Raw genomic sequence first — 55,113 nt, forward strand, 5'->3', positions numbered from 1 at the left:
AAGGCCCAGCGCCCCTATCGCGGCGTGTTCCCGGTGGCGCCTACCATCTTCGACGAGCGCGGCGAGCTTGATCTGGAAGGCCAGCGCCGCTGTATCGATTTCATGATCGACGCCGGCTCGCACGGAATCTGCATCCTCGCCAACTTCTCCGAGCAGTTCGTGCTGACCGATGCCGAGCGCGAAACCGTGATGCATGCGGTGCTGGAGCATGTCGCGGGCCGGGTTCCCGTCATCGTTACCACCACCCATTTCAGTTCCGCCGTGTGCGCGGCGCGCAGCAAGCAGGCCGAAGCCGCCGGTGCCGCCATGGTGATGGTGATGCCGCCCTATCACGGCGCGACCTTTCGCGTGCCCGAGAAGGGCATCGTCGAGTTCTTCAAGGTGCTCTCCGGCGCGATCAACATCCCCATCATGATCCAGGACGCGCCGGTGGCCGGCACGCCGCTGTCGGTCGACCTGCTGGCGCGTCTGTCCCGCGAGTTCGCCAACATCCGCTATTTCAAGATCGAGGTGCCGGGCGCGGCCTCGAAACTGCGCAGCTTGATCGAGGCGGGCGGCAAGGACATCGAAGGCCCTTGGGACGGCGAGGAGGCGATCACGCTGCTGGCCGATCTCGATGCCGGCGCCACCGGTGCGATGACCGGCGGCGGCTATCCCGACGGCATCCGCCAGATCATCGATCCCTATTTCGCCGGCGATCGCGAAAAGGCGAAGGCCGCCTATGAGCGCTGGCTACCGCTGATCAACTACGAGAACCGCCAATGTGGCCTGATCGCCTGCAAGGCGATGATGCAGGCCGGCGGCGTGATCAAGTCGGAGGCGGTGCGGCATCCGCTGCAGCCACTGCATCCGGCGACAAGGGCTGGGCTGCTGGAACTCGCCAAGGAGCGCGATGCGCTGGCACTACGGTGGGGGAAGTAGCTCTCTCCGCCGTCATTCAGTCTCTCCGCCGTCATTGCGAGGAGCTCTTGTGACGAAGCAATCCAGGCTGCCTCCGCAGAAAGATTCTGGATTGCTTCGCTACGCTCGCAATGACGTGGAGAATGATGTGCTCCACGCACTGACATCGTAGGGTGGGCAAAGGCGCGTAGCGCCGTGCCCACGATCTTTTTCCTCAGCGACGGTGGTGGGCACGCTTCGCTTTGCCCACCCTACGGCACCGTGCGTGCTACAGCACTGTGCTCGCCCCCTCACTCCACCCCGATCGTCGTCAGGTCCTGGAACCAGTGCTGCGCCTGCACGAACTGCTTGATCTTCGGCGACAGCGCGTGCGGGTTGGTGTCGTGAACGACCCAGACCAGCACGGCGTCGTCGACGATCAGCGCATGTGCCTGCGCGATCAGCTCGTCTTGCTTGGCGGTATCAAACGTCTGCTTGGCCTCGTTGATCAGCGCGTCGACCTTCGGGTTCTTGTAGCCGCCCCAGTTGACGCCGACAGGCGCGATCTGGTCCGAGGCGAAGAAGCGAACGATGGCGTAGAGCGGATCGGACGTGACATAGGCGATGTTGTTGGCGGTAATGCCGGCGTTCATCTCGTCGGCCGCGCCCTTGCGCCAATGCGTGTAGAGCGTCTCGAGCTCGACCACCTTGAAGTCGATGTCGATGCCGATTTCTTTAAAACTCTGCTGCAGGAATTCGTTCATCGGCAGCGACAGCATCTGGCCGGTGCCGCCCTGTGCGATGATGAAGGTGGTCTTCAGCGGCTTTGCCTTGGAATAACCGGCCTCTTCGACCAGCTTCTTGGCAGCCGCCAGATCATACTTCAGCTCAAAGCTCGGCTTGCCGAACCACGGGCTCGACGGGTCGACCTGGCCCTTGGCGGGCTTTGCCAGTCCATTCATCAGGCCGACGACCTCGTCGCGATTGATGGCGAGGTTCAGCGCCTTGCGCAGGCGGATGTCGGTCCAGGGCGAGCCCGGCAGCACGCTGAGATGATAGTTCCAGACATGCGGCGTGACGTTGTCGACCAGCTTCATGCCGGCGGCCTTCAGCTGCGGCACGGCATCCGGCGCGGGCGTCTCGATCAGGTCCACTTGTCCGGCGAGCAGCGCATTGGTGCGCGTCAGCGCTTCCGGCATCGGCACCAGCACGATCTTGTCGACCTTTGGAATGCGCTTCTTGTTCCAATAGTCCGGGTTTTTCGAAAGCTCGGCGAGCTCGCGCGGCACCAGTTTCGTCAATTTGAACGGGCCGGTGCCCGAAGGCTGGCTCGCGAACTTGTCCCAGTCCTTGCCGAGCTTTTCATATTGCGCCGGGCTCGAGACCAGGAACCACAGCATCTGATAGGGAAAGAAGGAATCGATCGTCTTGGTGGTGATCTCCACGGTGGAATCGTCGATCTTGGCGTAGCTCGCGACTGAGGGGAGGCGGGTCTTCACCTGCGCGCTCTGCCGCTTGTCGAATTGTGGCGCCTGGTCGTTGAGCACCTTGTCGAGATTCCAGATCACCGCGTCGGCATTGAAATCGCTGCCGTCGTGAAACTTCACGCCCTTGCGCAAAGTGAAGCGCCACTTCGTCTTGTCGGCGTCATCCACCTTCCATTCGGTGGCGAGGCCCGGCACCAGCTTGCCCGGCCGGTCGGCAACGTCCATCTCCCACGCGACCAGCGGATCGTAGATCGTATAGGCCGTGAACTGATAGGCGCCGGCGCCGCGATCGGGCTGGCCCGTCGTCAGCGGAATGTCCGCCATCGAGATGCCGTAGCGTACCACCGTTTCGGCGCGCGCCGACAGTGCGGAAACCGCCAGCGTAAGCATGGCGAGACAGGTCGTTAATCGGATACGCATGGCCCAAAGCTCCCAGGGAAAATCGGGGCGAAACTTGCAAGCTTGATGCCAGAATAGGCAGTGCGTTGCTCGCGCCTGCGCCCGATCACAAGGACTTGTCGCCGCAGGGGCAATTTGCAGAAAAAGTTTCTCCTTGGCATAGCCATTGCATACGATTGCATCAAAATTAATCATGTAAGCCGGAAAAGGACTGAGGTAATGCTTATCAAGAAAAACATGACCCGCGCGGCGCTGATCGCGCTTCTAGCGCTCGGCAGTGCGGCCGCGTGGCCACGCGTGGCGAGTGCTGAAACCGTGCTGCGCATCGGCATGACCGCTGCCGATATTCCGCGCACGCTGGGCCAGCCGGATCAGGGTTTTGAGGGCAACCGCTTCACCGGCCTCACGATGTATGACGCGCTGACCGGCTGGGATCTCTCCTCTGCCGACAAGCCGAGCGTCGTGATCCCCGGCCTTGCCACCGAGTGGAAGGTGGATGATGCCGATAAGACCAAATGGACCTTCAAGCTGCGCCCCGGCGTCACCTTCCATGACGGCTCGCCGTTCAACGCGGACGCCGTGGTGTGGAATGTCGACAAGGTGCTGAAGCAGGATGCGCCGCAATTCGACGCCAGCCAGGTCGGCGTCACGGCCTCGCGCATGCCAACGCTGGCCTCCGCCAAGAAGATCGACGACATGACCGTCGAGCTCACCACCAAGGAGCCCGACAGCTTCCTGCCGATCAACCTCACCAACCTGTTCATGGCGAGCCCGGCGAAGTGGCAGGCCTTCTACGACAAGGCCGAAGGCGCCGATGCCAAGGCGAAGTCGCAGGCCGCCTGGACCGCGTTCGCCAAGGACGCCTCGGGCACCGGCCCGTGGAAGATGGCGAGCTTCACGCCGCGCGAACGGCTCGAGCTGGTGAAGAACGCGAGCTATTGGGACAAGGCCCGCGTGCCCAAGGTCGACAAGATGGTGCTGCTGCCGATGCCGGAAGCCAATGCCCGCACCGCGGCGCTGCTGTCCGGCCAGGTCGATTGGGTCGAGGCGCCGGCACCGGATGCGCTGCCCGAGCTCAAGCAGCGCGGCTTCAAGCTCTACGCCAACGAGCAGCCGCATGTCTGGCCCTGGCAGTTCTCGCGCATCGAAGGCTCGCCCTGGAACGACATCCGCGTGCGTAAGGCCGCCAACCTCTGCGTCGACCGCGAAGGCCTCAAGGACGGATTGCTCGCCGGCCTGATGGTGCCGGCGACCGGCACTTTCGAGCCCGGCCATCCCTGGCGCGGCAAGCCGACCTTCGAGATCAAGTATGACAAGGCGGCGGCGCAAAAGCTGATGCAGGAGGCCGGCTTCGGTCCGAACAAGAAGCTGACGGTGAAGATCCAGACGTCGGCGTCGGGCTCCGGTCAGATGCAGCCGCTGCCGATGAACGAATATCTCCAGCAGGCCCTCGCCGAATGCTATTTCGACGTGAAGCTCGACGTCATCGAGTGGAACACGCTGTTCACCAACTGGCGCCGCGGCGCCAAGGACCCCAGCGCCAACGGCTCGAATGCGACCAACGTCACCTATGCGGCGATGGACCCATTCTTCGCGCTGGTGCGCTTCCTGCAGTCGAGCATGGCGCCGCCGGTCTCGAACAATTGGGGCTTCATCAACGATCCCAAATTCGACGAGCTGGTGAAGAAGGCGCGGCAGACCTTCGATCCCGCCGCGCGTGACGCCGCGCTCGCCGAGCTGCACGCAGCCTCCGTCGACGACGCCGCCTTCCTCTACGTCGCCCACGACGTCGGCCCCCGCGCGATGAGCCCGAAGGTGACGGGTGTCGTTCAGCCGAAGAGCTGGTTCATCGACTTCTCGCTGGTGTCGATGCAGTAGTTGATCGCAACGTACTCGGTGCACCCTCTCCCCTTTGTGGGAGAGGGTGGCTTCGCGTTAGCGAAGCCGGGTGAGGGGTCTCTCTCCGCGAACTCCTCTCTTTCACATTTGAACGTCTGTATCCGCGGACAGAGACCCCTCATCCGGCGCTTCGCGCCACCTTCTCCCACAAGGGGAGAAGGGAAGAAAAAGAAACAACGTGCTCGCCTATATCGCCAGACGCATCGTCTATGTCATTCCGATCGTCATCAGCGTGGCGCTGGTGTGCTTTCTGCTCGTGCACATCACGCCGGGCGATCCGCTCGTCGCGGTGCTCCCCGCCGATGCCTCGCAGGAGCTCGCCGCGCAGCTGCGCGCCGCCTATGGCTTTGACCGCCCGCTGCCGGTGCAGTTCGGGCTTTGGCTGCTGCGCGCCCTGCATGGCGATCTCGGCAATTCCATCGCGACGGGGCGGCCCGTGCTCGCCGAGGTCATGCGCGCGGTCGGCAATACCGTCACGCTGGCGATTGCGGCCGCCCTCATCGGCTTCACCATGGGCATCCTGCTCGGCCTGATCGCCGGCTATTTCCGCGAGACCTGGATCGACAAGGTCGCGACCTCCTTTGCCATCGCCGGCGTCTCCGTGCCGCATTACTGGCTCGGCATGGTGATGGTCATCATCTTCTCGGTGCAGCTCAACTGGCTGCCCGCGGTCGGCGCCGGCCCCAATGGCTCCAACTCCTGGGCCTGGGACTGGGCGCACCTGCAATATCTCGTGCTGCCGGCGATCACGACCTCGGTGATTCCCATGGGCATCGTCACCCGCACCGTGCGCGCGCTCACCGGAGACATCCTCAGCCAGGATTTCGTCGAAGCCTTGCGCGCAAAGGGCCTGCATGAGCGAGGGGTGTTCCGTCACGTCATCAAGAATGCCGCGCCCACTGCGCTCGCGGTGATGGGATTGCAGCTCGGTTACATGCTCGGCGGCTCGATCCTGATCGAAACCGTGTTCTCCTGGCCGGGCTCCGGCTTCCTGCTGAACTCCGCGATCTTCCAGCGCGACTTGCCGCTCTTGCAGGGCACGATCCTGATCCTGGCGCTGTTCTTCGTCTTCCTCAATCTGCTGGTCGACATCGCGCAAGCCGCGATCGATCCGCGCATCAAGCGGGGCTAGCGATGAGCGAGCTTCCGTTGTCCGCCACCGCCGACGCCGCGCTCCAGGCCGCACCTGCGACCAAGGCGCGCGGCTATTGGGCGACTGTCGGCCGCCGCATCATGCGCGACAAGGTCAGCATCGCCTGCGCGCTCGTGCTGATCCTGATCTTCCTCTCCGCGATCCTCGCGCCATGGCTGGGCCTCGAAGATCCCTACAAGGGCTCGATGATCCGCCGCCTGCGCCACATCGGCACGGTTGGATATCCACTAGGCACCGACGAGCTCGGCCGCGACATGCTGGCGCGGCTGATCTATGGCGGACGGCTGTCGCTCGTGATCGGCATCCTGCCGGTGATCCTCGCCTTCTGCATCGGCACTTCGCTCGGCCTCGTCGCCGGCTATGTCGGCGGCAAGCTCAACACCGCGATCATGCGCACGATCGACGTGTTCTACGCCTTCCCCTCGGTGCTGCTCGCGATCGCGATCTCCGGCGCGCTGGGGGCCGGCATTCTCAACTCCATCGTGTCGCTGACCGTCGTGTTCGTGCCGCAGATCACCCGCGTCGCTGAAAGCGTCACCACAGGCGTGCGCAACATGGATTTCGTCGAGGCCGCGCGCGCCTCCGGCGCGGGGCCCTTCACCATCATGCGGGTGCATATCCTGGGTAACGTGCTGGGCGCGATCTTCGTCTATGCCACCAGTCTCATCTCGGTCTCGATGATTTTGGCGGCGGGTCTCTCCTTCCTCGGCCTCGGCACCAAGCCGCCGGAGCCGGAATGGGGCTTGATGCTGAACACGCTGCGCACCGCGATCTACGTCAATCCCTGGGTCGCAGCATTGCCCGGCGCGATGATCTTCGCGGTCTCGATCTGCTTCAACCTGCTCTCGGACGGTCTGCGCAGCGCCATGGACATCAGGAATTGAGATGATGAGAGAGATTCTGGTCGCGGCGATGTTGGTGCGACACCTCTCCCGAAGGGAGAGGTCGGATTGCATCGTAAGATGCAATCCGGGTGAGGGGTTCCGCTCTATCGAGTTTGCCGCGCCCCCTCACCCGCGCCTTCGGCGCGACCTCTCCCCGATGGGGAGAGGTGGGAGATCGCCGCGATGACCGAGACCGCGACATCCGTTGAAATGCTGGAGCCCGTCGAGGACGTCGGCGGCGTCGCGCAGCCGCTGCTGCAGGTCAACGGCCTCACCAAACACTTCCCGGTGCGCGGCGGCCTGTTCACCGCCAAGCGCACCGTGCGGGCCGTCGACAACGTCACCTTCTCCGTCGCCAAGGGCGAGACTGTCGGCATTGTCGGCGAGTCCGGCTGCGGCAAGTCCACCACCGCGCGCCTCTTGATGCATCTGATGCCGCGCGATGACGGCGACATCATCTATGACGGCATGACCGTCGGCCAGGCGCTGAGCCTGCGCGAGCTGCGCCGCGGCATGCAGATGGTGTTTCAGGATTCCTACGCCTCGCTCAATCCGCGCCTGACGATCGAGGAATCCATCGCTTTCGGCCCCAAGGTCCACGGCATGGCCGACGGCACGGCACGCGCCCTGGCGCGCGAGCTGCTCGGCAAGGTGGGCCTGCGCCCGGAAAACTTCGCCAACCGCTATCCGCACGAGATCTCCGGCGGCCAGCGCCAGCGCGTCAACATCGCGCGCGCGCTGGCGCTGTCGCCGCGGCTGGTGATCCTGGATGAAGCCGTCTCCGCGCTCGACAAATCCGTCGAGGCGCAGGTGCTCAATCTGCTCGATGACCTCAAGCGCGAGTTCGGCCTGACCTATCTCTTCATCAGCCACGACCTCAATGTCGTCCGCTACATCTCGGACCGTGTGCTGGTGATGTATCTCGGCGAGGTCGTCGAGCTCGGCCCGGTCGACCAGGTCTGGGACGCGCCTGCGCATCCCTACACGCGTGCGCTGCTGGCTGCGATGCCGTCCTCCGATCCGGACAGGCGCACGGAAGAACCGCCGATCACCGGCGATCCGCCAAATCCGATCGATCCGCCGTCCGAGTGCCGCTTCCACACCCGTTGTCCGTTTGCGGAGCCGCTCTGCGCAAATGCGACACCAAAGCTCACGGCGCTGGATAGAATGGGCCACGAGGCCGCGTGCTACATGGCTATACCGGGATCAGGCCATAGCCGCGCGCCCGCAGGGGAAACAGCATGACAAGACCGACTCCGAAAGAGATCAAGCCGATCGCGCAAGTTGCGGGCGTTCCCGTCGATGACGAGATCGCAACGCGCATCTCCAATTCCATAGGACCGGCCTTCGAAGTTTTTGCGGCCATTGCCGGCACGCTGCCCTTCGACCTCGAGCCCGCATCCTACGTGGTTGCGCAGACGACGAAGGTGTCGAAATGAGCCGTGAGCCTGCCTTGATGACGCTCACCGAGATCGCGCGCGCGATCGCGGTGAAGCAGGTGTCCTCGCATGAGGTGACGCGCGCGCTGCTGCACCGCATCGCCCAGTGGCAGCCACATCTCAACGCCTTCATGTCGATCGAGGCGGAAGCTGCGCTGAAGGCGGCAGAAGCCGCCGACGCCGAGCTCGCCAAGGGCAATGTCCGCGGTCCCCTGCACGGCGTGCCGCTCGCGCACAAGGACATGTATTACGACGCCGGCCACGTTGCGACCTGCGGTTCGCTGATCCGCCGCGACTTCGTGGCGACGACGACCTCGACCGCCTTGCAGCGGCTGAAGGACGCGGGACAAGTCCGTCTCGGCACGCTGCACCTCGCCGAGTTCGCCTATGGCCCGACCGGCCACAACGCCCATTACGGCCCTGTGCGCAATCCCTGGAACGTCGCGCATATCACCGGCGGCTCCTCGTCCGGCTCGGGCTCGTCTGTCGCGGCGCGACTGACGTTCGCGGCGCTGGGCTCCGACACCGGCGGCTCGATCCGTATGCCCGCGCATTTCTGCGGCGTCACCGGGCTCAAGACCACATGGAGCCGCGTCAGTCGCGCCGGCGCGATGCCCTTGTCGCAATCGCTCGACACGGTCGGCCCGCTGGCGCGGACTGCCGAGGATTGCGCGTTGCTGCTCGCCTTGATGGCGGGTCCCGATCCGGAAGATCCGACCGCGAGCCACGTGCCGCTGTCGGACTACGTCGCCGCGACCAAGGGGTCGCTGAAAGGCCTCAAGATCGGCGTGCCCGCATCCTTCTATGTCGACGACCTCGACAGCGAGGTCGCGCGCGTGCTCGACGAGACCATCGCGGTGCTCAAGCGCGAGGGCGCCGACATCGTCAAGGTCGAGCTGCCGGACCAGCGGCAATTATCCGCGGCAAGCCAGCTCGTGCTTGCGGCGGAAGCGGCCGCGTTCCACAAGCGCTGGATGATCGAGCGTCCGCAGGATTACGGTCCGCAGACCTTGATGCGGCTTCAGAATGGCCTCGCCGTTCCCGCCATCAGCTATCTCGAAGCCATGCGCTGGCGCGGTCCCGCACTGGCCGCGCACAATGCGGCCACATCGGGCGTCGATGCCATCATTGCGCCGGCGTCGCCAGTGCCGGCACCGACGATCGAGGAGAGCGACGTCGGCGGTGGCCCGAACGCGCCGGCCATGGTGCAGCGCCTGACGCTGTTCACCCGCCCGGTGAACTATCTCGGCCTGCCGTCACTCACCATTCCCTCGGGCTTCACCAAAAGCGGCTTGCCGGTCGGCATGCAGCTGATCGGCCGCTCCTTCGATGAAGCGACCCTGCTGACTATCGGCGCCGCCTTCCAGCGCGCCACCGACTATCACGATCGACTGCCGAAACTGCCGTCATGACAAAGCTCGTCGAGATCTCAGGCCTCAACATCCGCTTCACCGGCGAGCGCACGGTCTATGCCGTGAACGATCTCAGCCTCTCGCTCGGTGACGGCGAGGTGCTGGGCCTGCTCGGCGAATCCGGTTCGGGAAAAAGCGTGACCCTGCGTGCGCTGATGCGGCTGCTGCCGAAGAAGCGCACGCAGATCACCGGCAAGGTCAACGTCATGGGTCAGGACGTGCTCGCCATGAATGATGACCAGCTGTCGTCGTTCCGCGGTCAGACCGTTTCGATGATCTTCCAGGAGCCCGCGCTGGCGCTCGATCCGGTCTACACCATCGGCGCGCAGATCGCCGAAAGCGTGGTGCGGCATGAAGGCAAGTCCTATGCGGAGGGCAGGGCACGCGCACTCGAGATGCTCGAGGTCGTGCGCATCCCCTCCGCCAAACGCCGGCTCGATGCCTATCCGCACGAAATGTCCGGCGGCATGCGCCAGCGCGCGATGATCGCGCTTGCGCTGGCCTGCCGTCCAAAGATCCTGCTCGCGGACGAGCCGACCACCGCGCTCGATGCCACCGTGCAGATCCAGATCCTGCTGCTGCTGCGCGAGTTGCAGCGCGAGTTCGGCATGTCCGTCATCTTCGTCACCCACGACATCGGTGTCGCGATCGAGATCTGCGACCGCGTCGCGGTGATGTATGCCGGCCAGATCGTGGAGCAGGGCACGCTTCGCGATATCGTCCGCAGCCCCGTGCACCCCTACGCAAAGGGCCTGCTCGCCTCCACCATCCACGGCGCCAAGCGCGGCCAGCGGCTGGAGACCATCCCCGGCACCCCGCCGTCGCTGGCCGAAAAGCCCCACAATTGCTCCTTCGCTCCTCGGTGCAAGCTCGCCCAGCCGCGCTGCGTCGAGCAGCTCCCGGCGAATGTGGAGGTCGGGCCAGGCAGGGCAGCAAGGTGTGTGTTGGCCGAGCAGATGGCTGCGACGTAGCGCCTGCCAATGTAAGCAGATGCGCCCGTGCCGCTCAGGCACCGTACCAAACAAAAACGCGGCGAGTTTTCCCGCCGCGTTTGCATGTGATGACCGATGAAAGCGAGTTCTACTCCTCGTCGTCGTCCTGCTTCTTGCCGCCGAGCGTCTTGAGCTTGGCGAACACGGCGTCGACATTGAGATCGTCGCTGGAGCGTTCGGCCGGCTCGAACTCGTCCTTCTTGGTGGTCTCGGAGGCCGGCAGCAGGGTGGCGCCGCCATAGGCTGCGTCGATCGGCTTTTCCTTGGCCGCGCGCGCCACTTCGAAATCGAGCTCGATCTGCGAGCAGAGCCCGAGGGTGACGGGATCGATCGGGGTCAGCTGTGAGGTGTTCCAGTGGGTACGGTCGCGCACGCTGGCGATCGTGCTCTTGGTGGTGCCGACCAGGCGCATGATCTGGGCGTCCTTGAGCTCGGGATGGCTGCGCAGCAGCCAGAGGATGGCGCTCGGGCGCTCGTGGCGGCGCGAGACAGGGGTATAGCGCGGGCCCTTGCGCTTGGGCTGCGGTGGCAGCACCACCTTGCTCTCCTGGAGGCGGAGCCGGTAGTCCGGATTCTTCTCGCCCTTCTCGATCTCTTCGCGGGTCAGCTGGCCGTTGGAGAGGGGATCCATGCCCTTGATGCCCTGGGCGGCGTCGCCGTCGGCGATCGCACGCACCTCGAGGGGATGCATCTTGGTGAAATCGGCGACCTGGTCGAAGGTCAGCGCGGTGTTGTCGAGCAGCCAGACGGCGGTCGCCTTGGGCATCAGAGGTGCGTTGCTCATGGCAAATCTCCTTTGTGCTTCGCCCACCCCTTTGGAGGCGAAACCGGTGGTCATCAGCGATGACAGGGAATTCGCGCTATATAAGCCGGGAGGGGGTAGCCACGCAATGGTTCTGCTATAGATAGTGCCTTGACAGCGCCCGAAAGGGGGCCCAATTCCCTCTAAAGTCCCCGTAAGCTCGTACCTTAGCCCTTTCCATCCATCGACCGCCCCCGCCAGAAGGCGAAACGGGTGATTCGGTCCCGAGATCGCTCAATGTCAGCCAAACCAGACCTCAAGATCGTGCTTTGTTCTCCCCGTGGCTTCTGCGCCGGGGTGGTCCGGGCGATCGACACCGTGGAACGGGCACTCGATAAATACGGCGCCCCCGTCTATGTTCGCCATGAGATTGTGCACAACAAATACGTCGTCGACGGGTTGAAGAAGAAGGGCGCGATCTTCGTCGAGGAGCTCGCCGAGATTCCGGAAAACACCACCGCCCCGGTGGTGTTCTCGGCCCATGGGGTGCCGAAATCGGTTCCGGCCGACGCCAGCTCCCGCAACCTGTTCTCGCTGGATGCGACCTGCCCACTGGTGACCAAGGTGCACCGCGAGGCCGCGATCCACTTCAAGCGCGGCCGCGAAATCTTCCTGATCGGCCATTCGCATCATCCTGAAGTGGTCGGCACGCTCGGCCAGTTGCCGGCCGGCGCGGTTACCCTGATCGAGACCGCCGAGGACGCCAAGACCATCACTCCGAAGGATCCCAACAACCTCGCCTTCGTGACCCAGACCACGCTGTCGATCGACGACACCGCGGAGATCGTGGCGCTGCTCAAGGAGCGCTTCCCGAACATCAACGGTCCGCACAAGGAAGACATCTGCTACGCCACCACCAATCGCCAGCTCGCGGTGAAGAAGGTGGCGCCGGTGGTCGACGCCTTGATCGTGGTCGGCGCGCCGAACTCGTCGAACTCGCAGCGTCTGCGCGAGGTCGCCGAGCGCGAGGGCTGCAAGATCGCCGTGCTCGCGCAGCGCGCCACCGACATCGACTGGACAAGGTTCGGCAACATTACGAGCCTCGGCATCACCGCGGGTGCGTCGGCGCCGGAAGTGATCGTCGAGGAGATCATGGACGCGTTCGCCGAGCGCTACACGCTGCATGTCGAGACGGTCTCGGCTGCGGAAGAGAACGAGTTCTTCCCGCTGCCGCGTCAGGTGCGCCCTGAAGCTGCCGCCGAGTAGACTTTTATGGCGGTCTACACCGACGTTGCCGCCGACGAGCTTGCGGATTTCCTGAAGCAATACGATCTCGGCGAACTGCTCTCCTACAAGGGCATCGCCGAGGGCGTCGAGAACACCAACTTCCTGCTGCATACGAGCAAGGGGTCGTTCATCCTCACGCTCTACGAGAAGCGCGTGGCGAAGAACGATCTGCCGTTCTTCCTCGCGCTGATGACGCATCTGGCCGAGCACGGCGTCAATTGCCCGTTGCCCGTCAAAGCGAGGAACGGCGAGGCGTTGCTCGAGCTGTCGGGGCGGCCCGCCGCGATCATCACCTTTCTCGAAGGCGTCTGGCCGCGCAAGCCGAACGCCGTGCATTGCGCCGGCGTCGGGGAAGGGCTCGCCCGCATGCACCTGGCCGGCGCCAATTTTGCGATCAAGCGGGCCAACGCGCTGTCGGTTGCGGGCTGGCGGCCGCTGTTTGACGCGGCGGCGGATCGCGCCGACGAGGTGCAGCCGGGCTTGCGCGCGTTTCTCGCCGCCGAGCTCGACTATCTCTCCGGCGGCGTCTGGCCGACCGATCTGCCGGAGGGCTTGATCCACGCCGACCTCTTCAACGACAACGTCTTCTTCCTCGGCGACAAGCTCTCGGGGATCATCGACTTCACTTTCGCCTGCAACGACATGCTGGCCTATGATGTTGCGATCTGCCTCAACGCCTGGTGTTTCGAGCCGGACCACTCCTTCAACGTCACCAAGGCGCGTGCTTTCCTCAATGCCTACCAGCGCGTGCGCAAGCTGAGCGAAGCCGAAGAGGCCGCATTGCCGCTGCTCGCGCGCGGTGCCGCGATCCGCTTTCTGCTGACGCGGCTGGTCGACTGGCTCAACGTGCCGCCAGGGGCGCTGGTGAAGCCAAAGGATCCCCTGGAATATTTTCGCAAGCTGCGTTTCCACCAAAACGTATCCAGCGCGCGCGATTACGGGCTGATGCCGTCGGGGCTGGTCGCGTGAACGGGCTTCCCAATGTCACGATCTTCACCGACGGCGCCTGCTCGGGGAATCCCGGGCCGGGCGGCTGGGGCGCGATCCTGAAGTTCGGCGACAAGGAAAAAGAGCTGAACGGCGGCCAGCCGCACACCACCAACAACCAGATGGAATTGATGGCGGCGATCTCCGCGCTGGAAGCGCTGAAGAAGCCGTGCACCGTCGATCTCTACACCGACAGCCAGTATGTGCGGCAGGGCATCACCGGCTGGATCCACGGCTGGAAGCGCAACGGCTGGCGCACCGCCGACAAGAAGCCGGTCAAGAATGTCGAGCTATGGCAGCGCCTCGATGCCGCGCTCAAGGCGCACGAGGTCCGCTGGCACTGGGTGAAAGGCCACGCCGGCCATCCCGAGAACGAACGCGCCGATCAGCTGGCGCGGGATGGGATCGTGAAAGCAAGGCTGCAGCAGCGGCTGGCGGAGTAGCCGATCGCCGCTCGGTGCCGCCGCATTCAAAGCTGTCATCGCCCGCGAAGGCGGGCGATCCAGTATTCCAGAGGCCGCAGTGATTGAGCCGAGACGTCTCGGCTTACTGGATGCCCCGCCTTCGCGGGGCATGACAGTGTTATGTATGGCCGATGCGTTGGCCGCCTTACAGCTGCCCGAGCAGCGTATCCCCGCCGGAGACTTCGACCTTGCCGGGCATCGCCTCGAGGTTCAGCTTCTTGACCACGCCGTCCTCGACCAGCATCGAGTAGCGCTTGGAACGGATGCCGAGGCCGTTGGCGGAGGCGTCGAGCTCCATGCCGATCGCCTTGGTGAAATCGGCATTGCCGTCGGCGAGGAAGACCGCCTCGTCGCGCTGGTCGGTGTCGCGCTTCCAGGCGTTCATCACGAAGGCATCGTTGACGGAGACGATGGCGATGGTGTCGACGCCCTTGTCCTTGATGGCATAGGCGTTGAGGAAGATGCTCGGCAGATGCATCTTGTGGCAGGTGCCGGTGTAGGCGCCGGGCACGGCGAACAGCGCCACCTTCTTGCCCTTGAAGATATCGTCGGTGGTCTTCACCTGCGGGCCATCCGCCGTCATCACACGGAATTTCGCCTCGGGCAGCTTGTCGCCAATCTGGATCGCCATCGTCAGTCTCCCTGAAAATCGGTCCCGCTTTTTAGACCGTGCGGCGGCGCTGCACAATATTGCCGGCGGGGGATACGGCGGCTCCCTCGGCCCTTCGCCGTGATGTCATCAGCCCGAAAAGCCGCCGCCGTCGAGGAAGGCCTGCTCGTCCGCGGTGGTGTCGCGCCCGAGCAGGCGGTTGCGGTGGGGAAAGCGGCCGAACCGCTGGATGATGTCGGCGTGCTCCCGGGCATATTTCAGGTTTTCGGCATTGTCGGTGCCCTGAAAGAGGGCAACGCAATGCAACTGGTCGGGCAGGTGCTCGGAGTGCATGAAAGGCATGTAGAGGAATTCGAGCAGGATCGGGTCGATCCTCTTGTCGACGCCCCGCGCGAGGGCGCGGCGGGCGACGTCGCGTGCCAGCGGGTCGCTGGCAAAAGCCTCGCGTGTGCCGCGAAACATGTTGCGAGGAAACTGGTCGAGCACGATGACGAGCGCGAGCGCGCCCTCGTCGTTCGCCTCCCATGATGCCAGCTCGCCGGCGACGGCCTTCTCCCAGAGCGGAAGAAAGCGGCGACGGACCTCATTGTCGAAAGCATCGTCGCGCTTGTACCAGCGCTCGCGGCCGGCCTCGCGCCAGAAGGCGAGAACGCCGGCCGGGCCGATCTTGACGTCGTCGGTCATCAATCAAATGCAGCCTTACGCCGCCTGGGCCTTCGTCTCGTCGCGCAGCTCGCGGCGCAGGATCTTGCCGACATTGGTCTTCGGCAGCTCGGTGCGGAATTCGATCTGCTTGGGCACCTTGTAGCCGGTGAGCTGCTTGCGGCAGAATTTGATGACATCCTCCGCCGTCATGCTCGGGTCCTTCCTGACCACGAAGGCCTTGACCGCTTCGCCGGATCCGCTGTCGGGAACGCCGATCACGGCGCATTCGAGCACGCCGGGATGGCTCACGATCACTTCCTCGATCTCGTTCGGATAGACGTTGAAGCCGGAGACCAGGATCATGTCCTTCTTGCGGTCGACGATCTTGGTAAAACCCTTCTCGTCCATGATGCCGATGTCGCCGGTGCGGAAATAGCCATCCGCGGTCATCACCTTGGCGGTCTCCTCAGGCCTGTTCCAGTAGCCCGACATCACCTGCGGGCCCTTGGCGCAGATCTCGCCGGCCTGGCCGAGCGGGAGTTCGTTGCCGTCATCGTCGCGGATCGAGATGTAAGTCGAGGGCACGGGGATGCCGATCGTACCCGTGAACTCTGTTGCCGTTGCCGGATTGCAGGTCAGCGTTGGCGAAGTCTCCGAGAGGCCGTAGCCTTCGGCGATGAAGCAGCCGGTGATCGCCTTCCATTGATCGGCGACGGGACGCTGGACCGCCATGCCGCCGCCGTTCGAGATCTTCAGCTTGGAGAAGTCGAGCTTCTTGAAATCGGGATGGTGCATCAACCCGTTGTAGAGCGTATTGACGGCCGGGAAGCTGTTGACCTGGTACTTTGCCAGCTCCTTGATGAAGCCGGCGATGTCGCGCGGATTGGGGATCAGGAGATTGCAGCCGCCGGCGCGCACCGCGAGCAGGTAACAGGCCGTGAGCGCGAAGATGTGATAGAGCGGCAGCGCGCAGACGATCATGAGCTGATCGACATGCGGCGGCGAAGCGAGCGCCGGCTGCAGCCAGGCATCGTTCTGCAACACGTTGGCGACGATATTGCGGTGGAGCAGGGTGGCGCCCTTGGAGACGCCGGTGGTGCCGCCGGTATATTGCAAGAAGGCGACGTCGCCCGGCGACAGTTTCGGCTTGTTGAAGGTCATGCCGCGGCCGACCGCGAGCGCGTCGTTGAACGACACCGCACCCGGCAGCGCGAAGGCCGGCACCATTTTCTTGACGCGGCGGACGACGAGATTGACGATCACGCCCTTGAAGCCGAGCAGATCGCCCATGCTGGCGACGATGACGTGCTTGACCTCAGTCTTCGCGATGACCTGCTGGACGGTGTGGGCAAAGTTCTCCAGCACGATGATGGCTTCCGCGCCGGAATCCTTGAGCTGATGCTCGAGCTCGCGCGGGGTGTAGAGCGGGTTGACGTTGACGACCGCAAAGCCGGCGCGCAGCACCGCGGCGGTGGCGACCGGATATTGCAGCACGTTCGGCATCATGATGGCGACGCGCGCGCCACGCTGCAGGCCGCGGCCTTGCAGGTAGGCGGCAAGCGCCAGCGACATCTGGTCGAGGTCGCGGTAGCTGATCGACTTGTCCATGCAGATGAACGCCTTGCGGTCGGCGAACTTCGCAAAACTCTCCTCCAGGAGGTCGACCAGCGATGCGTATTGCGTCGGCTCGATATCGGCCGGCACGCCGGGCGGATATTGCTTAAGCCAGATGCGCTCCATGGAAACTCCCCTCATTGACCTGAGCCCGTTGTGTCTCGGGCTTGCCTCATTGCCGGCCAGTATCGAGCCTGCCGGAACGGGTGGCAAGCCGTCGAGGCTTAGGACAAAGGTCAGGGAGTGGCTACCGGAATCGTCGCAAACCGCGCTGCCGCAAGTGCGAAGCGCGGGCGGGTGTTGGATCCCGCAGGGCGTTAACTGTTGTTGGCCGGCTTGGCTGCGGGCTTGGTCGCAGCCTTCGGCTTGGCTGGCTTGGCCGCCGGATCCGGGCTTGCGGCCGGCTTCGCCGCTGCGTCAGGCTTGGCCGCGGCATGCTTGGTCCCGGCCGGCTTCGCCGCGCTCTTGCTGTCGGTTTTGGTGTCGGGCTTGGGAGCGTCCGGCTTTGCCGCCGCGGTCTTGGCATCCTTTGGCTTGTCGGCAGGCTTGTCCGCAGCGTCGGGCTTCTTGGCGACGCGCGACTTCTTACCCCGCGCCTTTGGCGTAGCCTGCTGGTCGGCGTCAGCCGCGACTGCGGCGATCAGGGCGGTGCCGGTGCGGGTCGGGCCGGTATAAACCAGCACGGGCTCGGCCGCGGCCGGGGCCGAGGCCATCAGCTCGGAGGCCTTCATCAGCGGCGGCTGCAGGCCGGCGGTGAAGAAGGTGACCTGGGCTTCGCCGCCGGTGGCGGAGGTCGATCCGGCGGTGCCACCATTGGTGGCGATCAGCGCATCGTCATCGTCGCTGGCAGGCCGCTTGCGATGGCCGCCGCACATCTCCTCGCGCAAATTCGGCGGCGAGGCATCGACCGGCACCAGCTTGTCGACGGTGCCGAGCGAGGGGCGCAGCCAGGTGAGATTGTCTTGGGCGAAGCCGCGCTCGAGCAGTTGCGCCGCCTTCACCGCGCGCGCGGTGCCGGAGCTGGCGCCGAGCACGACGGCGATCAGCCGGCGGCCGTTGCGCGTCGCGGACGCCACGAGATTGTAGCCGGAGGCGCAGATGAAGCCGGTCTTGAATCCGTCGGCGCCGGGATACCGGCCGATCAGCTTGTTGAAATTGCCGGTGACGCGCTTGCCGAAGCGGATCGCCGGGATGTGCACGAAGTATTCGTATTCCGGCAGGTCGCGCAGGAACGAGCGGGCGAGAATGCCGAGATCGCGCGCCGAGGTGATCTGGCCGTCGGCGGGCAGTCCGTTCGGATTGACGTAGCTCGTCTGCGTCATCCCGAGCCGCTGCGCGGTGTCGTTCATCATCGCCGAGAAGCCGTCGATCGAACCGCCGACGCCTTCGGCGAGCACCACGGCCATGTCGTTCGCCGACTTGACCATCATCATCTTCAGCGCGTTGTCGACGGTGAGCTGCGTTCCCGGACGGAACCCCATCTTCGACGGCGATTGCGAGGCCGCTGTCGGCGACACCGTCAGCAGCGTGTCGAGCGTGAGCTTGCCGTCCTTCACCGCCTTCAGCGTCACATAGGCGGTCATGATCTTGGTGACCGAGGCCGGGTACCACGGGATGGTCGCGTTCTCCGCCTGCAACACCTTGCCGCTGTCGGCTTCGATCAGCAGCAGCGCTTCGGCGCTTGCCGCGCGCGGCGCGAGCAGCGCGGCGCATGCCAGCGATGCAGCGAAAATGTTGAACAGGGATTTGCGAAGCAGCGGGCGAAGGGCGTGCACTATCCGATTCCGGTCCTTGGAGACCCGCCTGATACGGTCGGCTCTCGTGATCTGATGTTCGGGTTCTGAAATCCAGCGCCGCCGCTTGCGGCGTCGCAAACCTATACCGGCTCGTGCGTCGAGAATAGGGGCTTCCGTTGCGTATTCCGCAAGGAAGTGGGCCGAATTTCGACGATGTTACGGGGACTTGACCGCTGTCGCGGCAGCCTCGGCCGCCGTCACACTGGCCCGTGCGTTCTCCTGAACCATGAACTGGGCCTTGGCCAGCTCGGCAAAATGGCCGCCCTTGGCCACGAGTTCATCGAAAGTTCCGCTTTCGATCACGCGGCCATTCTCGAATACCAGGATCCGCGTGGCATTGCGGATGGTGGAGAGACGGTGGGCGATCACGAACGTGGTCCGGCCCTTCATCACTTCGTCGAGAGCGGCATTCACCTTGGTCTCGGTGACAGCGTCGAGCGCGGAGGTTGCCTCGTCCAGGATCAGGATCGGCGGGTCCTTGAGCAGCGCGCGGGCGATCGAGAGCCGCTGGCGCTCGCCGCCGGAGAGCATGCGGCCGCGCTCGCCGGCATTGGTCGAAAAGCCGCCGCTGCGCTCGATGAAGTCGAGCGCCTGCGCACGCTCGGCGGCCTTGCGCATCTCGGCTTCGGTCGCATCCGGCTTGCCGACGCGAAGGTTCTCCTCGATCGAGCGGTTGAACAGCAGCGCTTCCTGGAACACCACGCCGATGTTTCTGCGCAGCGACGTCAGCGTCACGCCGCGCACGTCCATGCCGTCGATCTTGATCAAGCCGGATTGCGGGTCGAAGGCGCGATGCAGGAGCGCGATCGCGGTCGACTTGCCGGCGCCGGTCGGGCCGACCAGCGCGATGGTCTGGCCGGGCAGCGCAGTGAAGGAGAGGTCCTCGATCGCCGGCCGCTTGCCGTCATAGGAGAAGGTGACGTCGTTGAACTCGACGAGACCGGAAAGCCGTCCGGCGTCGATGGCGTCGGGACGGTCGTGCACGGCGGGCACCGCGTCGAGCACGTTGAAGAATTCCCGCAGGCGCGGGGCCTCCATGAACACGTTGTTGATGAAGCTCACGACCTGCTCGAGCTTCTGAATCAGCAGCGTCGCAAAGCTCACGAACATCACGATCTCGCCGACCGAGGTCAGCCCCTGGTCGTGCAGCGCGATGCCGAGCGTGAAGATCGCGAGCACCGTGATGGTGGTCGAGGCGCGCGTGATCACGGTGACGAGCGCCCACCAGGACAGCACCGGCATCTGTGCGGCTAGCAGCTCGTCGGCGACGGAGCGCAGTCCCTTCACCTCGGATTCGACGCGGACGAAACTCTGCACCAGCGCGACATTGCCGAGCGCATCGGAGGCGCGCGCCGAGAGCTCGCTATAGTGCTCCTCGACCGCCATCTGCATGCCGAACGTCTTGCGCACGACGAAGGTCGTGAGCGCCGTGAAGACGACGCAGAGCACGAACAGCAGGATCGCCAGTCGCCAGTTCAGGTAGAGCGACAGCGGCAGCAGCACCACGACCGAGAGGATCGCGGCAAAATGCTCGCGGAAGAAACCGAGCCAGAGCCGCCACAGCGCATCGGTGCCGTTGAGCATCACCTTCATCAGCCGGCCCGAATGGGTGCCGGAGTGGAAGGTCAGCGGCAGCTGCAGGATGTGCTCGAAATAGCTGGTCAGCACCGCCTGGCGCTGCCGATGCGAGAGCCGGTCGGCTTGCAGCGCCACCAGCGCGCTGCAGGCGATGGTGAACAGCCCGAACGCCACCCAGGCAGCCAGGAACGGCCAAGCCGAATTCGAGCCGGCCACCGTCTTGCCCGAGAGCACGTCGACGATCCGGCCGAACAGCACGGGTTCGGCGAACTGCGAGGCCGCCAGCAGCAGGTTGGCGACCGCGAGCAGCCAGCCGAGCCGCGCTTCCTTGCCGAGCAGCTCGAGAACGCGGGTGTAGAGACGGAGGATGGACATGCGGGCGACGAACTCGGGCGGCTGATGGGGCCAGTATTCTAAGCAGGGATTGCCGGCGAGATACAGCAGAAGCTTGCGGTTTTGCTCAGTTGATCAGCCGGCTTCCGACCGGCGGCAGGAACCCGTCGTCGAAAATGTCGGCGGCCGCCGGCCGCTTGCGAAATTTGTAGTCCTGCGCGATCTGGTCGATCGCGCGCTCCAGACGCGCGGGCTCGATGCCGCCGAGGCCATTGCGTTTGACTTCGTCGGTCAGAATGTTGTCGGCAAGCACGGTGCGCAGGCGCTCCCGCTCGAGGTCGCGGTCGCCATCCTCCATGCGGCTCGTGGCCTCGTCGGCCGCGCGCGCGGGGTCCTTGACCGTCGCGTTGATACCGGCGATCAGGGCGCGGACGAAGCCCTTCACTGCATCCGGCTTGGCCACGGCGAAGGCGGGGTTGGCGACCACGGCAAAGCCATAGGCTTCGCAGCCATAGTCGGCATAGCGCAGCACCACGAGATCGCCGCCGGGCACGCCGCGGTCGCGCAAGTTCACCGCGGAGAGATAGCTGAAGCCTGCGACGGCATCGACCTGACCGGCCGACAGGATCGGCTCGCGCACGGCGGCGCTAATCTTGTTGAATTTCAGGTGCGATGTGTCGATGCCGTTCTGCTCCGCCAGCGCCGGCCACAACCGCATCGACAGGTCGCTGTCGGCGACGCCGATGGTCTTGCCGTCAAGATCGGGCAGCAGGTGGATGCCGCGGCTCCGGCGCGCGACGATCGCGTAGGGCGCGCGGTTGAACAGCACGAACACCGCCTTGATCGGGGCCGCATCGTCCTTGTCGCGAAAACGAATGAGCTCGTTGATGTCGACCAGCGCAAGCTCGCTGTCGCCTTTGGCGACGCGCGCAAGCGCTTCCGGTGATCCGGCCGCGCTGTTGAAGGAGACGTTGAGACGCTCGGCACTGAGGCTGCCGTCCTTCGCAGCAAGAAAGAACGGCGCCATGCTCGCATCGATCGGGCGGTCGAAGGTGAAGTGGATTGCGGTGGTCTCGGCCGCCGCGGCATCGCGCGCGGTGAGCGCGATGGAAGCGGCCAGCAGGAGGCGAAGGGCAATCGTCGTGAATCCTGACATCAGTCGCGCCGGTCCCGCCTTGTTGTGGTTTCGTGACGCGCGCAGCGCCGGCCGGCGGGAAGCGTGCGCGCGCCAAGATGAACGGCGGATGAGCGGTGGTTGCGGCATGATCACGCAACCCCGTTCAGCTTCTGTTGGGGTTCGGGAACCCAACATGGGATGCGGGTGTTTGAGAGACATGAGCCTGTCGTCAGGCACCATTCGAGGTCCCAAGGAGGGTCCAGGACATGTTTGACAGATTTTCAGGATTTGCCGGCCGCAAGGCCGTTATCGCTACCGCCGCGGTGCTGGCACTGACCGCGGCCGCTCCGACCGCGTCATACGCAGGTGGCCGCCACTGGCATGGCGGCGGTGGCGCGGCGGCTGCGGCGGCGTTTGCCGGCATCGTCGGCACCGGCCTTGCGATCGCAGCGACCCGTGACGCCTATGCCTATGACGACGGTCCCTATTATGGCGGCCCCGCCTATTACAGCGGCCCGGCCTATTATGGTCACGGCCCGTATTACGGTCCGGGCCCGAACTATCAGTATCAGCGTTATGGCGGAGACAGCCCGTCTGCAGCCTGCGGCCAGGGCTACATGACCAACTGCTACTAGCTTCGGCCAGCAGGTCTTGACCATAACCGGCTGTCGCGCTTGCCGCGATGGCCGGTTTTTGCTTTTACTGTCACGCGTTAACGCGCTCGCCATTGGTTTAGAGTAGTTTTGAGTACCATGAGTGATTCGCTTGAGCGGCTATATCTGGCTGTGCTCGCGGCCAGAGACCTTGATCCGGCAACATCGCGCACCGCCCGGCTGTTTCAGCGCGGGCCCTCCAAAATGGCGAAAAAGCTGGCTGAAGAAGCCATCGAGGTCGTCATCGACGCGGTCAACGGCGACAGCCAGGCGGTGATCCGGGAAAGCGCCGACCTGCTTTATAATCTCACCGTGCTCTGGGCCTCGGCCGGCGTGCGTCCCGAGGACGTCTGGCGCGAGATGGCACGGCGTGAGGACATGCTCGGCATCGCCGAGAAGCTGCCGAAATCGACGATGAAGCTGCCCAAAGTTGCGTCACCACGCGTCGCCACGCGGCGGCCAATTGTCGCGCTCGAAGGCCGCGCCGCGCGCAAGCGCCACTAGAACAGTCACAAAACGCTCAAAAACTCACGATGGACAAATCCGTCCCATGGTGCTTCATCGCGGCGCCATGCTGAAACGTATCTACGACTGGTGCATCGACGCCGCCCACAAGCCCTACGCGCTCTGGATCATGGGTGCCGTGGCTTTCGCAGAAAGCTCCTTCTTTCCGGTCCCGCCGGACGTGATGCTGATCCCGATGTCGCTGGCGCGCCCGCAGCGCGCCTGGCTCTACGCATTGGTCTGTACCATCACCTCGGTGGTAGGCGGCCTGCTCGGCTACGCCATCGGCGCGCTGCTGTTCGACTCGGTCGGTCACTGGCTGATCCAGGTCTATGGCCTCGGCGACAAGGTCGATGCCTTCCGCGCCTCCTATGCCGAGTGGGGCGCGGTGATCATCCTGCTGAAGGGGTTGACGCCGATCCCCTACAAGCTCGTCACCATCACGTCGGGCTTTGCCGGCTACAATCTCATCCTGTTCATCCTGTGCTCGATCGTTGCGCGCGGAGGTCGTTTCTTCATCGTTGCGATCCTCCTTAATCGTTACGGCGACTGGATCCGGGTCAAGATCGAGAAGCATCTCGGCCTCGTGGTGGGGGTCGGTGCCGCGGTGCTGGTGCTGGGCTTCGTGGTCGCCGTCAAACTCATTTAAGCCGCGGCGCTTTGCCGCTGCGTCGGCTTCGGCTACGGTTGCCGTCATGATGGTTCGATCCGGCAATCCGGCCGCACGGCTCGGGACGCTGACGTCAGCAGTGCTGCTGCTCCTGCTCGGTGCCGGCGGGGCCGGATGGCCGCAATCCGCGCCGCCTACGCTCGGCTTGCAGGAGCAAGGGCCGCAGGCGCCGCCGCCGTCCTCGACGCCCGCTCCCTCCGGCGCGCCTGCGCGCGAGGAAAATCCCGGGCTGATCAACGAAATGGGCAAGCTGTTCGACAAGCTGCCCTCGATCCTGCCGCCGATCAAAAGCCCCAGCGAAACCATGAACGACCTGTCGCGGCTGGCCAAGCCCGCCACCATGGTGTCGGGGCGTGTGGCCTGCCCGGTCTCGTCCAACGGCGCGCCCGATTGCAAGCAGGCCGCCGACCAGCTCTGCGTGAGCAAGGGCTACAAGGAAGGCAAGAGCCTGAACGCCGACTCCGCCGAGAAATGCTCGGTCAAGGTTTTGATTCCGGGCCGGCAACGCAAGCCCGACGACTGCCGGACCGACACTTTCGTGACCAGCGCGCTGTGTCAGAACTGACATGGATGACCTGCGCGCATGCAACAAGGAGCGCCCATGAGCCGCTACGAGCAGGACTTCCTCGGACAGCGTGAGATCGCCGACGACATCTATTACGGCGTCCAGACCATCCGGGGGAAGGAGAATTTCCACATCACCGGCATTCCGATGAACCAGGAGCCTTACTTCGTGAAGGCGCTCGGTTACGTGAAGAAGGCCGCCGCGATGGCCAACCGCGATCTCGGTGCGATCGACGCCAAGGTGGCGGATGCCATCATCCTCGGCTGCGACCGCGTCATCGCCGGCGACATGATGGACCAGTTCGTCACCGACTTCATCCAGGGCGGCGCCGGCACTTCGACCAACATGAACGCCAACGAGGTGATCGCCAACCTCGCACTGGAATCGCTCGGCTTCAAAAAGGGCGACTATCAGCAGGTCAGCCCCAACGATCACGTCAATTACGGCCAGTCGACCAACGACACCTATCCGACCGCGTTTCGCCTGGCGCTGATCCTGCGCCTCGAGAGCTACATGACCGCGCTGCGCCAGTTGCAGGAGGCGTTCTTCACCAAGGGCCGCGAGTTCGACCGCGTGCTGAAGATGGGGCGCACCCATCTTCAGGACGCCGTGCCGATGTCGCTCGGCGCCGAATTCCGCGGATGGGGCACCACGATCGGCGAGGAGGTCGACCGCATCTCCGAAGCGCGCGCGCTGCTGCGCGAGATCAATCTCGGCGCCACCGCGATCGGCACGTCCGTCACGGCGGCGGTCGGCTATCCCAAGCTTGCGGTCCGGCATTTGAGCGCGCTGACCGGCGTTGACTTCATTCTCGCCGGCGATCTGGTCGAGGCGACCTCCGACACCGGCGCTTATGTTCAGCTCTCGGGCGTTCTCAAGCGCACCGCGAGCAAGCTGACAAAGATCTGCAACGACATTCGTCTGCTGGCGTCCGGCCCGCGCGCCGGCTTCAACGAGATCAACTTGCCGCAGCTGCAGCCGGGCTCCTCGATCATGCCGGGCAAGGTCAATCCCGTCATTCCCGAAGTCGTCAACCAGACCAGCTTCCTCGTCATCGGGCTCGACACCACGGTGACGCTGGCGGCGAGCGCCGGCCAGCTTCAGCTCAACGTGATGGAGCCGGTGATCTCGTTCGCGCTGTTCTTCTCGATCCGCACCATGGAGCGCGCGGTCAACAGCCTGCGCGAGAACTGCGTCGTCGGCATCACCGCCAACGAGGAGCACACCCGCAACATGGTGCTGAACTCGCTCGGCATCGTGACCGTGCTGAAACCGCTGCTGGGCTACAAGCAATGTGCCGAGATCGCGCGCGAGGGCTACAAGAGCGGCAAGTCGCTGCACCAGATCGTGGTGACCGAACGCAAGCTGCTGACGCAGGAGAAATGGGAGGAGATGTTCTCGTTTGAGCGGCTGATCAATCCGGATTTGATTTCTTGATGTCATTCCGGGGCGCGAAGCGCGAACCCGGAATCCATTTTGCCGCGGGCGCTGACGCCCGATGGATTCCGGGTTCGCCGCTGCGCGTTGCCCCGGAATGACGAGAGGACGAATTCCGCGCATTGGAATTGCGGTAACGGCATCCGCCCGGCGCCAAAACGCAATACTTGACAGTGGAAAGATTGCCTTGTTGGTATGGTTCCAATCTCTCATGCGCCGTTAGCAAAGGATCGTTCCGCAATGTCCATGCCTGCCTTGTTCAAAGGGCGCCTGTCGATCCCGGTGATCGGCTCGCCGCTCTTCATCATCTCGGTGCCCGATCTCGTGATCGCGCAGTGCAAGGCGGGTGTGGTCGGCTCGTTTCCCGCGCTGAACGCGCGGCCGCCGGAGCTGCTCGACGAATGGCTGGCGCGGATCACCGAAGAGCTCGCGGCCTATGACCGCGCGCATCCGGAGCGGCCGTCGGCGCCGTTCGCGGTCAACCAGATCGTGCACAAGTCGAACAACCGGCTCGATCACGACATGCAGCTCTGCGCCAAGTACAAGGTGCCGATGATCATCTCCTCGCTCGGCGCGCGCGAGGAGCTGAACCAGGCGGTTCACAGCTGGGGCGGCATCGTCTTCCACGACGTGATCAATCAGAAGTTCGCCCACAAGGCGATCGAGAAGGGCGCCGACGGCCTGATCCTGGTGGCGGCCGGCGCCGGCGGCCATGCCGGCACGATCTCGCCGCTCGCCTTCGTCGCCGAGACGCGGAAGTGGTTCGACGGCCCGATCGCGCTGTCGGGCGCCATCGGCAACGGCAAGGCAATCCGCGCCGCGCGCATCCTCGGTGCCGACTTCGCCTATATCGGCTCCGCCTTCATTGCGACCAAGGAAGCCAACGCGGTCGAGAAGTACAAGGAGATGATCGCGGGCTCGAGCGCCGACGACATCGTCTATTCCAATCTCTTCACCGGCGTGCACGGCAACTATCTCAAGCCCTCGATCCTCGCCGCCGGCATGGATCCCGACAATCTGCCGACCTCCGATCCCTCCAAGATGAATTTCGGCACCGACGCTTCCGGCGAGCGCGCCAAGCCGAAGGCCTGGAAGGAAATCTGGGGCTCGGGCCAGGGCATCGGCAGCATCGACAAGGTCGTCCCAGCCGCCGAGTTGATCGCGCGCTTCGAGAAGGAATACGACGAGGCGATCGATCCGCCGCTCTAACCGCTTTCGTATCCCGGACGCGCTGCAGCGTGCAACGCTGCTGCGCAGAGCCGGGACCCATTGTTGCAACAAATGGACCCCGGCTCTGCAGCGCACCGCTTGCGCGCTGCGCGGCGTCCGGGGAACGCAAGCCGAGATATTAGACAAGCATGACCGCGATCTACCGCGTCGACGGCAACAGCGTTGTCACCAGTGCTGATGCCGCCGGTCCCTGGGACCGGCGCATGCAGCACGGCTCGGCCCCGGCCTCGCTGGTGACGTGGGCGGCCGAACGCATTCCGACGTCCGTGCCGATGAACATCGCGCGCGTCACCATCGACCTGATGCGACCGGTGCCGGTGGCGCCGCTCGCGATCGAGTCCGAGGTGCTGCGCGAGGGCCGCAAGATCCAGCTTTGCGAGATCAGGCTGCTCGCCGACGGCGTGCAGGTCGTCGGTGCCACCGTGCTCAAGATCAAGGCTCAGGCGCAGACCCTGCCGGATGACGTCAAGGAACTGCCGGTCACGCTGCCCTCGCCTGAGGATTCGCTGGTTGAGGACGGTCACGCCGCCACCAGTCCGTTCGTGCGCTCAGTGTCGATGCGCGCCGCGCGGGGGCGCTTCGGCCGGGCCGGCGCCGGCGCAATCTGGTTTCGCGTCGACCACCCCCTGATCGAAGGCGAGGCGGTCTCGCAGGCCATGCGCGCCGTTGTCGCCGCCGATTTCTCCAACGGCACCGCCTCGACGCTCGACTTCCGCGCCTGGACCTACATCAACGCCGACCTCACGGTCAGTTTCGCGCGCCAGCCGGTGGGTGAGTGGATCCTGCTCGACGGTGAATCCTGGATCGGCGCCGACGGCACCGGCCTCGCAATGTCGCGCCTCGCCGACAGGCAGGGTTATTTCGGCCGCGCGGTGCAGAGCCTGGTGATCGAGAAGCGGTGAGGCACTCTGGAACACCTGATTTGCCGGGGTGAGCCAGGCGATGACACCTGATGCGCCGTGAGCGCTCGCGGGCTCGGCGCCTGCGCACCGTCACCGCCTCAACGATAAAACATCGATGGCGGCACGCCAAAGTGCCGGCGGAACATTGCGGCAAATGCGCTTTGGCTTGCGTAGCCGCAATCGAAGGCGACGTCGATGATCTTCTCGCCGGAGGCGATGCGACGCAGCGCATGCACGAGGCGCGCCTGCTGCCGCCATTGCGCGAAACTCATCCCGGTCTGTCTCGCGAATAGGCGATGAATTGTCTTGGCGGTAACCCCGACGCGCCCAGCCCAATGCTCGACGGTCGAATTGTCCGATGGGTTGTCGGCGATGGCTGAGCAGATCGTTCGAAGCCTGGTGTCTTCCGGAAATGGCAGATGCAGCGGCAATACGTCCGAGACGCGCAGTTCGTCGAGCAGCAGCCGCATCAACCGTCCGTCGCGGCCGGCCTCGTCATAGTCGACGGGAATGCGCGTTGCCGCAACGACCAGCTCGCGCAGTAGCGGCGACACCGCGATGACGCAGTTCTTCTCCGGCAGATGCGCTGCGGCGTTGGGCTCGACGAAGACGGTGCGGATCCGCACCCGCCCCGACATGACCGTCTCATGGTCGAGACCGGGCGCGAGCCATACCGCCCGGTTCGGCGGCACGATCCACGTGCCCGCTGCCGAACGCACCACCATGACGCCTTCGATGGCGTAGAGCAGCTGTGCGGTCGGATGCGCGTGCACGCCGGTGGAGGCCCCATCGGGATAGTCCACCTCCATCGCAGTCAGCGCGCGCCTCGTGGCATGGAACGCAAGATGTCGTGTGGTGAGCTCGTCCAGCATGTCTCGATCTCGACAGTCCCGGTCATTCTAGAGCGATACGGACGCTGGCGAAAGCATTACGCCTGGCCTCAACGGTTGAATTCAAGAGTTGAAGCCATGACCAACAAGGCCGCCTTCCTTTATCCGTTCTTCGCGATTGTGCTGTGGGCGGGCAACGTGATCGTCTCGCGGTTGTCCGCCCACACCATCGGGCCCGAGGCGATCACGTTCTATCGCCTGCTGCTCGCGACCGGATGCATGAGCCTGTTCGTCGCCGCGCCGGCCTGGCGTAACCGGACGGTGATCTGGCGGTATTTCGGACAGTTCGCGGTGCTCGGCTTCCTTGCGATGTGCCTGTTCCAGAGCTTGTCATATCTTGCCGCCGAGACCACCAGCGCGACCAACATGGCGGTGTTCACGGCGTTGACGCCGCTGCTCACAGTGCTGCTGAGCGCGGTGCTGCTTCGAGAGACGCCGACCGTCGGACTGGTCGGCGGCGGCATGCTGTCGCTCGCCGGCCTCGTGTATCTCGTCAGCGGCGGCGATCCGGCCGCACTGCTGCGGGGCGGCGTCCGTCCCGGGGATCTCCTGATGTTCGTCGCCGCGTTGGTCTATGCGCTCTATGGCGTGCTGCTGAAGCGTTGGGACCTGCCGGTCGCGGGCTGGCAATCGACCTACATGCAGGCGCTGTGCGCGCTCGCGATCATGTTTCCGGCGTTCCTCGCGACGCCCGCTCCGATGCGCGCGCTGAACAGGGAGACGCTGCCGCTGATCGCCTATGCTGGAGGTCTTGCCTCGATCCTGCTTCCGTTCTTGTGGATTCGCGGTGTGCAGGTCCTCGGTCCCAACCGCTGTGCGATCTTCATGAACTTGCTGCCTGTGCTCGCCGCGCTCGGCGCCATTGCGCTGCTCGGCGAACCCGTCCGCGCCTTCCACATCATCGGCGGGGGCGTCGCGCTTGCTGGTGTCGCCTGCGCTGCGCTGTTTCGTCGGCCACTGTGGATGTCGGCCCCGGCTGTGCCGGCGCTGGGTGATTGAACGGCAAGCTTCCGCCGCCGCGGAAGGGATGCTTGCCATCCTGCCAGTTCACAATCCGTAGAAGATCTTGATCTCCCACAGCACCACGATGATGGCCGTGATCAAGGTGATCGCGGCGACTGCACTTTCCAGGGAAGCGACTCTCATTTCACACTCCGCTTCCCAGCCCCATCAGCGGTCTAGGTGATTCCCTGATTCGCGGGCAATCGCGCGGGCGGCGCGGACGTGCACTCCACGTGGCGTTGTGGTGCCGGAGCCACAATGGCCCCGTAGAATTCCGGGTATTTACCCCACCATCCGGTCCCGCCCGCTCCAGAAGCTCGCGCGCAGCACCTTCTTGTCGACCTTGCCGACGCCGGTCATCGGCAATTGCTTGACGAACTGGATCTGCTTGGGCGCATGCGCCGAACCCTTTCGGGTCCGCACCATGTTGATCAGCTCCTGCGGATCCGGCCTTGCGCCCTCGCGCGGCACGATGATGGCGGTGACGGCCTCGCCCCATTTCTCGTCGGGAATACCGACGACCGCCACCATCGCGACATCTGCGTGTTGCGACAGCACGTCCTCGACCTCGCGCGGAAAAATGTTGAAGCCGCCGGTGACGATCATGTCCTTCTTGCGATCGAGGATGAACATGTAGCCGCGCTCGTCCCGGCGCGCGATGTCGCCGGTGTGGACCCAGCCATTCTTCAGCGTCTCGGCGGTGATATCGGGCCGCTTCCAGTACTCCGCCATCACATGCGGCGCGCGCACGCAGATCTCGCCGGCCTCGCCCGTCTTCACCTCCTGGTCGTTGTCGTCGAGGATCCTGACCTCGCAGGCCGCGATCGGGAAGCCGCAGGACAGGAACAGCTCGGGCGTTTTGGGATCGTGATCTTTCTTGCGCAGCACGGAGACCGGATAGCATTCGGTCTGGCCGTAGAGCTGCGAGAACACCGGGCCGATGCGCTCGATGCCCTCGACCAGCCGGCTCGGCGACATCGCCGACGCCCCGTAGAGCACGAGCTCGAGCGAGGACAGGTCGGTTTTGCCGAGCGCGGGATGATCGAGCAGCACGTAGATCATGGTCGGCACGAACAGCGTGAAGTTTATGCGCTCGCGCGCGATCGTGGCCAGCACGGCCTCGGGATCAAAACCCTTGAGCATGTGCACGGTGCCGCCGCGCATCAGGGTCGGCAGCACCTTGGTGCCGGCGACATGGCTGATCGGGGCGACCGTGAGATAGCGCGCCGCGTCCGGAATCTCGAAGTCGGCGAGGATCGCGGCGGCAGCTCCGGCATTTTCGCGGTGATAGCGCAGCGCGCCCTTGGATTTGCCGGTCGTGCCGCCGGTGTAGTTCAGCGTGGCGAGATCGTCGGGGCCGGCAAGGCACAGCGGGCTGGCATGGCCTTCGATCTCGATCGCCTGCAGGAGGTCGACGCCATAGTCGGCCGGTCCCATGGTGAAGACCGCCTTGAGCCACGGCGCCTTTGCCGCGAGCTCGCCGCCGCGATCGCGGAAGGCGGCGGCGTCGACCACCAGCATGTCTGCGTCGGAATCCTCGAGCTGGAAGAGCTGGTCGGCCTGCGATCCCAGCGGATGTAGCCAGGTGACGCAGAGACGCGACAATTGCGCGGCGATGCCGGCGCACCAGGTGTCGGCGCGATTGGCAGTGAGGAAGGCGACGCGCGCGCCCGGCTGCAAGCCGAGCCGCATGAACACGCCCTGGATGCGTCCGATCAGGTCGATGGTGCCCTGATAGCTCAGCGACCCGCCGGGCCAGGCGAAAGCAGTGCGGCCGGGATAGCGCGACAGTGCCCGTAGCGTCTGCGCACAAGTCGGGGACGATGCGTGGAGCGGATCCGACATATGTTTCCTCGTTGCTTTGTGCTTGGCTTCTCGCGTGCCAATGATTGCGCTCAACGCTAGCACAGAGAATCCGGGATGGAACGACAAAGCCCGCGCAAGGAGGCATGCGTGACGACAGATCGAATGCAAAGTTTCCGTGATCGTCTCGCGCTGCCGCTGATCGCCGCGCCGATGTTTCTGGTCTCGGGCGTCGAGCTCATGGTCGCGGCCTGCCGGAGCGGCGTGATCGGCAGCTTCCCCACCGCGAATTGCCGCAGCACGGACCAGCTCGATCAATGGTTCAGCGAGATCGAAAAGCGGCTCTCGCAGCATGAGGATCAATCAGGCCGCAAGGCCGCGCCGCTCTGTCCGAACCTGATCGTGCACCGCTCCAATGTGCGGCTCGAGCAGGATCTCGCCGTGCTGCTGCGGCACAGACCGGAGATCATCATCACCTCTGTCGGCTCGCCGGCGCAGGTGCTGAAGCCGCTGCATGATGCCGGTGCGCTGGTGCTGGCGGACGTTGCCTCCATCCGCCACGCCGAGCGCGCCGCCGAAGCTGGCGCCGACGGGCTCGTGCTGCTCACCGCGGGCGCGGGCGGGCAGACCGGCTGGCTCAACCCGTTCGCCTTCGTCCGCGCGGTGCGCGCATTCTACGACGGCATCATCGTGCTCGCGGGCGGCATCAGCGATGGCCGCGCGCTGCGTGCTGCCGAAGTGCTTGGCTGCGATCTCGGCTATATGGGCACGAAGTTCATCGCGACGCGCGAGAGCATGGCGGATGACCGCTACAAGCGGATGCTGGTCGAGAGCAGCGCCGACGACATCCTGCTGACCACCGCCTTTACGGGGCTTCAGACCAATATGCTGAGGCCGTCCATTGTCGCCGCCGGTCTCGATCCCGACGATCTCCCGGCGCGCGGCGCGATCGATATCGCGAGAGATATCGACGTGGGCGCGCGGGATAGCCGGCCGAAACGTTGGCGCGATATCTGGAGCGGCGGGCACGCGACATCGGGCGTGACCGATGTACTGGCGGTGGACGACCTCGTTGCACGAACGGTCGCGGAGTACCGCGAGGCGGCAGGGCGATAGCAGCCTTCGCCTCACCCGCGCGCGGCGGGTGAGGGGAGTCTCCGCGAGGGCAGCTGTCACCGCGATGGCGGAGACAGCCCCTCACCCCGACCCTCTCCCCGTAAGAACGGGGCGAGGAAGGAAATACAGCACAGTTAATCCCGCATGGCTCCGGTCCCGCCCACTTAACGGCAGATTAACCATCGCTCGCCCAGAATCCCTCTCACGGCCGCCAATCAGGACGAGAGGGACAGGCGATGAACTTCGATTTTCTCAATGCCAAGACAGCAGCGTCGCTGGACGAAATCCGCGTCCGCGTGGCCCATGCGCTGGCCCGCCACCCGCTGTGCCGCAACGTGCGCTTCGACATCGTCAGCGTCCCCCGCACCCGTCGGGGCGGCAACTGGACGGTGACGCTGCAATCGGTCGAGCCCCGTGCGGTCTGGGAGGCTTCCGAGATCGTCGCCGACATCCAGGACGCCTACGATCTGGCCGTAGCGGCCTGATTTCATTGCGGTTCTTGGCGTGTCGCTGCAGTCCGCGCGAATGCCGCCGCAATGGCACGGTTAAGCCTTATTTACCGCCCAGTTTCCGGGCACTGATCACTTGAACTTGAAGTCAGATTTGGACTTGAAGCCGGGCGCGGAGAGACGTTTGTCCAAAGCCATCACCATCGTCGTTCTGACCTGTTTCCTCGTCCTCGGTGCCGCTACCACCGCCATTCTCGGCCGTGACAGCGTGCCCAGCGTCAGCGCCGAGATGATCAGCGAAGCCCCCCCGGCAAAGCCGCTCGCCACCAACCGCGCCGCCAAGGCCGACCGCCTGGTTCCGACGCTGGCGTTGGCCTCGGCCGCGATCGATCCCGTGCAGGTGCCCGCCGACAAGCTCTCGCAGGCGCCGGTGATGACCGAGCCGCTGCGCCAGGCTTTCGCCGCCGCCACGCCCTCCGATTTCCCGATGCCCAAAGCGGGTTCATCGCCGGGCGCGCATGAGGCGCCCGCCGCGGCGGATGTTCCCGCTGTCGAAGTCCCGGCCAAGCCAAAGGTCGTCGCCAAGCCGCAGCCGCAGAAATCCTATTCGCTGCTCTCCGACGTTCAGATCTCCGGCATCAAGGATCGCCTGAAGCTGTCGTCGTCGCAGGAATATTACTGGCCTTCGGTCGAGACCGCGCTGCGCAACGTCGCCCGCAGGATCCAGGCGAACAAGCTGTCGAATCCGAACGCGCCGCCCAGCGCACAGATCGATCCGAATTGCGACGAGGTGCAGCAGCTGAAATCGGCCGCGATGCCGCTGCTGTTCCAGCTGCGCGACGATCAGAAGGAAGAAGTGCGCAAGCTCGCTCGCCTGATCGGGCTCGAGAAGGTCGCGCAGCAGATTTGACGCGCGCGGTTTCCCCTTCAGGGAACCGCCGTTACCAGGAACATCCGGCAATCTCCAGGCGTTGCCCGCCCCAAAAGAGGGAGTGGATCAATGCGCGCCTCGACAGCCTATTTCGTCGGTGCCGGAACCATCGTCGCGGCCATTGCCATTGGTCTCGGCGGCGGCATCGTTGCCGGCAACATCATGAATCCGGTCGCGTCCAAGCAGGGCCCGGACACCAGCAAATTGGCGCAGCGCGCGGAGGCCAGCGCACCCGCCCAGACCAACGCGCCGTCGGAGCGCGTGCAATATCTCACCGGCTCGCAAGCCTTCGGCACGGTCGTTGCCGCGCCCGCGCAGGCGCGCGAGGACGCCAAGCCAGACACAAAGCCGGACGCTCAGACCAATCAGGCGAAGGCTGAGCCGCCAGCACCGCAGCCGACGCAGGCGGCCGCCGTTGAGCCGCCCAAGCCGACTTCCGCATCGCCGCCGCAACAAGCAAAGCCCGCCGAGCAGCAAGCGTCGACAGCGCCGTCTTCATCGCCCGATAACGCCTATGCCAAGGCAAGGGATTCCGACGTGAAGCGTACCGCATCCGAACGGCGCCGGATCGAGCGCCGCGAACGCTGGGCCGAGCGCCACCGCTACGACTCCCGCGACCCACGCGGCATGCGCGATCGCACCGATTGGGACGACGTCGCACGGAGCGTCCGCGAAGATTCCGAGGCGCGCGATTATGCAGGCCGGCCGCGCGGTGGCTTCCCGCAAATCAGGCTGTTTGGCCCTGATGATGACTAGGGTTTAGCTCGAGATCGCCGTTGCGCGCTCCCAGCACCTTGCGATGTGGATCGGACGACAGTCTGTTGCCAAACCGCATCCGGCTGAGCCGGCGCCGACCGACGATGGTGTAAGAGCACTCCGCGCCGAAACCTGTGCAGCGGAGCGCCTGCAACAACTGTGCTTTTCGACAGGTCTCGTCATTCCGGGATGCGTGCGCAGCACGCAGACCCGGAATCCATCTATCCGCAGCGACCGTGCGCAATGGATCCGGGTTCGCGCCGTTGGCGCGCCCCGGAATGACAGCCTGCTCAACCCCCGTGCGACTCCACCACCTTCCGGCAGGCGTCCGAGAGTTTCGACTTGTTCTCGCGCAGGCAGGCGTTCATCTGCGGCGGCTTGCCGGCATGCTCGGCGCAGAATTTGCTGGCGTCGCCGCGGCAGGCCATCTGCTCCTGCAATGTCGGACCGGATTGCGCAGCGGCGGGCAGGGCGGTGGCGGCGAGCAGCAGCGCGGCAAGAACCGAAATCTTCATAAAGCACCTCTTTGGGAATGTCGGTGGTCCCGTGTGGGATCGAGCGAGCCGACCATCTCGTGCGGCCCCCTGCCGGTCCATGCCATGTTCATGGCATCGGCATCGGCTCGCTCGTCCCGCCGCTGCACCCCCCATCTTCATGGCATGTATCCGCCCGCCGTCTTTTGCCATCACAGCTGCACGTCGGCTGCGAAAGCCGGTGATTGCACCGGGACGCCGAACGGGAAGCAGGAGAGCAAGATGTCGAAAAAAGCGGGAGCGCTGAGCGCCGGGCTGACGATCATGGTGCTGGCGGGTGCGGCGATGGTGTCGCTGGGCACGAGCCCGGCGCAGGCGGTGGTTTATTGTAAGACGGTCGGCGTGCCCAAGGGCTGCGTGGTGCGGCCGACGGCAGCAGTCGTGGTTGCGCCCGGAGCGCCGGTCGCGGCGGCTGCGGTCGCGACCCCGGGCGTTGGTGCGCCCGGCGTCGGCGTGCGCGCGGGCACGCCGATGAATCGCGGCGGTCCGGTCAACCGCGTCGGTGTGCGCTGACGGTTCTCGTTCGATTGAGTTGATTGCATTGTTTCGGGCCAAGGAGCCTGCGGACGAACCCCCCGTCCTCCGCATGAGATCATCCGGCCCGTTCCCTCTCTCCGCGCGTCCCACACGTTCGGGGAGGGGGCTTTTCAGCCCGTGGCCGCGTCGCTGTCGGGAAACACCTGCGGCAATTGCAGCCGCACGAATGTGCCTGAGGAATCCGAGCTCAGCTCGAACGCGGCCCCGCAACGCGCGGCGCGGCTTCTCATATTGCGCAAGCCGCGCGCAGTCTGGCTCGTGCCCTCACCGACGAGCGCAAATCCCTTGCCGTCGTCCGCAATGCTGATCACGCCATATGGCCCCTGACCGTCATCGAGCGTCGCGATGGTGACCGCGATGTTGCGCGCCTGCGCGTGCTTGACCGCATTGGTCACGGCCTCATCGAGGATGCGCACGATCTGGACCACGTGCCATGGCCTGAGCTCAGGATGCAGCGGCAGGCCCTGCGGCGTCGCCACGCGCCAGTCGAGCGCGATGTCGTGCGGCCGCAATTGCATCGCCGCGCGCTCGCGCCAGGAACCGAGCGCAAGCATCAGATCGCCGCCGATATCGTCCATGGAATCGATGACGAGGCGGAGGTCCTTCAGCGCCGCGCGGGCGGCGTCCGTGATGGTCGCGCCCTCATGGCCGCGCTCGGAGAGGGCGACGATGCTGACGAGCTGGCCGCCGAGGCCGTCATGCAGATCGCGCATCAGCCGCGTGCGTTCATTGGCGAGCGCGGCGGCCCGCGCGCGCTCCTGCTCGCGGACGAAGCTCGCCTTCAGCCGCTCTTCGGCTTCGCGCACGCGCGCCACCAATTGCCCGGCAAAGCTGTCGACCTGGTTCAGCGCGCGGGCGAAGCGCCAGGTCAGGCCGGCGCCGATCGCGACCAGCATGGCCGAATAGGACAGGCGCGAGACGAAGATGCGCTCATTGGTCATGATCTCGAATGCGGCCAGCATGTCGTGGACCCAGCAGGTCAGCACGATGGTCACCGCGCAGCCGATCATGAAGCTTGCCGCGTCCTGCCGCCGTACCACCGCGGCCGCGGTCACGCAGGCCATCAGGAACAGGCAGAGTCCGACGGTGGGAATGCCGATCAGAACGAACAGGACACGCGGCAGCGGCGGGCCGGCGATCAGCCCCACCACGAATACGACGAGTCCCGGCACGAACAGCAGCATGCCGTAGCGTGGCCAGCGCCAGCCGAAGAACAGCACGCCGAACACGACGATCAGCGCGCTTTCGATCGGCGCCGATGCGAGCAGCACCGCGGCAAGGCGCGACACGGTGGCCGGCGGGACCGGCGGCGGCGAGAACGCCTGCACGACGCCGAGCACCATCGCCACCGCCAGCACGCCGTAAACCGGCTCGCGCCGCCGCATCAGCCACATGATCGCGAGGATGACGGCGAGGATCGACTGCCAGGCGGAGAACGCCACCGGCAGCGTGACGAACAGCAGCGTGCGCGTCTCATAGCACGGACGCAAGGCGGCATCCGGCCCGACATAGACGGTGTCGAGAAAGCCTTTCAGCGGGCCCCACACGAACAGCCGCACCGTGATCTCGTTGCTGCCGTCACGCAGCAGCGAGGCGGGGATGAGTGCGATCTGCGGCGTGTTGCGGTCGGGCCGGTTGGCGTTGGCGTCGCGGCGGGTGTCGAGCACCACGATGCCGTTGACCGCGACCTCGGCTGCGTTGCTGAAGCGCGGCAGGTAAACCGACCATCCCGATGCCGCATCGCGGCTTCGGAACGTGAAGGTGCCGGTATAGAGCGGTGGATCGGTCAGCGAATAGCGCGACGAGGTGAAATGCGGCAGCGTCACCGGGCGCGTCACCCCGTCTTCGCGCAGGGAAAATCCGCTCAGCGCAAAATCATCGGGGTCGGCGGGCTGAAGCAGCCGCAGCCCGAGGATGGTGGCGATCACGATCAGCGCCTGAAGCAGCAGATAGGGCACGAGGCGTGACACGATCAGCCGGCGTCGCGGGCGTGCGGGTGCCTTCGCTGCGATCTCGCTCACAGCTTGATCAGGCCCTGCTGCACCGCCTCGAATACCGCTTCGCTGCGCGTGTGCACCTCGAGCTTGCGATAGATGTTCTTGATGTGGCCCGGCACGGTCTGCTTGGAGAGGCCGAGATGGCTCGCGATCTCGGCATAGCTGAAGCCTTTGGCGATGCCCCAGAGGATGTCGATCTCGCGCGGGGTGAGCTTTGCGGTGTTGAGCGCAGGTCCCGGCGGCGGCTCTGCCGAACTCTGTGCGGCCCCTTGCGTCCTGCGCACGATGAAGCGGGCGATCGAGGCCGAGATCGGCGAATGGCCGGCGACAAGGTCGCGCACGGTGGTGGCGATGTCGGTCGGGAAGGCGTCCTTGAGCAGATAGCCGGTGGCGCCGACCGTGATCGCCGAGATCACGCTCTCTTCGTCGCCGAGTGCCGAGATCACCATGATCTCGGTGTCCGGAAAGCGTTGCCTCATCTCGCGGATCAGCTCGATGCCATGGCCGTCGGGGAGCCTGAGATCGGTGAGCAGCACGCGCGGCGCGCCATCGTTCAGGGCCTGACGCGCCTCGCCGAGCGTGCCCGCGCTGCGCACCTCGTAGCCGGCCTTGACCAGCGCATCCTGGAGCCGCCAGCAGGTCGGTGCGTCGTCCTCGACGAGGAGGATGGTGATGGCTTCACCCGTCTCGCCCTGTTCGCTCATGATCTTGGTCCCGCGACCCGCGTGTCCCCCGCGGCGCGAGGCCAAGTTTAGCCGCAGCGTGCATGCCGTGACACCCATAATCATGGGGGCGGCGGTCGCTGGCGGGATCAGAGCTTCTCAGACAGGAAGGAGGCCTGCCTATGCCCCATTTCCCTCCACCCGCGGCGGCGGATAGCGCCGCGCCAGTGTCGACAGCGGCAGGTGCCGTTCGCCGTCCGGCAGCTCAAGGAAGGCCAGCACCTGCGGCCGCTTCCAGTCGCCGATGCCGAAATCCATCGCCATCCATTTCTGTGGCTCGGGGCCTTCGAGGCCCCGGACCCAGACGAAATAGCGGGGGAGGTCGTCGGCGTCCGCTTCCGTCGTGCGTCTCCTGGCCATCGAAGCTGCTCGCTGCATCCCTGTCCGTTGCGGTAGGATATAGGTATCGGCTTGCTGAAGTCGAACTCCCGGCTGACGGTCCTGCAAGGCCGGGCGGGTTGGTTAATGCGAAGGCCGGAAGATATGGACGATGCCACGATCGTTGGTTGGGGTGACGCTTCGGACGTCGCCAGAAGGCTGACCGGCTCGTGGTCTCTCGACAGGGTCATCGAAGGCCAGGCGACGATGCGGGGCGTCGCGACCTTCACGGCGCTCGGCGAAGGGCGGCTCGCCTATCGCGAGCAGGGGGCCTTGGCGCTTGCGAACGGCACCATCGTGCAGGCCGAGCGCGAGTACGTCTTCCGCGGCAGCGACCGCGGATTCAAGGTCTTCTTCAGGGAAGATCCGCCGCGGCTGTTTCACGAGATCTTACTGTCCGCCTCATCGGGAGGAGCGTTGAGCGGACATGCGCGCCATCTTTGCAGGCGCGACGAGTATCAGTCGGCTTACCTGTTTCTGCCGGATGGGACGTTCACCATCCGTCACGTGGTGTCGGGTCCAAGCAAGGACTACACGATGAGCACGACCTATACGCCTCTTGCATGATGGAGCTCGCGCGAGGGTAATTGCTGCGCCGTAATTTACGGCCGGAGCCGGCTCTCCGCACTGCGCGGCGCGCGCCAAATGGCCCGTTTGAAAAATTCTGATTGACAGAAATTCGGAAATGTCGTATATGAGCGCCATCCTGGCCCAAGGATAAGGGGCGTTTCGCGATCGTCACGATGCGCGGGCCGGGTGGCGGTGGACGTGGAGTGCATCGGCGCGCAAGCAATCGCAGGGCGGGTTTCCCGTGAGTGGCTGAGCGGCGCGCACACGACCGGTGCGGTTCGCGTACGGCAAAAGCGTGTGGTCCTGGCGCCCGGGGTCTGTGCGCCAAGTCTTGCGGTGACGTAGCGGCCCGACCGGGTCCGCGCGTCAGCCATCCGCAAGGCGACGGGGGCAATAGTGCAACGCTCCCCGGGGAGAGCGCGCCATAAGCCGTAAAACCACTGCGCAGGGAAAGGCCGGGATGTCCAGGCTGCCCTGTATGCCGCTGTGCAGCCTCTTGTAGCGCAACCTTCGCACAGTGGACCGCGGGTGCCAGCCGGCGCCCGGCCTTCCCTGCGCCCTTTCCAAGCAAGGGGGCGTCACGAGAAGCACACAACTCGGGCGCGTTGCGCTGCGAGGTTATGTCCGCATGTCTTCGGGCTGTCTGAAAATTGAATTCAGCCCATTCGTCCTGCCGTTCAGCGCCAGAGCTCACTCGCCGCGACACGGTTGATGTCGGCGAGCCGGCGGTGGGCGTCGGCGTGAATATCCAGGCTCTCAAGCAGCGCCAGCAGGCGGTGATAAGCGCCATCGGCCACCTCGACCGGCAGCGGGGCCTCGTCAAAGGCTTCGACATAGCTGCCGACGAGACCGCTGAGCAGACGGCACAGGCCGCGCTGGGCGGGATCGTCCCGGCCGAGCGTTTCGAGCTTTTGCTGGAATGTCTTAAAGGTGCGCAGGCCGTGGTGCTGTTGCGAAAGCCACGTGTGCAGGTCGTTCATATGAGCTCCTTCGAGTTACGGAAGAAGCTACCGGTTTATACAGACGGGATGTGACGATTGGAAGAGGAGGGGGAGGTCGCGGATCCAGTCCGCCTTCGCCAAGGCTTCGGCGCGACAGCCTTCGCCACTTCGCTTCGATGGCGCGGAGCGTGGCTTGCCCAGCCGTAGCTGCGAAGCAGCGAAGGCTGGTGCCCCTGGCCGGAATCGAACCAGCACTCCTTGCGGAACTCGATTTTGAGTCGAGCGCGTCTACCAGTTCCGCCACAGGGGCCCTCGGTCGGCCCCCCCAAGGCGGGCGTCGCGAAGCCGGCGGACTATAGCCATGGACAAAGCGGGGTCAACCCGCGCCAAAGTGATCCCGGCCGTTCTCGACAGCCGCATGGGGCGGGGTTAGAGCCTTTAGATTAGAGCTTTGGCAAGCGACCCATCGGAGAGAGCTGCCGTGACGACCCAGAGTGCCGCAATACCTGCATTCAGACCGGCGGCCGCCAGCCCGGCTCTGACCGCTGCGCTTCTCGTGACCCTGATTGCGGCAGCCACGATCGCGGGGGCCTGGTTCTTCCAGCTCGTGCTGGGGATCGTGCCCTGTCCGCTCTGCCTGGAGCAGCGCTACGCCTATTATCTGGCGATCCCGCTCGGCCTGCTGATCGCACTTGCCGCCAGAAGCGGCGCGCCGCGGCCGCTGCTGCTTGCCGGCCTTGCGATTCTCGCACTGGCGACGCTCGCCAATGCCGGTCTCGGCACGTACCATTCGGGTGTCGAATGGGGGTTCTGGAAGGGACCGACGGACTGCTCCGGCCCCGTCGTCAATCTCGGCAGCGCCGCCGATCTGTTGTCCAAGCTCGACACCGTGAAAGTGGTCCGCTGCGACGAGGTGCAGTGGCGCTTCCTCGGCCTTTCGCTCGCCGGCTATAACGTGCTGATCTCGCTCCTGATGGCGGCGCTCACCGCGTGGGGATTTGCGGCGACGGCGAAGCGTTAAGGTTCAATCGTCCACATCGTCCTGGGTGCGCCCGAACAGGTGCACGATTCCCGGCGTTGCGATCGTCACGAACACGAAGCGCGACAGATGATGAGCGCCGACGAAGATCGGGTCGATGTGCAGCGTCAGGGCCAACGCCAGCATGGCGTCCATCGCGCCCGGTGCGAAAGCGACCACGACGTCTGAAAACTTCACCTGCGTCGTGAGGGCGACGATGCCGACGAAGATCGCGGAAACGGCGATTGCGACCGCAAACGAGCCCAGCGCCGCATTGATGTGGCCGGCGAGTGTCTTGAGCCGCATGCGCGCGAAGCGGCTGCCGATCAGCGCGCCGATGCCGACCAGTGCCACGCCGCGCACCCAGTTCGGCAAACCGCCCTCGACCCAGCCCGCCCCATGCAGCACGCTGGAGGCGATCATCGCGCCGAACATCCAGCTCGCCGGAAACCTGATCAGCCGCAGCACCAGCGCCGCAGCGAGCGAGGCGGCGACCAGCGTGGCGAGGTCGAGCGGCGAGGCGATCGCCGTCGTCAGCGACGGCGCTGCTGAGGGCGCGACGCCCGCGAGGGCCAGCACCATCGGCAGCGCTGCGGTCAGGATGATGACGCGCATGGTCTGCACCACCGCGATGCCCGGCAGGTCGGCGCCGCGCTCGACCGCCAGGATCGTGATCTGCGAAAGTGCGCCGGGACTGCCGGCGAGGAAGGCCGAGGTGCGGTCCCAGCCGTGGATGCGCTGGAGGTAATAGCTTGAGCCGAAGGTCGAGCAGAAGGTCGCGAGCGCGAGCAGACCGATGGTCAATGGATAGGCGCTGACCTGTTGCAGCAGATGGCGCGAGACGACGGAGCCGAGCGAGATGCCGAGCAGCACCAGCACGGTCTGGGTCAGGATCGGCGGCAGCGTCAGCTGGCGGCCGGCGATCGCGGCAATGCCGACCGCGATCATCGCGCCTGAGATCAATCCGCCGGGAAGGCCCGCGAAGAGAAACACGAGGCCGCCGGCAGTGCCGATGACGAGTGTCTCCACCGTGCTCAAGATCTTGGCACGGCTTGGCCATTCGAACGGCAGGGAGGCGGTGATTTGCTTCACACCACCTTATTGCAAATCAGCGAGAGGCGCACAATTGCAGCCATGTCATGCCGCAATGCGCGCGCCTCTCGCCGGTGTTTGCTGGCCGTCATGTGATGGATTTACTTCTTGTCGGGGGCCGGAGCGGCCGTGCCGGCCTTCGCGGTCTTGATGCACTCGGAGCGGAATTTCTTGCGCTCCTTGCCGTGCAGGCCCTTGGCATCCGCCTGCTTGGAGCATTCGAGCGACTCGGCCGAGCGCTCCTTCGGCGCCTTCTTGTCGGTGGTGGCGGCGGCATCGGTCTTGGCATCGGTCTTGGCAGCCGGAGCTGCGGTCTGCGCGAAAGCGGTGCCGCTGGCGAGCAGTGAAGCGAGAGCGACGGCGGCGAGGCGAGAGGCGAGGGTCATGATGTTTCACTCTTCTTGGGAAAATTGCGAAGGGTCGGCAACGTCGGCTCGCCTTGCTGAACGCGACATGAATAATCTGAACGACGCCATCACTATATTTTTGCGGCGAACGCCGCCGCTTCCTTGTCGCAAGCCGACGACACGCTAGGATAGCAATCCTCGTTTCGCTTTCCTGAGGGAGACCAAGGATGACCATCAAATCAAAATTGTTGTGTGCCGTTGCGGTGTCGGGATTTGCCGCGCTGGTGGCGAGCGCGCCGGCGCAGGCGCTGACCTCGCAGGAGTGCAGCGCGAAGTATCAGGCCGCCAAGAAGGACGGCTCGCTCGGCACCATGAAGTGGAATGATTTCCGCAAGGCCCAGTGCGGTGCGGATGCGACGCCGGCCGCCGCGCCAACCGCTGCGGCTCCGGCCGCGCCTCCGCCGGCTGCCGAGCCGAAGCAGGCCAAGAAGGAGGCGGCCCCCGCTGCTGCTCCGGCGCCGACGCTGCCGGCCGGTCCCGCGATCTATCCGAACGCGGTCGATCCGAAATACGCCAAGGAGACCCCAGGCAAGGCCCGCCTGCACACCTGCGTCGACCAGTACAATGCCAACAAGACCACGAGCGGCAATGGCGGCATGAAGTGGATCGAGAAGGGCGGCGGCTATTACAGCGAATGCAACAAGAAGCTGAAGGGTGCCGCCTGAGCTTCCTGACCACACCGAGGCCGGAGCATGGCTCCGGCCTCTTGCTTCAAGAGAGCAGTTTCTCGGCCGATTTCGCCACCAGTTGCGATCGCTTGCGCGGGCCGCGCTCGACGAACAGAAGGCTCTGGCCGAAGATGAAGCAGTAGAACAGGAAGGCTTGCGCATCGGCCTCCTCGGCTTCGAGACCGGTCGCGCGATAGAGCTCGGCGACATGCCCGAGCCGCGCCGCATCGACGCTCGCCACTGCCGCTGCCGCCTTCTCGTCAGAGCGCGCCCATTGCCGGATCGCGAGCTCGATCGCCATGCCTTCCGGATTCAGCCGCTCGGAATAGAGCTGGATGACCGCCTTCAGCCGTTCGCGGGGCTCGTGGCCCTCGAGACTGGTCTGCTGCGCGATCGATGCCGTGCGCCCTTCGCGCCAGCGTTCCAGCATGGCCTCGAGCAGTGCCGCGCGGTCGGCGAAGCGGCGGTAGAAGCCGCCTTTGGTGACGCCGAGATTCTTGGCCAGCACCTCGACCCGCACGCCCCCGACCCCTGAGCGCGCGAGCTCGGTAAACCCTGCCTCGACCCAGACATCGCCCTTGCCGTCGCTCATGAAGGAAGCCTCACCGGTTCTTGATACGGTGCCGTATTGCTAACGCGGCAAGGCCTTGATACGCTACCGTATCAACAATCAAAGGGCAGGAATGGGCGATGGAGCAGGAGGCGACCTATCGCGGCACGGTGTATCCGTGGCAGTGCGATCACATCGGTCACATGAACATCATGTGGTATGTCGGCAAGTTCGACGAAGCCAACTGGAATCTGTTCGCCCGCCTCGGGCTGACGCCGAGCTATTTGCGCGTCTCCGGCCGCGGCATGGCCGCCGTGCAACAGAACATCACCTATAAGCGTGAGCTGCTCGCAGGCGACATTGTCGAGGTCCGCAGTCATCTGCTCGAGGTTCGCGACAAATCGATCCGCTTCCGGCACGACATGACGAATGCCGAGACCGGCGAGATCGCGGCGTTTTGCGAGATCACCGGCGTGCACATGGACCGCAGCCAGCGCAAGTCCGCGCCGTTCGAAGATGCCATCCGCCAAACGGCTTTGAAGCATCTCGCCGCGCCGGCCGAGGCCTGAGCCATGACCGCGTTCGAGCCGAAGAATCCGGGTTATCGTGCCGCTGCCATTGCCATGTTCGAAAGACAGCCGGCGATGCACACGCTCGGTGTCGTGATCGTTCGCTTGGCGCCGGGCGAAGCCGAACTGGCGATGCTGCATTCACCTCAATTCACGCAGCAGAACGGCTTTGTCCATGCCGGCATCATCACGGCCGGGCTCGACAATGCCTGCGGCGTTGCCGCCTTCACCCTGATGCCGCGCGAGGCCGACATCCTCACGGTCGAGTTCAAGACCACGCTGCTCGCGCCCGCCCAGGGCGACCGCTTCGTCTTCAAGGCCGAAGTGGTCAAGCCCGGCCGCACCCTGACCTTCTGCGAGGCGAGGGCCTTTGCCGAGCACGCGGGCAACACCAGGCTGATCGCGACCATGACCGGAACGTTGATGACGATGCTGCCCCGCGAGGCTCCGCAGACGCTGCACACGTCCCCCGCGGCGCGCGGCGATTGACAAGCCCGCCGTCGCATTCCTTGATGCGGCGATCATGCTCGCAAGTCTCGGCCTCATCCTGCTGTGCCAATTGATCGGCGAAGGGATCGCGCACGGCCTTGGTCTGCCATTGCCGGGTCCGGTGCTCGGCCTGCTGCTGCTCCTGATCGTGCTGCTCGCCCGCGACCGTTTTTCGCTGCTCGCGTTTGGACCCCTGCGCAACGATGGCGTCGAAACGGCGAGCAAGGGCTTGCTCGTACATTTGTCGCTGCTGTTCGTACCGGCCAGCGTCGGCGTCGTGCAGAAGCTCGATTTGCTCGCATCCCACGGCATCGCTATCATCCTCGTGCTGGCGCTCTCGGTAATGGTCACGCTGCTTGCGACGGTGCTGACCTTCCGCCTCGTCAGCCGCCTGTTGAGGCAGCAGGACGCGCGATGAAGGACAACCCGTTTTCGCTCTGGGTCTATCTCTCGCAGTCGCCGCTGCTGTGGCTGACCGTGACGCTGCTGGTCTATGCGGGCACGGATGCGGTGTCGCTGGCGACGCGGCGCCATCCATTCGCCAATCCCGTGCTGCATGCGATGTGGATCATCGGCGCGTTCCTGCTCCTGACCGGCACCTCCTACACGACTTATTTTGCCGGTGCGCAGTTCGTGCATTTCCTGCTTGGGCCCGCCACCGTCGCGCTCGCCGTGCCGCTCTACGAGAACCGCAAGCGTGTGGTGGCCTCCATTGTGCCGATGCTGGTGGCCCTGGTTGCCGGGTCGGTCACGGCCGTGGTGTCGGTGGTGCTGCTGGCCGAGTTCGCCGGGCTGCCGCGCGAGGTGGTGCTGTCGCTGGCGCCGAAATCGGTCACGGCCGGCGTAGCCATGGGCATCGCCGAATCCCTGCATGCGGACCCGTCGCTGGCGGCGGTTGCGGTCATCCTCACCGGCATCATGGGTGCGATCATCGTGACGCCGCTGATGAATTGCACCGGCATCACCGATTACCGCGCGCGCGGCTTTGCCGCCGGCCTTGCCGCGCATGGCATCGGCACCGCCCGCGCCTTCCAGGTCGATGAGATCGCCGGCGTCTTCTCCGGCATCGCCATGAGCCTGAACGCGCTGGTGACCTCGTTCCTGGTCCCCCTGGCGGCCACGCTGCTGGTGCGATGACATTGCGGCTGCGACGCTTTATATCGTCGGTAACAATTCACGGTCCCGATCCGTATTGGCGGAAGATGGGACCGAAACGGGACGAGATATGACTGTATTTCTGAAGAAGGGCCTTGTGCCGACGCGGCGCGCCGCGCTGACGCTGATCGGAGCCGGTGCTCTTGCGGCGGGCGGGATCACCCTGGCGCACGCCGCCGCCGACGATCAGGTGCTGACCGAAGCCAAGGTGCTGCGCGACCCCGACGTTCCCGTCGCCGGCAATCCCGACGGCAACATCTCCATCATCGAATGGTCCGACTATAATTGTCCCTATTGCCGCAAGCTCGAGCCCGAGCTGCGCCAGGTCGTCCAGGACGACGGCAAGGTGCGCTTGGTGATGAAGGACTGGCCGATCCTGGGACCCGTCTCGGTGACGGCCGCCCGGATCGCCCTCGCGGCCAAATATCAGGACAAGTACCACCCCGCCCATGACGCCATGATGGGCGTCAGCTCGCGCCTGACCGAGCCGCGCATCAACGAGCTGCTCGCGGCGGCCGGCGTCGACATGGACCGGTTGAAGCGCGATCTCACCGACCATGCCAGGGACATAGACGCCGTCCTCAAGCGCAACAACGAGCAGGCCGAAGCATTCGGCTTCCGCGGCACGCCGTCCTTCATCGTCGGCAAGTACCGTGTGCCCGGCGTGCTCAGCATGGCCGAATTCGAGCAGGTCATTGCGGATGCGCGCAAGGCCAAGATGAACTGAAGCAAGCCGCGTTCATCACGTCCAGCATAAAGGCGCCGCCGCGAGCCCGCGACGGCGCCTTGTTCATGTCGGGTTGGTCGTGATTACTTCGACGAGATCCGGACCCAATCCTTGTGCGCGCGGTCGCGCAGCAAGTCCCAATCGGCCTTCGCGACATCCCAGTTCACGATGGTGCGATTGGTGATCGCAACCTCGCCATTGGCGACGGATGACGTCTGCATGGAGTCATAGACATAGACGCCGCCCGCGAGCAGCAGCGCGCCCAAGATCATTCCGAAAAAGGTCTGCATGGCGAATCTCCAATGACGGGCGATAACGTCGGCCCGGAGCGATGGTTCCGCGGCCATGCGGCGCATCTAAGGAGAGGTCGTTCATTCTCCGTTCAGCCATTCCAGCAGCTCCGCATTGATCTCGCGCGGATAGGTGTGGCTGAGATCGTCGATCTCGCGGTAGGTGACGTCGGCTCCGGCGGCGGAGAGCGCGGCTTGCGTCTGCCGTGCGGTCTGCACCGGAAACATCCAGTCGAGCTTGCCGTGGGTGATGAAGATGGGCAGCCCTTGCAGGCGCGCGGCATCGGCCATCTCCGCCATCAGCGGATGGAAGGTCGCCGACACCGGCGCCAGATGCGTGAAGGGCGAGGCGCCGTCGAGACCGGTGACGTAGCTGAAGGTGCCGCCGTCACTCATGCCGGTCAGCAGCATCCGCGAGGCGTCGATGCTCCAGCGGCTGCGCACGGTCTCGACGATGCGCATCAGGTTGGGCGTGTCCGCATCGTCGCCCATCAGCGCCCAGGTCTGGCCGGTCGCGGTCGGCGCCACCAGGATCGCACCAAGGCTGCGGGCATCGCGCAGCCAGCTCCACAGGAAGCCGCGTCCATTGCCGCTGCCGCCATGCAGCGCCACGACCAACGGCATGGCCCGATCCGGCGTGTAATATTCGGGGACATAGACCGAGAAGCCGCCGCGGCTGCCGGGCTCGTTGTGATCATGGAAGATGCCGGTATCTTCGCTCGCGCCGCTCTCGAGCCGTGCCAGCAGGTCTTCGTTCTCGCGATTGGCGGCGTTAAGGAAGAAGCTGCTGACCGGTGGAAACTGCACCGACAGCGGATAGAGCGCCTCCTGCGCGCGCGGCAAATGGCGCAGCGCGCGGAACACCGCCACGAGATCGCCATTGCCGCGCTCGACCTCGCGGATGCCGGCGAAGGCGGCGAGCGCTTCGTTGCAAGCCCCGTCGATACGGCTTCGCAGGCCGGCAAATTGTTCAGGCCACTCGCCGATCGCCCCGCGTGCCACGTGCAGCGCTTCGTCCGGCGTGCCGATCGTATTCATCACCGAGGCAAAGGCCGGCGGGTGCAGATGCCGCTGGAAGAAGCCGAGCGCTTCCAGCGCATTGAGCAATGGCGGCAACACGGCCACGATGTCGTCGACCACGGCCTCGGTCATCGCAGCGTCCTTGCGTGAGTTTTGTGAGCTCAGTGCAGCTTCGGCGCCTTGAGTAGCTTGAAGCGGTCGGTCGAGGCGACCGTGACGTCGAAGGTGACGCCACTTTCATGATGCACGGTGAGCGGCACGTCGACGCCGGCAGCGCCCAGTGCCCACATCTTCTTGTAGAAGCTGGTCAGGCTGGTGACCTTCTCACCGTTCACCGCGAGGATGACATCGCCGGTCTTGAGCTCAGCGCGTGCAGCCGGGCCGTTGGCGGAGATCCCGATCACCACCACGCGGTTGTCGATCTCGGTCGAATAGAGTCCGAGCCACGGACGCGACGGCTTGTTGACGCGGCCGAACTTGCGGAGATCGTCGAGGATCGGCTTCAACAGGTCGATCGGCACGATCATGTTGACGTGCTCCGCCTTACCGTCGCGTTCGCGCTCGAGCTGAAGCGAGCCGATGCCGATCAGCTCGCCGCGCTCGTTGAGGAGGGCTGTGCCGCCCCAGTTCGGATGCGCGGGATAGGTGAAGATGGCCTCGTCCAGCAGATACTCCCAATAGCCGGCGAATTCCTGCTTGGCCACGATCTGGCTCGCGACCGAGCGCGTGCGGCCGCCGGCGCCGCCGACCACCACACGGTCGCCGATCCGCGTGTCCGCCGAATTGCCGAGCGGCAAGGGTTCGACGTCCAGGTGACCGAGTGCCTGCACGAGGCCGAAGCCGGTGACGGAATCGAAGCCGAGCGCATGCCCTTCGACGACGCGGCCGTCGGCAAGGTGCAGCCACACCGATTCCGCCTCGGTGATGAGATAGCCGATGGTGAGCACCAGCCCGTCGTCGATCACGACGCCGTTGCCGGCGCGTTCGGTGCCCAGCGTCTCGGCGCTGAAGGCGTCCGGCGGGATGATGGCGTGCAGGCCGACGACGGAGGCGAGCGCGCGGTCGAGATCGAAACCGTAATCGCTCGCACGCGGCTGATTGGCCGGCGGCACTCTCCATTCGGTCAGAGCGGGCATGGAGTTCTCCTGGCTGAGTGCATCGCCCGCCATGGCGAGCGGAGCGAGACGCGACGCACGGATAATTTAGGCCGGAGCAGGCCGCCTTGAAAGCCTCGTTCCCCAACTATTCCGGATAGCGGCATGTGAAATCTTGGAAAGGCATGGGACCGCCTGCATAGGCAGCAAGCTGCCGCAGAATCTGGCTGGCATCCGCCGCATGGCTGCTGTCCGGCGAGGTGCTAGGCGGGCTGCCATGAAGCTGCTAACCCTTGCCGCTTCGTTTGACCAAGGGATCACGGACCGAAGCAATGGATAACCGCAGCGACATCTGGCGTGGCGTCGACACGATCAAGGCGCGTTTCATCGACCTTAGCGACAAGGTCTGGGGCATGCCTGAAGTTTGCTACACCGAAGCGCGCTCCGCCGCCGAGCATCTCGCCGAGCTGCGTCACCAGGGTTTCCGCATCACCGAGAAGGTGGCGGGTATTCCGACGGCTGTGATGGGCGAATGGGGCGAGGGCGGACCGGTCATCGCCTTCATGGGTGAATATGACGCGCTGCCGGGCCTCAGCCAGGAGGCGGGCGTTGCGGAACACCGGCCGATCGAGACCGGCGGCCATGGTCATGGCTGCGGCCACAATCTGCTCGGCTCGGCCGCGCTGCTCGCCGCGACCGCGGTGAGGGACTGGCTTGCCGCGAACAAGGTGCCGGGCCGCGTCCGCTATTACGGCTGCCCTGCTGAAGAGGGTGGCGCGGCCAAGGCCTTCATGGTGCGCTCCGGCGCATTCGAGGATACCGACATCGCCATTACCTGGCATCCGCACAGCTTCTGGGAAGTCGCGGTGACGCCGTCGCTGGCCAACACGCGTGCCGACTTCATCTTCACCGGCCGCACCTCGCACGCGGCGGCTTCTCCGCATCTCGGCCGCTCCGCGCTCGATGCGGTGGAACTGATGAACGTCGGCGTGAACTATATGCGCGAGCACATGCCAAGCGACGCCCGCGTGCACTATGCGCTGCTCGACACCGGCGGCATCGCGCCCAACGTGGTGCAGGCCCATGCGCGCGTGCGCTATTCCATCCGCGCCCGTGATCTGCCCGGCATGAACGAACTGGTCGGGCGTGTCAGCAAGATCGCCGAGGGCGCTGCGCTGATGACCGAGACCAAGGTCGAGATGAAGATCATCTCCGCGGTCTCCAACATCCTGCCGAATACGCCGCTGGAGCAGGCGCTGCACAAGGTCATGGAAGAACTCGGACCGCCGCATTTCGACGATGCGGACAAGGGTTTTGCCAGTCAGATCCGCGCGACGCTCACCGACAAGGACATCGCGTCGGTCTATTACGCGATCGGCATGGAGCCGACCGATCGGCCGCTGGCCGACTTCCTGGTGCCGCTCGATGCCAAGCGTAACCCGCTGGTCGGTTCGACCGACGTCGGCGATGTCAGCTGGGTTGTGCCGACCGTGCAGGTTCACGCACCGACGGTTGCAATCGGCACGCCGTTCCACACCTGGCAGGTGGTGGCGCAAGGCAAGAGCCCGCACGCCCACAAGGCCATGGTGCAGGCGGCCAAGGCGATGGCCGGCCTCGGCATCAAGGCGCTGACCGAGCCGGAACTGATCAAGGCCGCCAAGGCGGACCTTGCGAAGCGCACCGCCAAGACTCCTTATGTGTGCCCACTGCCGGACCACGTGTCGCCGCCGCTGAATATGTCCGTGGCGTAGAATTCGTCTCGACACTTCGTCTGATCCGGCGAACAAATTTTCCGCAGTGCAACGTGGAATCCGGCGTGTTTTGACGCCGGATTGCCGAACGCTTGGGCTGCGGAACGCAGTTTTGCCCAACAGACAGCCAGAACATCGTTTGCATACACATGGTCGCAGTTGACGGGCGGCCTATTCAGTGTGCCATCTACCGCCAGCCAAAACCCGGCGGCCGACCCGCGGCCGCCTGCATCCATACGGGAACCAGACGGGGGACAACCATGCTGGATAAAGAACTGCGTTCGATGATCGGTGACGTGAAGGACGGACGGATGGATCGCCGTGCCTTCATCAAGCGCGTGGCCGCCGTCGGCCTCGCCGCCCCCCTCGCCAACCAGATCCTCGCGCTTGGCGGCGTTGCCATGGCGGAAGGCGTTTCGACCTACAAGCCGACGAAGCGCGGCGGCGGCGGTGCCCTGAAACTGCTGTGGTGGCAGGGTCCGACCCTGCTCAATCCGCATTTCGCCACCGGCACCAAGGACCAGGACGGCTCGCGCCTGTTTTACGAACCGCTCGCCTGCTGGGATCCGGACGGCAACATGAAGCTGGTGCTGGCGGCCGAAATCCCCTCGGTCCAGAACGGCCTGCTCGCCGCCGACGGCACTTCGGTGACGTGGAAACTGAAGCCGGGCGTGAAATGGCACGACGGCAAGCCGTTCTCGGCCGACGACGTCGTCTTTACCTGGGAATACGTCAAGGATCCGGCCACTGCGACCGTGACGATCGCGACCTATCGCGATCTCAAGGTCGAGAAGATCGACGATCTCACCGTCAAGATCACCTTCGCGCAGCCGACGCCGTTCTGGGCTGACGCATTCGTCGGCGCCGGTGCCGGCCAGATCCTGCCGAAGCATCTGTTCGCCGATTATATCGGCTCGAAATCCCGCGAAGCTCCGACCAATCTCTCTCCGGTGGGCACCGGTCCCTACAAGTTCGTCGAATTCAAGCCGGGCGATCTCATCCGCGGCGTGATCAATCCCGACTATCACATGGCGAACCGTCCCTATTTCGATACGATCGAGATGAAGGGTGGCGGCGATGCCGTGTCGGCGGCGCGCGCGGTGATCCAGACCGGCGAATATGATTTCGGATGGAACATCCAGGTCGAGGACGACGTGCTGCTGCGCCTTGAGAAGGGTGGCAAGGGCAAGACCATCTATGCTGTCGGCGGCGACACCGAGTTCATCGCGCTCAACTTCACCGATCCGAACGTCGAGGTCGACGGCGAGCGTTCCTCGATGAAGACCAAGCATCCGCTGTTCTCCGATCCCGCGGTGCGCAAGGCGCTGTCGATGCTGGTCGACCGCGACTCCATCAAGAAGGCGATCTACGGCCGCGCCGGCCGCACCACCGCCAACTTCCTCAACGGCCCGGAAAAGTTCGTCTCCAAGAACACCTCCTGGGAGTTCAGCATCGAGAAGGCCTCGAAGCTGCTCGACGACGCCGGCTGGAAGCCCGGCGCGGACGGCATCCGCGAGAAGGACGGCAAGAAGCTGAAGCTCTTGTACCAGACCTCGATCAACGGTCCGCGTCAGAAGACCCAGGCGATCGTCAAGCAGGCCTGTCAGAAGGCCGGCATCGAGGTCGAGCTGAAGTCGGTCGTCGCCTCGGTGTTCTTCTCCTCCGACGTGGCCAACCCCGACACCTACCCGAAGTTCTACGCCGACATCGAGATGTTCCAGATCCCGCTGAGCCAGCCGGATCCGTCGCAGCACATGCGTCGCTACCTCTCGAGCAACGTCGCGACCAAGGAGAACAAGTGGCAGGGCACCAACTTCCCGCGCTGGGTCAACAAGGACTATGACGCCGCGATCAATGCGGCGGACAAGGAAATGGATCCGATCAAGCGCGCCGCCCTGTACATCAAGTGCAACGACCTGCTGTGGGAAGAGACCGTCTTCATTCCGGCGATGCATCGCCTGAAGGTCGAGGCTGCCGCCAATACGCTGCGTCCGGTGATCTCCGGCTGGGCCAACGAAACCGACAATCTGTTCGACTGGTACCGGGAGGAATGATCCCCCAATCCTAGACGGGGTCCTTCCCTCATGAGTCAGTATATCCTGCGTCGCCTGATGATCGCGATCCCGAGCTTGCTCGGGATTTCGGCCGTCTTGTTTTTCGTGCTGGCGCTCGCGCCCGGCGATCCCTTCTCGGAACTGGCGACCAATCCGAACGTCCCGCCTGAGGTCCAGGCCGCGCTTCGGGCCAAGTTCGGCCTCGACGATCCAATCTATCTCCGTTACCTGCACTGGCTCAGCGCCATGCTGCACGGCGACTGGGGCTTCTCCTTCGTCAGCCGCATGAACGTCGACACGCTGATCCTTCAGCGTCTGCCGGCGACACTCTATGTCATCGGCTCGGCGCAGATCCTTGCGCTGCTGATCGCCATACCTGTCGGCGTCTATGCGGCGACGAAGCCCTATTCGCTGTTCGACCAGATCGCGAGCACGCTCGCCTTCATCGGCTTCTCGCTGCCGACCTTCTTCACTGGCCTGCTGTTCATCCTGATCTTCTCGGTGACGCTGGACTGGCTGCCTTTCGTCTACTCCACCGACATCAAGGCGACCGGAATCCGCTGGGTGCTCGAGATGATCCGGCAGGCGATCATGCCGGTCGCGGTGCTCGGTCTGTTCCAGGCTGCATACATGACGCGCTTCGTGCGCTCGGCCATGCTGGACGTGATCCGGCTCGACTACGTCACGACGGCGCGTGCGAAGGGGCTCGGTCAGGCCAAAGTCATCGTCAAGCACGTGATGCGCAACGCCATGATCCCGGTGGTGACGTTGATCGCGTTGCAGATGCCGGCCGTGTTCGGCGGTGCCATCGTCACCGAGCAGATCTTCCGCATCCCCGGCATCGGCTCGCTGCTGATCTCCTCCATCCTTTCCAACGACACGCCGGTGGTGATGGCCGTCACCTTCGTCTTCGCGTGCCTCGTGGTGCTGTTCAATCTCATCGCGGACGTCCTTTATGGCTGGCTTGACCCTCGCATCTCCCTCCGCTGAGCGGCGCGTCTACTCGCCCTGGCGCGAGACGTGGCGGCGTTACAGCCGCCACAAGCTCGCCGTGGTCAGCGCGTTCCTGCTGCTCGTCCTTATTCTGGCCGTCGTGGCCGGGCCGTTCGTCTGGCGCGTCAAGATCAACGACATCGATGTGCTGGCCGGCATGCAGGGGCCCTCGCTCGCGCATCCGTTCGGGACCGACGATCTCGGCCAGGATCTCCTGGCGCGCATGATCTATGGCGGACGCATTTCGCTTGCGGTCGGCCTTGCCGCGATGCTGGTCTCGGTCTTCATCGGCGTGCTGATCGGCGCGCTCGCCGGCATGTCGCGCGGCGCGCTTGGGCACGGCCTGATGTGGCTCACCGACCTGTTCCTCTCGCTGCCGCAATTGCCGCTGCTGCTGCTGCTGATCTATCTATTTCGCGATGGGCTGAAGCAGGCATTTGGCCCCGAAGGCGGCATCTTCATCCTGATCGTGCTGGTGATCGGAGGCCTGCGCTGGATGCCGGTGGCGCGCCTCGTGCGCGCGCAATTCCTGTCGATCCGCGAGAAGGAGTTCGTCGAGGCCGCCCGCGCGCTGGGCGCAAGCCCGGTGCGGCAGGTGGTGCGTCACATCCTGCCCAATGCGCTCGGTCCGGTGATCATCGCCGGCACCATCGACGTTGCGGCGGCGATCATCGCCGAGTCCACGCTATCCTTCCTCGGCCTCGGTTTCCCGCCGGATACCCCGACCTGGGGCCGTCTGCTGTTCGACGCCAAGGATTTTCTCGACATCGGCCCGCACTGGGCGCTGTTTCCGGGCGGCGCGATCTTCATCGCGGTGGTCGCCATCAATTTCATCGGCGACGGTCTGCGTGACGCGCTCGATGCGCGACGGGTGATCTGATGGCGCCGCTGCTCGAAATCAAAGGGCTGAAAACCCACTTCTCCACCGACGAC

Annotated in this window: 58 protein-coding genes and 1 tRNA gene (1 of these 59 only partly in view); 37 read left to right on the forward strand and 22 right to left on the reverse strand. The window is 64.9% G+C overall.

Features of this window, described 5'->3' with window-relative positions; translation table 11 throughout:
* Positions 1-921: dihydrodipicolinate synthase family protein (locus HYH08_RS31185; RefSeq protein WP_220013663.1), on the forward strand; the 921-nt coding region annotated here is incomplete at its 5' end.
* A gap of 269 nt (positions 922-1,190) precedes the next feature.
* On the opposite strand, the gene HYH08_RS31190 is transcribed toward HYH08_RS31185, so the two are convergent.
* Entirely contained in the window at positions 1,191-2,786 is a 1,596-nt protein-coding gene (locus tag HYH08_RS31190) for an ABC transporter substrate-binding protein (protein ID WP_220013664.1), read from the reverse strand.
* Positions 2,787-2,984: 198 nt separating this feature from the next.
* Between HYH08_RS31190 and HYH08_RS31195 the strand changes: the two genes are divergently transcribed.
* From HYH08_RS31195 to HYH08_RS31225, 7 genes are all read left to right on the forward strand, one after another.
* Positions 2,985-4,643, forward strand: a complete 1,659-nt coding sequence (locus tag HYH08_RS31195; protein WP_220013665.1) for an ABC transporter substrate-binding protein — start codon at positions 2,985-2,987, stop codon at positions 4,641-4,643.
* A 199-nt stretch (positions 4,644-4,842) separates the two neighbouring features.
* Positions 4,843-5,796: an ABC transporter permease gene (locus HYH08_RS31200; protein ID WP_220013666.1), complete on the forward strand. Its 954-nt coding sequence runs from the start codon at positions 4,843-4,845 to the stop codon at positions 5,794-5,796.
* A gap of 2 nt (positions 5,797-5,798) precedes the next feature.
* Positions 5,799-6,701: an ABC transporter permease gene (locus HYH08_RS31205; protein ID WP_220013667.1), complete on the forward strand. Its 903-nt coding sequence runs from the start codon at positions 5,799-5,801 to the stop codon at positions 6,699-6,701.
* Between the two features lie 183 nt (positions 6,702-6,884).
* Positions 6,885-7,946, forward strand: a complete 1,062-nt coding sequence (locus tag HYH08_RS31210) for an ABC transporter ATP-binding protein (RefSeq protein WP_220013668.1) — start codon at positions 6,885-6,887, stop codon at positions 7,944-7,946.
* Positions 7,943-8,140, forward strand: a complete 198-nt coding sequence (locus HYH08_RS31215; protein WP_220013669.1) for a hypothetical protein — start codon at positions 7,943-7,945, stop codon at positions 8,138-8,140. The genes HYH08_RS31210 and HYH08_RS31215 overlap by 4 nt, the downstream gene beginning before the upstream one ends.
* Complete coding sequence (locus HYH08_RS31220) at positions 8,137-9,552, forward strand: amidase (RefSeq protein ID WP_220013670.1); 1,416 nt, start codon at positions 8,137-8,139, stop codon at positions 9,550-9,552. Before HYH08_RS31215 ends, HYH08_RS31220 begins: the two co-directional genes overlap by 4 nt.
* Positions 9,549-10,523 (forward strand): ABC transporter ATP-binding protein, encoded by a 975-nt coding sequence (locus HYH08_RS31225; protein ID WP_220013671.1) that lies wholly within the window; start codon positions 9,549-9,551, stop codon positions 10,521-10,523. The genes HYH08_RS31220 and HYH08_RS31225 overlap by 4 nt, the downstream gene beginning before the upstream one ends.
* A 109-nt stretch (positions 10,524-10,632) precedes the next feature.
* Here HYH08_RS31225 and HYH08_RS31230 read toward each other — a convergent pair whose 3' ends face one another.
* The gene (locus tag HYH08_RS31230) at positions 10,633-11,328 is read right to left on the reverse strand and encodes a DUF1013 domain-containing protein (RefSeq protein ID WP_220013672.1); all 696 of its coding nucleotides are present in this window, start codon (positions 11,326-11,328) and stop codon (positions 10,633-10,635) included.
* Between the two features lie 255 nt (positions 11,329-11,583).
* Between HYH08_RS31230 and ispH the strand changes: the two genes are divergently transcribed.
* Genes ispH through rnhA form a run of 3 tightly spaced genes read left to right on the forward strand, consistent with a single transcriptional unit; the run spans position 11,584 to position 14,003 of the window.
* Positions 11,584-12,552, forward strand: a complete 969-nt coding sequence (ispH, locus tag HYH08_RS31235) for a 4-hydroxy-3-methylbut-2-enyl diphosphate reductase (RefSeq protein WP_220013673.1) — start codon at positions 11,584-11,586, stop codon at positions 12,550-12,552.
* 6 nt (positions 12,553-12,558) lie between these two features.
* On the forward strand, positions 12,559-13,542 hold the full coding sequence (locus tag HYH08_RS31240; RefSeq protein WP_220013674.1) for a homoserine kinase: 984 nt from the start codon (positions 12,559-12,561) through the stop codon (positions 13,540-13,542).
* Positions 13,539-14,003, forward strand: a complete 465-nt coding sequence (gene rnhA, locus HYH08_RS31245; protein ID WP_220013675.1) for a ribonuclease HI — start codon at positions 13,539-13,541, stop codon at positions 14,001-14,003. The genes HYH08_RS31240 and rnhA overlap by 4 nt, the downstream gene beginning before the upstream one ends.
* Before the next feature lie 166 nt (positions 14,004-14,169).
* Here rnhA and HYH08_RS31250 read toward each other — a convergent pair whose 3' ends face one another.
* The 6 genes from HYH08_RS31250 to HYH08_RS31275 all read right to left on the reverse strand — a co-directional run bounded on the left by HYH08_RS31250 (position 14,170) and on the right by HYH08_RS31275 (position 21,756).
* Positions 14,170-14,655, reverse strand: coding sequence for a peroxiredoxin (locus HYH08_RS31250; protein ID WP_220013676.1), 486 nt, complete (start codon positions 14,653-14,655; stop codon positions 14,170-14,172).
* 108 nt (positions 14,656-14,763) lie between these two features.
* A complete protein-coding gene (locus HYH08_RS31255) occupies positions 14,764-15,318 on the reverse strand; it encodes a DUF924 family protein (RefSeq protein WP_220013677.1) in 555 nt (184 codons plus the stop codon).
* Positions 15,319-15,333: 15 nt separating this feature from the next.
* Positions 15,334-17,019, reverse strand: coding sequence for a long-chain fatty acid--CoA ligase (locus HYH08_RS31260; protein ID WP_220013678.1), 1,686 nt, complete (start codon positions 17,017-17,019; stop codon positions 15,334-15,336).
* Between the two features lie 191 nt (positions 17,020-17,210).
* Entirely contained in the window at positions 17,211-18,668 is a 1,458-nt protein-coding gene (locus HYH08_RS31265) for a D-alanyl-D-alanine carboxypeptidase family protein (protein ID WP_220013679.1), read from the reverse strand.
* Positions 18,669-18,845: 177 nt separating this feature from the next.
* Complete coding sequence (locus tag HYH08_RS31270) at positions 18,846-20,642, reverse strand: glucan ABC transporter ATP-binding protein/ permease (protein WP_220013680.1); 1,797 nt, start codon at positions 20,640-20,642, stop codon at positions 18,846-18,848.
* Positions 20,643-20,727: 85 nt separating this feature from the next.
* Positions 20,728-21,756: an ABC transporter substrate-binding protein gene (locus HYH08_RS31275; protein WP_220013681.1), complete on the reverse strand. Its 1,029-nt coding sequence runs from the start codon at positions 21,754-21,756 to the stop codon at positions 20,728-20,730.
* 227 nt (positions 21,757-21,983) lie between these two features.
* On the opposite strand from HYH08_RS31275, the gene HYH08_RS31280 reads away from it, so the two are divergent.
* From HYH08_RS31280 to HYH08_RS31310, 7 genes are all read left to right on the forward strand, one after another.
* Positions 21,984-22,352: a hypothetical protein gene (locus tag HYH08_RS31280; RefSeq protein ID WP_220013682.1), complete on the forward strand. Its 369-nt coding sequence runs from the start codon at positions 21,984-21,986 to the stop codon at positions 22,350-22,352.
* A gap of 117 nt (positions 22,353-22,469) precedes the next feature.
* Positions 22,470-22,874, forward strand: coding sequence for a phosphoribosyl-ATP diphosphatase (hisE, locus tag HYH08_RS31285; RefSeq protein ID WP_220013683.1), 405 nt, complete (start codon positions 22,470-22,472; stop codon positions 22,872-22,874).
* 46 nt (positions 22,875-22,920) lie between these two features.
* Positions 22,921-23,523: a YqaA family protein gene (locus HYH08_RS31290; RefSeq protein WP_220013684.1), complete on the forward strand. Its 603-nt coding sequence runs from the start codon at positions 22,921-22,923 to the stop codon at positions 23,521-23,523.
* Between the two features lie 46 nt (positions 23,524-23,569).
* Positions 23,570-24,109 (forward strand): hypothetical protein, encoded by a 540-nt coding sequence (locus tag HYH08_RS31295; protein WP_220013685.1) that lies wholly within the window; start codon positions 23,570-23,572, stop codon positions 24,107-24,109.
* Positions 24,110-24,145: 36 nt separating this feature from the next.
* Positions 24,146-25,546, forward strand: a complete 1,401-nt coding sequence (locus tag HYH08_RS31300; RefSeq protein ID WP_220013686.1) for an aspartate ammonia-lyase — start codon at positions 24,146-24,148, stop codon at positions 25,544-25,546.
* 240 nt (positions 25,547-25,786) lie between these two features.
* Positions 25,787-26,755, forward strand: a complete 969-nt coding sequence (locus tag HYH08_RS31305) for an NAD(P)H-dependent flavin oxidoreductase (protein WP_220013687.1) — start codon at positions 25,787-25,789, stop codon at positions 26,753-26,755.
* A 149-nt stretch (positions 26,756-26,904) separates the two neighbouring features.
* On the forward strand, positions 26,905-27,678 hold the full coding sequence (locus HYH08_RS31310; protein WP_220013688.1) for a thioesterase family protein: 774 nt from the start codon (positions 26,905-26,907) through the stop codon (positions 27,676-27,678).
* A 98-nt stretch (positions 27,679-27,776) separates the two neighbouring features.
* Here the strand turns inward: HYH08_RS31310 and HYH08_RS31315 are convergent, their stop codons facing one another.
* A complete protein-coding gene (locus HYH08_RS31315) occupies positions 27,777-28,550 on the reverse strand; it encodes an AraC family transcriptional regulator (protein ID WP_228748199.1) in 774 nt (257 codons plus the stop codon).
* Positions 28,551-28,646: 96 nt separating this feature from the next.
* Here HYH08_RS31315 and HYH08_RS31320 point away from each other — a divergent pair, with 96 nt between their 5' ends.
* The gene (locus tag HYH08_RS31320) at positions 28,647-29,567 is read left to right on the forward strand and encodes a DMT family transporter (RefSeq protein ID WP_220013689.1); all 921 of its coding nucleotides are present in this window, start codon (positions 28,647-28,649) and stop codon (positions 29,565-29,567) included.
* 285 nt (positions 29,568-29,852) lie between these two features.
* Here HYH08_RS31320 and HYH08_RS31325 read toward each other — a convergent pair whose 3' ends face one another.
* Positions 29,853-31,415 (reverse strand): AMP-binding protein, encoded by a 1,563-nt coding sequence (locus tag HYH08_RS31325; protein WP_220013690.1) that lies wholly within the window; start codon positions 31,413-31,415, stop codon positions 29,853-29,855.
* A 108-nt stretch (positions 31,416-31,523) separates the two neighbouring features.
* On the opposite strand from HYH08_RS31325, the gene HYH08_RS31330 reads away from it, so the two are divergent.
* The 4 genes from HYH08_RS31330 to HYH08_RS31345 all read left to right on the forward strand — a co-directional run bounded on the left by HYH08_RS31330 (position 31,524) and on the right by HYH08_RS31345 (position 34,625).
* On the forward strand, positions 31,524-32,489 hold the full coding sequence (locus tag HYH08_RS31330; protein WP_220013691.1) for an NAD(P)H-dependent flavin oxidoreductase: 966 nt from the start codon (positions 31,524-31,526) through the stop codon (positions 32,487-32,489).
* Positions 32,490-32,725: 236 nt separating this feature from the next.
* Entirely contained in the window at positions 32,726-32,974 is a 249-nt protein-coding gene (locus tag HYH08_RS31335; protein ID WP_220013692.1) for a hypothetical protein, read from the forward strand.
* A 148-nt stretch (positions 32,975-33,122) separates the two neighbouring features.
* A complete protein-coding gene (locus tag HYH08_RS31340) occupies positions 33,123-33,848 on the forward strand; it encodes a hypothetical protein (RefSeq protein WP_220013693.1) in 726 nt (241 codons plus the stop codon).
* Positions 33,849-33,938: 90 nt separating this feature from the next.
* Complete coding sequence (locus HYH08_RS31345; RefSeq protein ID WP_220013694.1) at positions 33,939-34,625, forward strand: hypothetical protein; 687 nt, start codon at positions 33,939-33,941, stop codon at positions 34,623-34,625.
* Positions 34,626-34,915: 290 nt separating this feature from the next.
* Here the strand turns inward: HYH08_RS31345 and HYH08_RS31350 are convergent, their stop codons facing one another.
* On the reverse strand, positions 34,916-35,140 hold the full coding sequence (locus HYH08_RS31350) for a cysteine rich repeat-containing protein (protein ID WP_220013695.1): 225 nt from the start codon (positions 35,138-35,140) through the stop codon (positions 34,916-34,918).
* Positions 35,141-35,380: 240 nt separating this feature from the next.
* Between HYH08_RS31350 and HYH08_RS31355 the strand changes: the two genes are divergently transcribed.
* Positions 35,381-35,671 (forward strand): hypothetical protein, encoded by a 291-nt coding sequence (locus HYH08_RS31355; RefSeq protein ID WP_220013696.1) that lies wholly within the window; start codon positions 35,381-35,383, stop codon positions 35,669-35,671.
* Positions 35,672-35,805: 134 nt separating this feature from the next.
* On the opposite strand, the gene HYH08_RS31360 is transcribed toward HYH08_RS31355, so the two are convergent.
* From HYH08_RS31360 to HYH08_RS31370, 3 genes are all read right to left on the reverse strand, one after another.
* Complete coding sequence (locus HYH08_RS31360; RefSeq protein ID WP_220013697.1) at positions 35,806-37,716, reverse strand: sensor histidine kinase; 1,911 nt, start codon at positions 37,714-37,716, stop codon at positions 35,806-35,808.
* Positions 37,713-38,396: a response regulator gene (locus tag HYH08_RS31365; RefSeq protein WP_220013698.1), complete on the reverse strand. Its 684-nt coding sequence runs from the start codon at positions 38,394-38,396 to the stop codon at positions 37,713-37,715. The genes HYH08_RS31360 and HYH08_RS31365 overlap by 4 nt, the downstream gene beginning before the upstream one ends.
* 138 nt (positions 38,397-38,534) lie before the next feature.
* Positions 38,535-38,774 (reverse strand): hypothetical protein, encoded by a 240-nt coding sequence (locus HYH08_RS31370; protein WP_220013699.1) that lies wholly within the window; start codon positions 38,772-38,774, stop codon positions 38,535-38,537.
* A 51-nt stretch (positions 38,775-38,825) separates the two neighbouring features.
* Here HYH08_RS31370 and HYH08_RS31375 point away from each other — a divergent pair, with 51 nt between their 5' ends.
* On the forward strand, positions 38,826-39,359 hold the full coding sequence (locus tag HYH08_RS31375; protein WP_228748201.1) for a DUF6314 family protein: 534 nt from the start codon (positions 38,826-38,828) through the stop codon (positions 39,357-39,359).
* A 680-nt stretch (positions 39,360-40,039) separates the two neighbouring features.
* Here HYH08_RS31375 and HYH08_RS31380 read toward each other — a convergent pair.
* Together HYH08_RS31380 and HYH08_RS31385 are read right to left on the reverse strand one after the other, a co-directional pair.
* Positions 40,040-40,342 carry a hypothetical protein gene (locus HYH08_RS31380; RefSeq protein WP_220013700.1) on the reverse strand — a complete coding sequence of 101 codons (303 nt, stop codon included), beginning with the start codon at positions 40,340-40,342 and terminating at the stop codon, positions 40,040-40,042.
* 186 nt (positions 40,343-40,528) lie between these two features.
* Positions 40,529-40,613, reverse strand: a tRNA-Leu gene (locus HYH08_RS31385).
* A gap of 171 nt (positions 40,614-40,784) precedes the next feature.
* Here HYH08_RS31385 and HYH08_RS31390 point away from each other — a divergent pair.
* Positions 40,785-41,324: a disulfide bond formation protein B gene (locus HYH08_RS31390; RefSeq protein ID WP_220013701.1), complete on the forward strand. Its 540-nt coding sequence runs from the start codon at positions 40,785-40,787 to the stop codon at positions 41,322-41,324.
* A gap of 3 nt (positions 41,325-41,327) precedes the next feature.
* Here HYH08_RS31390 and HYH08_RS31395 read toward each other — a convergent pair whose 3' ends face one another.
* A complete protein-coding gene (locus HYH08_RS31395; RefSeq protein ID WP_220013702.1) occupies positions 41,328-42,413 on the reverse strand; it encodes an AbrB family transcriptional regulator in 1,086 nt (361 codons plus the stop codon).
* A 101-nt stretch (positions 42,414-42,514) separates the two neighbouring features.
* Positions 42,515-42,799 carry a PsiF family protein gene (locus HYH08_RS31400; RefSeq protein ID WP_220013703.1) on the reverse strand — a complete coding sequence of 95 codons (285 nt, stop codon included), beginning with the start codon at positions 42,797-42,799 and terminating at the stop codon, positions 42,515-42,517.
* A 188-nt stretch (positions 42,800-42,987) separates the two neighbouring features.
* Between HYH08_RS31400 and HYH08_RS31405 the strand changes: the two genes are divergently transcribed.
* A complete protein-coding gene (locus tag HYH08_RS31405) occupies positions 42,988-43,485 on the forward strand; it encodes a hypothetical protein (protein ID WP_220013704.1) in 498 nt (165 codons plus the stop codon).
* 46 nt (positions 43,486-43,531) lie between these two features.
* Here the strand turns inward: HYH08_RS31405 and HYH08_RS31410 are convergent, their stop codons facing one another.
* Positions 43,532-44,080, reverse strand: a complete 549-nt coding sequence (locus HYH08_RS31410) for a TetR/AcrR family transcriptional regulator (protein ID WP_220013705.1) — start codon at positions 44,078-44,080, stop codon at positions 43,532-43,534.
* Positions 44,081-44,178: 98 nt separating this feature from the next.
* Between HYH08_RS31410 and HYH08_RS31415 the strand changes: the two genes are divergently transcribed.
* The 5 genes from HYH08_RS31415 (at position 44,179) to HYH08_RS31435 (ending at position 46,978) form a co-directional block, all read left to right on the forward strand.
* Positions 44,179-44,607 carry an acyl-CoA thioesterase gene (locus HYH08_RS31415; RefSeq protein WP_220013706.1) on the forward strand — a complete coding sequence of 143 codons (429 nt, stop codon included), beginning with the start codon at positions 44,179-44,181 and terminating at the stop codon, positions 44,605-44,607.
* 3 nt (positions 44,608-44,610) lie between these two features.
* Positions 44,611-45,096 (forward strand): PaaI family thioesterase, encoded by a 486-nt coding sequence (locus HYH08_RS31420; RefSeq protein WP_220013707.1) that lies wholly within the window; start codon positions 44,611-44,613, stop codon positions 45,094-45,096.
* 34 nt (positions 45,097-45,130) lie between these two features.
* Positions 45,131-45,514: a CidA/LrgA family protein gene (locus HYH08_RS31425; RefSeq protein WP_220013708.1), complete on the forward strand. Its 384-nt coding sequence runs from the start codon at positions 45,131-45,133 to the stop codon at positions 45,512-45,514.
* Positions 45,511-46,233 carry an LrgB family protein gene (locus HYH08_RS31430; protein ID WP_220013709.1) on the forward strand — a complete coding sequence of 241 codons (723 nt, stop codon included), beginning with the start codon at positions 45,511-45,513 and terminating at the stop codon, positions 46,231-46,233. Before HYH08_RS31425 ends, HYH08_RS31430 begins: the two co-directional genes overlap by 4 nt.
* Before the next feature lie 88 nt (positions 46,234-46,321).
* A complete protein-coding gene (locus HYH08_RS31435; RefSeq protein WP_220013710.1) occupies positions 46,322-46,978 on the forward strand; it encodes a DsbA family protein in 657 nt (218 codons plus the stop codon).
* A gap of 83 nt (positions 46,979-47,061) precedes the next feature.
* Here the strand turns inward: HYH08_RS31435 and HYH08_RS31440 are convergent, their stop codons facing one another.
* The 3 genes from HYH08_RS31440 to HYH08_RS31450 all read right to left on the reverse strand — a co-directional run bounded on the left by HYH08_RS31440 (position 47,062) and on the right by HYH08_RS31450 (position 49,424).
* Complete coding sequence (locus tag HYH08_RS31440) at positions 47,062-47,268, reverse strand: hypothetical protein (RefSeq protein ID WP_220013711.1); 207 nt, start codon at positions 47,266-47,268, stop codon at positions 47,062-47,064.
* A gap of 81 nt (positions 47,269-47,349) precedes the next feature.
* Positions 47,350-48,420, reverse strand: a complete 1,071-nt coding sequence (locus tag HYH08_RS31445) for a carboxylesterase family protein (RefSeq protein WP_220013712.1) — start codon at positions 48,418-48,420, stop codon at positions 47,350-47,352.
* A 29-nt stretch (positions 48,421-48,449) separates the two neighbouring features.
* Positions 48,450-49,424 (reverse strand): S1C family serine protease, encoded by a 975-nt coding sequence (locus HYH08_RS31450; protein WP_220013713.1) that lies wholly within the window; start codon positions 49,422-49,424, stop codon positions 48,450-48,452.
* A gap of 290 nt (positions 49,425-49,714) precedes the next feature.
* Here HYH08_RS31450 and HYH08_RS31455 point away from each other — a divergent pair, with 290 nt between their 5' ends.
* The 5 genes from HYH08_RS31455 to HYH08_RS31475 all read left to right on the forward strand — a co-directional run.
* Entirely contained in the window at positions 49,715-51,133 is a 1,419-nt protein-coding gene (locus tag HYH08_RS31455; protein ID WP_220013714.1) for a M20 family metallopeptidase, read from the forward strand.
* A gap of 260 nt (positions 51,134-51,393) precedes the next feature.
* Positions 51,394-53,187, forward strand: coding sequence for a peptide ABC transporter substrate-binding protein (locus HYH08_RS31460; protein ID WP_220013715.1), 1,794 nt, complete (start codon positions 51,394-51,396; stop codon positions 53,185-53,187).
* Between the two features lie 30 nt (positions 53,188-53,217).
* Positions 53,218-54,177: an ABC transporter permease gene (locus HYH08_RS31465; protein WP_220013716.1), complete on the forward strand. Its 960-nt coding sequence runs from the start codon at positions 53,218-53,220 to the stop codon at positions 54,175-54,177.
* Complete coding sequence (locus tag HYH08_RS31470; protein ID WP_220013717.1) at positions 54,143-55,060, forward strand: ABC transporter permease; 918 nt, start codon at positions 54,143-54,145, stop codon at positions 55,058-55,060. The genes HYH08_RS31465 and HYH08_RS31470 overlap by 35 nt, the downstream gene beginning before the upstream one ends.
* Positions 55,060-55,113: the 5' end (the start) of an ABC transporter ATP-binding protein gene (locus tag HYH08_RS31475; protein WP_220013718.1), read on the forward strand. 942 nt of this gene lie beyond the right edge of the window; the window shows 54 of its 996 coding nt (coding positions 1-54); its start codon is at positions 55,060-55,062; its stop codon lies beyond the right edge, outside the window. Before HYH08_RS31470 ends, HYH08_RS31475 begins: the two co-directional genes overlap by 1 nt.

The organism is Bradyrhizobium sp. BR 10289 (genome assembly GCF_019455385.1).
In the GTDB taxonomy this organism is placed as follows: domain Bacteria; phylum Pseudomonadota; class Alphaproteobacteria; order Rhizobiales; family Xanthobacteraceae; genus Bradyrhizobium.

Bases quoted from the DNA above. Each gene is read 5' to 3' on its own strand.
- HYH08_RS31425 (WP_220013708.1), top strand. From the start codon at position 45,131: ATGCTCGCAAGTCTCGGCCTCATCCTGCTGTGCCAATTGATCGGCGAA.
- HYH08_RS31350 (WP_220013695.1), bottom strand. From the start codon at position 35,140: ATGAAGATTTCGGTTCTTGCCGCGCTGCTGCTCGCCGCCACCGCCCTG.
- HYH08_RS31230 (WP_220013672.1), bottom strand. From the start codon at position 11,328: ATGAGCAACGCACCTCTGATGCCCAAGGCGACCGCCGTCTGGCTGCTC.
- HYH08_RS31190 (WP_220013664.1), bottom strand. From the start codon at position 2,786: ATGCGTATCCGATTAACGACCTGTCTCGCCATGCTTACGCTGGCGGTT.
- HYH08_RS31455 (WP_220013714.1), top strand. From the start codon at position 49,715: ATGGATAACCGCAGCGACATCTGGCGTGGCGTCGACACGATCAAGGCG.
- HYH08_RS31310 (WP_220013688.1), top strand. From the start codon at position 26,905: ATGACCGCGATCTACCGCGTCGACGGCAACAGCGTTGTCACCAGTGCT.
- HYH08_RS31315 (WP_228748199.1), bottom strand. From the start codon at position 28,550: ATGCTGGACGAGCTCACCACACGACATCTTGCGTTCCATGCCACGAGG.
- HYH08_RS31225 (WP_220013671.1), top strand. From the start codon at position 9,549: ATGACAAAGCTCGTCGAGATCTCAGGCCTCAACATCCGCTTCACCGGC.
- HYH08_RS31305 (WP_220013687.1), top strand. From the start codon at position 25,787: ATGTCCATGCCTGCCTTGTTCAAAGGGCGCCTGTCGATCCCGGTGATC.
- HYH08_RS31380 (WP_220013700.1), bottom strand. From the start codon at position 40,342: ATGAACGACCTGCACACGTGGCTTTCGCAACAGCACCACGGCCTGCGC.
- HYH08_RS31320 (WP_220013689.1), top strand. From the start codon at position 28,647: ATGACCAACAAGGCCGCCTTCCTTTATCCGTTCTTCGCGATTGTGCTG.
- HYH08_RS31280 (WP_220013682.1), top strand. From the start codon at position 21,984: ATGTTTGACAGATTTTCAGGATTTGCCGGCCGCAAGGCCGTTATCGCT.
- HYH08_RS31325 (WP_220013690.1), bottom strand. From the start codon at position 31,415: ATGTCGGATCCGCTCCACGCATCGTCCCCGACTTGTGCGCAGACGCTA.
- hisE (WP_220013683.1), top strand. From the start codon at position 22,470: ATGAGTGATTCGCTTGAGCGGCTATATCTGGCTGTGCTCGCGGCCAGA.
- HYH08_RS31195 (WP_220013665.1), top strand. From the start codon at position 2,985: ATGCTTATCAAGAAAAACATGACCCGCGCGGCGCTGATCGCGCTTCTA.
- HYH08_RS31365 (WP_220013698.1), bottom strand. From the start codon at position 38,396: ATGAGCGAACAGGGCGAGACGGGTGAAGCCATCACCATCCTCCTCGTC.
- HYH08_RS31300 (WP_220013686.1), top strand. From the start codon at position 24,146: ATGAGCCGCTACGAGCAGGACTTCCTCGGACAGCGTGAGATCGCCGAC.
- HYH08_RS31370 (WP_220013699.1), bottom strand. From the start codon at position 38,774: ATGGCCAGGAGACGCACGACGGAAGCGGACGCCGACGACCTCCCCCGC.
- HYH08_RS31415 (WP_220013706.1), top strand. From the start codon at position 44,179: ATGGAGCAGGAGGCGACCTATCGCGGCACGGTGTATCCGTGGCAGTGC.
- HYH08_RS31430 (WP_220013709.1), top strand. From the start codon at position 45,511: ATGAAGGACAACCCGTTTTCGCTCTGGGTCTATCTCTCGCAGTCGCCG.
- HYH08_RS31220 (WP_220013670.1), top strand. From the start codon at position 8,137: ATGAGCCGTGAGCCTGCCTTGATGACGCTCACCGAGATCGCGCGCGCG.
- HYH08_RS31445 (WP_220013712.1), bottom strand. From the start codon at position 48,420: ATGACCGAGGCCGTGGTCGACGACATCGTGGCCGTGTTGCCGCCATTG.
- HYH08_RS31250 (WP_220013676.1), bottom strand. From the start codon at position 14,655: ATGGCGATCCAGATTGGCGACAAGCTGCCCGAGGCGAAATTCCGTGTG.
- HYH08_RS31345 (WP_220013694.1), top strand. From the start codon at position 33,939: ATGCGCGCCTCGACAGCCTATTTCGTCGGTGCCGGAACCATCGTCGCG.
- HYH08_RS31205 (WP_220013667.1), top strand. From the start codon at position 5,799: ATGAGCGAGCTTCCGTTGTCCGCCACCGCCGACGCCGCGCTCCAGGCC.
- HYH08_RS31210 (WP_220013668.1), top strand. From the start codon at position 6,885: ATGACCGAGACCGCGACATCCGTTGAAATGCTGGAGCCCGTCGAGGAC.
- ispH (WP_220013673.1), top strand. From the start codon at position 11,584: ATGTCAGCCAAACCAGACCTCAAGATCGTGCTTTGTTCTCCCCGTGGC.
- HYH08_RS31405 (WP_220013704.1), top strand. From the start codon at position 42,988: ATGACCATCAAATCAAAATTGTTGTGTGCCGTTGCGGTGTCGGGATTT.
- HYH08_RS31450 (WP_220013713.1), bottom strand. From the start codon at position 49,424: ATGCCCGCTCTGACCGAATGGAGAGTGCCGCCGGCCAATCAGCCGCGT.
- HYH08_RS31465 (WP_220013716.1), top strand. From the start codon at position 53,218: ATGAGTCAGTATATCCTGCGTCGCCTGATGATCGCGATCCCGAGCTTG.
- HYH08_RS31215 (WP_220013669.1), top strand. From the start codon at position 7,943: ATGACAAGACCGACTCCGAAAGAGATCAAGCCGATCGCGCAAGTTGCG.
- HYH08_RS31460 (WP_220013715.1), top strand. From the start codon at position 51,394: ATGCTGGATAAAGAACTGCGTTCGATGATCGGTGACGTGAAGGACGGA.
- HYH08_RS31335 (WP_220013692.1), top strand. From the start codon at position 32,726: ATGAACTTCGATTTTCTCAATGCCAAGACAGCAGCGTCGCTGGACGAA.
- HYH08_RS31410 (WP_220013705.1), bottom strand. From the start codon at position 44,080: ATGAGCGACGGCAAGGGCGATGTCTGGGTCGAGGCAGGGTTTACCGAG.
- HYH08_RS31295 (WP_220013685.1), top strand. From the start codon at position 23,570: ATGATGGTTCGATCCGGCAATCCGGCCGCACGGCTCGGGACGCTGACG.
- HYH08_RS31355 (WP_220013696.1), top strand. From the start codon at position 35,381: ATGTCGAAAAAAGCGGGAGCGCTGAGCGCCGGGCTGACGATCATGGTG.
- HYH08_RS31255 (WP_220013677.1), bottom strand. From the start codon at position 15,318: ATGACCGACGACGTCAAGATCGGCCCGGCCGGCGTTCTCGCCTTCTGG.
- HYH08_RS31290 (WP_220013684.1), top strand. From the start codon at position 22,921: ATGGTGCTTCATCGCGGCGCCATGCTGAAACGTATCTACGACTGGTGC.
- HYH08_RS31240 (WP_220013674.1), top strand. From the start codon at position 12,559: ATGGCGGTCTACACCGACGTTGCCGCCGACGAGCTTGCGGATTTCCTG.
- HYH08_RS31420 (WP_220013707.1), top strand. From the start codon at position 44,611: ATGACCGCGTTCGAGCCGAAGAATCCGGGTTATCGTGCCGCTGCCATT.
- HYH08_RS31470 (WP_220013717.1), top strand. From the start codon at position 54,143: ATGGCTGGCTTGACCCTCGCATCTCCCTCCGCTGAGCGGCGCGTCTAC.
- HYH08_RS31275 (WP_220013681.1), bottom strand. From the start codon at position 21,756: ATGTCAGGATTCACGACGATTGCCCTTCGCCTCCTGCTGGCCGCTTCC.
- HYH08_RS31435 (WP_220013710.1), top strand. From the start codon at position 46,322: ATGACTGTATTTCTGAAGAAGGGCCTTGTGCCGACGCGGCGCGCCGCG.
- HYH08_RS31440 (WP_220013711.1), bottom strand. From the start codon at position 47,268: ATGCAGACCTTTTTCGGAATGATCTTGGGCGCGCTGCTGCTCGCGGGC.
- HYH08_RS31270 (WP_220013680.1), bottom strand. From the start codon at position 20,642: ATGTCCATCCTCCGTCTCTACACCCGCGTTCTCGAGCTGCTCGGCAAG.
- HYH08_RS31260 (WP_220013678.1), bottom strand. From the start codon at position 17,019: ATGGAGCGCATCTGGCTTAAGCAATATCCGCCCGGCGTGCCGGCCGAT.
- HYH08_RS31400 (WP_220013703.1), bottom strand. From the start codon at position 42,799: ATGACCCTCGCCTCTCGCCTCGCCGCCGTCGCTCTCGCTTCACTGCTC.